The following is a 57671-nucleotide window of genomic DNA, read 5'->3' as shown; positions in this document are numbered from 1 at the left end:
ACCGCGACAGCACCTCACGCGCCCGCTCCACCCGGCCCGTGGCGAGCAGGAAGCGCGGCGACTCCGGGATCCAGTGGTTCAGCACCAGCAGCACCAGCGCCGTCGGCAGTCCCACCAGCCACAGGGCGCGCCACCCGAACTCCGGGGTGAGCAGCGCCGCCAGCCAGCTCGTCAGGGCATAGGCGACGGTGACGTTCCCGCCGATCAGCACCATCAGCCAGCCCCGGTGGCGGCGCGGCACCGTCTCCGCCAGCAGCGTGAACGCGATCGGGATCATGCCGCCCGCCGCCATGCCCATCACCAGGCACATCAGAACGTTCCACCAGAAGCCCGGCATGGCTCCGCAGACGGACGTCGTGGCGAACAGCACGCCCGCCAGGAGGATCGAGTTCCGCCGTCCGATCCGGTCCCCGAGCCGGCCCCAGACGAACGAGCCCACCATGGTCCCGGTGATCCCGGCCAGCGGCAGCCACGCCACCGATACGCCACCGCCCGGGCGCAGCGGCGAGGCCAGCCCGTACTCGGCGGCGACTCCGGGGACCACGAGGGAGAGCGTCAGCGGCTTCATCACGTCGATCGTCACGGCGAGCGACAGCACGGTCAGCAGCATCACATGGGCGGGCCGCAGCCGGGCGTCGTCGTCCGCGCGCACCCGCACGGCCGCCGCTTCCCGGCGCAGCGCCTCGGCGCGCGGCGGCCACAGCCCCACCACAACGGCCGCCACGCCGCACACGATGAGCGCCATACCGGCCACCATGGCCGGATCGGGCGTCATCCCCGCCATTCGGTAACCCATGTGGCGGGCGTGCCAGAACATCGGCAGATGCAGCACCGTGCCCGCCGTACCGGCCGCCACGCCGGCCCAGAACCACACGGGACGCGGAAATCCGGCGCCTTTTTCCGGAAGCCCACTCTCCCTTTCCGCGACTGGCCCGATTTTCACTCCCGCCCCCCTTTTTTCCGCTCCTTTTCCCGCCTCTTCTTCCGCTCCTTCTTCCGCTTCTTCCTCCGCCCCCTTTTCACCGCACCCGCGCGCATGAGTGCTTTTCGGCCGCGGGTCCGCGCTTTTCGGCCGTGGCCGGACTCGTCTCCTCCTCGCGGACGGGAGTCATACGCCGAACGGCCTAGGCGGGATCGGTTCAGCGGCCGATGTCCCGGCACCCGCCCGGGCGGCAGGCTGTGCGGCGCACGGCTCGTCGCCCCCCACGAGGGGAGGGGGCGACGAGCCAGCGGGACCGCTACCGCATCAGGACGCCGGCGCCCTCTCCGGTGGCCTCCGTGGGCAGCGCGACCAGTCCCAGGTCGGCGCCCGCCGCCAGCAGGCGGTGCGTCGGCAGTATCCGGACCGTGTACCCGAAGGGGCCCGTCCGGTCGAGGGTGAGGGGGCCCTCGTAGACCCACCGCCCCTGCTGGTCCGGGCCGCCGGCCGGCTTCAGCGGCACGGTCTGGGCGTCCCGGAGCCGGTCGTCGGTGTCGACGCGGCCCGCGACCGCCTGGACCTCCACGTCCTCGGGCTGGAGGTCGCCGAGGGCGACCCGTACCCGCAGGGCGAGGGTGGCGCCCAGCTCGGCGGTGCCGTTGGCCTCGTCCACCTCGACGTGGTCGACCGCCACGCGCGGCCACGCGGCCCGCACCCGGGCCTTCCAGGCGGCGAGTTCCCGGGCCGCGCCGGTGTCCAGCGACCGGTGGGCGAGGGCGGCCGGGGCGTACAGCCGCTCCACGTACTCGCGCACCATGCGGCCCGCGAGCACCTTGGGGCCGAGGTTGGCGAGCGTACGGCGGACCATCTCGATCCACCGCTCGGGCAGGCCGTTGCCGCCCCGGTCGTAGAAGCGGGGAGCGACCCGCTGCTCGATCAGCTCGTACAGCGCGGCCGCCTCAAGGTCGTCGCGCCGGTCCTCGTCGGTCGTCGGTCCGTCGGCGGTCGGGATGGCCCAGCCGAAGTCCGGTTCGTACCACTCGTCCCACCAGCCGTCCAGGACGGAGAGGTTGAGGCAGCCGTTCAGGGCGGCCTTCATGCCGGACGTCCCGCACGCCTCCAGCGGCCGCAGCGGGTTGTTCAGCCACACGTCGCAGCCGGGGTAGAGCTTTTGTGCCATGCCCATGCCGTAGTCGGGCAGGAACACGATCCGGTGGCGTACGCGCGGGTCGTCGGCGAACCGCACCAGCTCCCGCACCAGCCGCTTGCCGCCGTCGTCCGCCGGGTGGGCCTTGCCCGCGACGACGATCTGCACCGGCCGCTCCGGATGCAGCAGCAGCTCCATCAGCCGGTCGCGGTCGCGCAGCATCAGGGTGAGCCGCTTGTAGGAGGGAACCCGGCGGGCGAACCCGATGGTGAGGATGTCGGGGTCCAGGACCCCGTCGATCCAGCCCAGCTCCGCCGCCCCGGCGCCGCGCTGCCGCCACGAGGCGCGCAGCCGGGTCCGTACCTCCGTCACGAGCTGCTCGCGCAGTTCGCGCCGCAGCTCCCAGATCTCGGAGTCGGCGATCTCCCCGACGGCGTCCCAGCGCTGCGAGCCGCCGACGCTGAGGGCGTCCTCGGCGCGCTGGGTGCCGATCTTCCGCGCGCCGAGCCGGAACACCTCGGGCGCCACCCACGTGGGGGCGTGGACGCCGTTGGTGATGGAGGTGATCGGCACCTCGTCGGGGTCGAACCCGGGCCACAGACCGGCGAACATCTCGCGGCTGACGGCGCCGTGGAGGGTGGACACGCCGTTGGCGCGCTGGGCGAGGCGCAGTCCCATGACGGCCATGTTGAAGAGGTTGGGCTCGCCGCCGGGGTAGGTCTCCATGCCGAGCTGGAGGACGCGCTCGACGTCCACCCCGGGCAACTCCGCGCCGTCGCCGAAGTGACGGGCGACGAGCTCGCGGTCGAACCGGTCGATGCCGGCCGGGACGGGGGTGTGGGTGGTGAAGACGGTCCCCGCGCGGACGGCCTCCAGGGCGGCGTCGAACTCGACACCCTCCTCGCTCAGTTCCCGGATGCGCTCCAGGCCGAGGAAACCGGCGTGCCCCTCATTGGTGTGGAACACCTCGGGCGTGGGATGGCCGGTGAGCTCGCAGTACGCCCGTACCGCCCGGACACCTCCTATCCCCAGCAGCATCTCCTGCAACAGCCGGTGTTCGCTGCCGCCGCCGTACAGCCGGTCGGTGACGTCCCGTTCGGACGGGCCGTTCTCCTCGACGTCCGAGTCGAGCATCAGCAGCGGTACGCGGCCGACCTGGGCCACCCAGATGTGGGCGTGCAGACAGCGGCCGGCCGGCAGGGCGAGGGAGACCCGGACGGGGGCGCCGCCTGGCTGCCGCAACAGGCTGACGGGCATCTCGTTGGGGTCCAGCAGCGGATAGTGCTCCTGCTGCCAGCCGTCCCGGGAGAGCGACTGGCGGAAGTAGCCGTGCCGGTAGAGCAGTCCGACGCCGATGAGCGGTACGCCGAGGTCGGAGGCGGCCTTGAGGTGGTCGCCGGCGAGGATGCCGAGGCCGCCCGAGTACTGGGGCAGGGCGGCGGTCACCCCGAACTCGGGCGAGAAGTAGGCGACGGCGGCGGGCAGGTCGCTGTTCTGGCTCTGGTACCAGCGGCGGCCGCGCAGGTAGTCGTCGAGGTCGTCGGCGGCGGCGGACAGGCGGCGCAGGAAGCGCCGGTCACGGGCGAGCTCGGCGAGCCGGGCGGCGGACACGGAGCCCAGCAGCCGGACCGGATCGCCGCCGGCCGCCCGCCACCCCTCGGGGTCGACGGCCTGGAACAGTTCACGGGTCTCGGCGTGCCAGGACCAGCGCAGGTTGCGCGCGAGGTCGCTGAGCGGCCGGAGCGGGTCGGGGAGGACGGGGCGCACGGTGAATCGACGGATTGCCTTCACGTGTTCCACCTTCGCAGGGCAGGTACGAATCGGGGCGGACGCACGGGCGGTGTGCGTCCGCCTTCACCCTCCGACGGTATCGGCACCCCGCCCCCCGCAACCACGGCGCACTCAGGGGAGCGCGTTCACAACGCGCTCACCGGGACCCGGTACGGGGAGCCCGCGTTGACCGTTTCCGGGTCGAACGCGCCGGTCGCGGCGTACCGGGCGGCGATTTCGCGCCGCTCGTGCGGCGGGATCACGTCGTCGATGTGGGCGAAGCCGCCGGGGGCGCGCCGGTGGGCCAGATTGATGACGACTTCCGGGCCGAGGCGCCGGTTGGCGCGCTGAAGCTCCGTCATGGCGGGGCGCCGCTCCGCCTCGTAGGCGGCGAGGGCGTCGGCCGGCGCGGGGTGGTGAGCCATGGCGTGGGCGAGGGCCCGGGCGTCGATGATCGACTGGGTGGCGCCGTTGGAGCCGATGGGGTACATGGCGTGGGCGGCGTCGCCGATGAGGGTGGTGCGGCCGTGGCTCCAGCGCAGCAGGGGCTCGCGGTCGACCATGGGGTACTCGTAGGCGGCCTCGGCGGCGCGCAGCACCTCGGGGACGCTGACGCCGTCGAACTCCCAGCCGTCGTAGTGGTGGAGGAACCGGGTGATCGGCACGGCACGGTTCCAGTCCCCGCGGGTGGCACCGGCGATGCTGTCGGCGGGCATCGCCAGCGCCCAGTTGACGAGGACGTCCCCGCCCGGCCGCTCGGCCATCGGGTAGACGACGGCCTTCTGCCGGTCGTCGCCCGCGATGAGCATGAACCTTCCGGCCCGGCGGGCGTCCAGCCACGACACGCCGCGCCACACCAGCATGCCGTTCCACGGGGGCTCGCCCTCGCGCGGGTTGAGGCCGGCGCGGACCGCCGAGCGGATGCCGTCGGCGCCGATCAGGACGTCCGGCTCCAGCGACGCCCGGCCGCACCTGGCCCCCTCGCGGTGCTCAAGGCGCACGCGCGGGCGACCGTCGGGCAACTGTTCAAGGCCGGCCACCCGGACGCCGGTGACGATCGCGGACGGGCCGATCCGGCGGCGTACCGCGTCGGCGAGGACCTGCTGGAGGTGGCCGCGGTGGACGGAGAGCTGGGGCCAGTGGTACCCGGCGCTCAGCCCGCGCGGTTCGCGGGAGATCAGCCCGCCGGAGCGGTGGTAATAGCGCAGCTCCCGGGTGCGTACGGCGTCGGCCTCCAGGTCGTCGAGGAGCCCGAGCGCGTCGAGTTCGCGTACGGCGTTGGGCATGATGTTCAGCCCGGCGCCGACGGGCTGGATCTCGCGGGCCGCCTCCACGACGGTGACCCGGTGGAACCCGGCCGCGTGCAGGGCGAGCGCGGCGGTCAGGCCGGCGACTCCGCCGCCGGCGACGAGTATGTGGGGGGTCATGCCGCGGCTCCCCTCACCGGGGTGCGCGGCCGCTGGGTGGCCTGGCGCACCAGCGTCTCGTTGTCCCGGGTCAGGTCGAGCACGGAGCGCAGCAGGGCGACGGGCGCGCCGCCGCTGCCCTGGTCGTACAGCCGCACGTCGTCGCTGTAGGCCTTGCGGGCGATGCCGAGGTGGCGGGCGCGGAAGGTCTTCAGGATGCGCAGCACCCGCGCCAGGGAGTGGGCGGACGCGACGAGCTGCGGGGGCAGTTGGTACACGGTCTCCCAGCTCAGCGCGGCGGACAGTTTGCTGACGGCCGAGACCCCGCCCCTGTGGGCGGCGTGGAAGGCGCGCCAGGACGGGAGGCTGTACTCGACGGACTCGGCCAGGAAGGCGTCGTAGCCGGGGTCGGTGCGGTCGCACTGCCAGACCGTCAGGTCGACCAGCCACAGCGGCACCTGGGCGGCGGCCGGGCCCAGGTAGTCGCGCCCGGCGACGTCGATCTCCTCGAAGTACGGGCGCAGGGTGCGGGCGAAGTAGGCCGGGGAGACGTTGTCGACGGTGAAGTCGATGGCGTCGACCATCGACTGGACGTGCTGTGCGGTGCGGTCCAGCGCGAGGGCGAAGCCCGGGTCGTACGGTTCGAGGCCGGCCAGTTGGCCGCAGGTGTCGAGGGCGGCGACGAGGCTGGGGAAGACCATCCGGACGGCGTCCTGGAGGTGGGCCTCCATCTCGTGGCCGGTGTACATCCGCTGGCGGGGGCCGAGCGGGTTCCAGGTGGTGTAGTGGTGCACGGTGTCGCGGGGCACCATGTCGGTGCGGCGGGCCAGTTCCTCCAGGACGGGCAGGACCTCGGGGACGGCGGCGACCGGCTGGACGCCGTGCCGCTTGAGGGAGCCGAGCACGATGCCGAGGTCGCGCATCGCGGCCAGCGCCTCGATGACGCACCACTCGGCGACCCGGTCGAGGTCGGGTACGAGGGTGCGCAGCGCGACAGTGAGCGCGGGGACGTCGGCGTCACGGTTCATCGCGGGGAGCGCGGCGAGCAGCGCGTCGGCGCCGAGCGGGTCGGCCGCGCGTATCTCGGCTATGCGGTAGCGCGGTTCGGCGCAGGTGTCGAGACCGGGCGCGACAAGGTCGTACAGGGTCAACGGGATGCCCCCCTCGGGCAGTGTGGATTCGGGAGTGGCGCGGTGTCCGCTGGTCAGGCGGTCACCGCGGGTCGCCCACCCGGTCCTGGCGTGGCGGCGCCGGTACGGGCGCGGGCAGGCTCAGCCGTACGGACAGCAGTGCCGCAGCGGCGGCGAAGGCGGCGCCGGTGAGCAGCGCCGCCTGGAAGCCCGCGGTTTCGGCCTGGGGTGTGGCCGTGCCGGTACGGGTGGTGGCCACGGCCACGAGGACGGCCAGGCCCAGGACGGATCCGAACTGCTGGCTGGTGTTGATCAGCCCGGAGGCGAGGCCGGTCTCCTCTGGTGTGGCCTCTGCCGTGGCGGCCACATTGGTGGTGACCATGACCAGCGGCAGGGCGGCACCCAGCACGAGGCTGGGTGCGAGGACGGTGGTGGCGAAAGTGCCGTGGGCACTCAGCGCGAGGGCGAGCCAGACCATGCCGGCGAACAGCAGCCCGAAGCCGAGGGTCATGGTCCGGCCGAGGCCGAGGCGGAGGATGAGGCGGCCGGTCAGCGGAGCGGTGGCGACGACGACCAGGGACAGCGGGAGCAGGCCGAGCCCACCGGTGAGCGGCGACTGCCCCAGCACGCTCTGGAGGTAGAGGCTGACGAGGAAGAACATGGGGAACAGCGCCATTTGGGCGAGGGCGCTGAGGAGATTGGCCAGGCGCAGCGCGGGCCGCCGCAGCACGGCGGGCGGGACGAGGGGCCGGGCGGCGCGGGTCTCGGTCACGGCGAAGGCCGCGAGCAGGAGCACGCCGGCGGCCCCGGCCAGGGGGCTGCGCCCGACGAGGGCGTACGCGACGAGGCCGAGCCCGCCCGTGGCGGTGAGCGCGCCGAGCAGGTCGAAGCCGGGCTCGGCGCCCCTGGTCGCGCCGTCCAGGAGCCGGAGGGCGAGCAGGCCGAGCACGGCGGCGACCGCGACGTTCAGCCAGAAGGTGGAGCGCCAGCCGAGCAGGTCGGTGAGGACCCCGCCCAGGACGGTGCCGAGGACCCCGCCGAGCCCGCCCATCGCGGCGAACGCGCCGAGCGCCCGGTGCCGGGCGGGGCCGTCCGGGAAGAGGATCAGCAGCAGCGCGAACGCGGCGGCCGCGGCGAGGGCCGCCCCGACGCCCTGCACGGCGCGGGCGGCGACCAGCGCGCCGGTGGACTGGGCGAGGCCCCCGGCGGCGGAGGCGGCCGCGAGCAGGCCGAGCCCGGCGGTGAACAGCCGCCGGTGGCCGAACAGGTCGGCGGCGCGGCCACCGAGCAGCAGCAGCCCGCCGAAGGTGATCAGGTAGGCGTTGGCCACCCAGGACAACCCGGCGGACCCGGCCCGGAGGTCGTGGCCGACGGACGGCAGCGCGACGTTGACGATCGCCGTGTCCATGATCATCAGCAGTTGCGTCGCCGCGAGCAGCGCGAGCGCGCCGCGCCGGTGGCCGGTGGCCCCGCTCATCGACGGCCCCCGGTGCCCGGGTGGACGTGCCACCCCGGGTCCGCCGCGCGGCCGGCCCCGTGGGCGCGGTGCCATCCGGGGTCGCCCGCGCCGCGGCCGGCGTGCCCGCCGGACCGGCCCGCACGGCCGACGGCCCGGCGCGGACCGCACGAGGGCCATCGCACCGCGCGCCCGCCCCGGGCGCACCGCCCCGGATCGGCCGCCCGCAGCCGGGCCGGGGCGGTCATCGGACCGGCTCCAGGTCGTAGCCGTCCAGGCACGCCTGGGCGAGCGCCTCGCAGGCGGGGGCGCCGCCCGCCCAGGTCTGCATCGTGAGGTAGACGTGCGGGGCGCCGTGGTAGAAGCGCTCGTACTGCTCGTGGCGGCCCGCGAATTCGGAGCCGAGCGCGTCCCAGGCCAGCTTCAGCAGCTTGACCCGGTCCTCGGCCGGCGTACCGGTCGAGCGGATGTACTTGCGCACCAGCGGGCCCAGTTCCGGGTGCAGCAGGTCCTGACCGGAGGCGGGGAGCTGGATGACACCGCCGCCCGCGAGGAGCTTGATCTCCTGGACGGCCCTCGGGTACAGCTCGCCCGCCATGATGCGCTGGGCGTACGAGATCTCGCCGCCCGGCGCGACGCCGCCACGGCCGCCGTCGACCTCCTCGTACGACGCCTCCGCCGCGAGCACGAACGCCTTGGCCTGCGCGACGTGGCCGAGGAGGCGGCCGATGGCCTGGGTGACCGGCGGCAGTTCGTAGGTGCTGTTGGCCTTGGTGATCAGGATCGCGATGCCGGTGAGGAACTCCAGCTTGGTCCAGAAGCGGGTGGCGGCCTGGTGGACGAAGTTCAGGTACGCGGGGGTCTGCCACCACATCCGGCAGGTCGCCTCGACGTTCCGGTACGTCAGCACCCGCTCCCACGGCACGAACACGTCGTCGCACACGAGCAGCGCGTCGTTCTCGTCGAAGCGCGAGGAGAGCGGGTTGTCGAAGACGCTGCGCGCCTGGGCCTCGTAGGAGGTGCGGGAGACGAACTTCAGGCCCGGCGTGTCGACCGGGATCGAGAAGCACACCGCGTGGTCGACGTCCTGGGGGGCGAGCGGCTCGATCGTGCCGATGATCACCTCGTTGCCGAAGACCGCCGCGGTGCCGATCATCTTGGCGCCGCGCACCACGATCCCGCCGTCCTTCTCGGCGACCACCCGCACCACCAGGTCGTCCTCCTCCTGCTCGGAGGCGGCCCTGGTGCGGTCGGTCTGCGGGTTGGCGATGGTGAAGGTCGGGTACAGGTCGCCCTCGGCGAGCCGCCGGTGGTAGGCGAGGGCGGCGCCGGAACCGTCGTACGTCTCCGTGGTGAACAGGCCCGGCAGCGCCGCGAATCCGGCCGCGGCGCCCGCCATGTAGTCGGGCGTGCGGCCCAGGAAGCCGAAGCTGGCCTCCGCCCACACCTTGTACGCCTCGCGGCGCGCGACGAGGTCCTCGTACGACCGGGGGATCGCATAGGCGCGGTGGACGCCGCCCTGGGTGAGGACCGGGGTGTGCTCGGAGTCGTGCGCCAGGTCGTACAGGCGGGCGATGGAGGCGGCGGTGTTGCGGAACGCCGGGTGCGCGGTGACGTCCCCGACCCGCTCCCCGTCGAGCCATATCTCCCGGCCGTCGCGCAGCGACGCCAGATACTCCTGACCGGACCTCGTCACCTTTTCTCCTCTTGCGGGTGCCATTGCCGCAAGCGAGCCTGTCCGTTGGTCCACACCTTCGGCAATGAACGTCCGTCCAATGGTCCTTAAGAACCGGCCAGTCGCCCTCCGGAAACCATTACGCGGCGTTCGCCGCACCCGCTCGGTACTCACCCGGAGTGACACCGAACCATTTGCGGAAGGCAAGGTGGAAACCGACCGCGCTCTGGTAGCCGACCCGCTGCGGCACCGCCGACTGCGGCAGGGACGTCTCGCCGAGCAGCCGCGCCGCCTCCTGCATGCGCCGCCCGGTCAGGTGGCGCGCCGGGGCCTCGCCGACCAGGGCGCGGAACGCGGCCGTGAACGCCGAGCGGGACATGCCGACCTCGCGGGCGAGCGACTCGATGGTCCACGGCTCGGCGAACCGGGTCGCGATCATCACCAGGGCGCGGCTGACGCCCGGGTGGCGCAGCACGGGCAGGGAGGCCGGGTTCTCGGCGAACTCCCGCAGCAGCGGGCGCAGCGCGAGCACCAGGGCCATCTCGAAGGCCCGCAGCGTGATCAGCCGGTCGCCGGGGCCGATGGGCCGGTCGGGGGCGGCGAGCAGCCGCAGCGTGTCCCGCAGCAGCGGCTCGCGGTCGACCTGCGAGCCGTCGAGCACCAGGGCCCAGGGCAGCGCCTTGTACAGACCTGTGGCGGCGCTGGCGTCGTAGTGCAGCCCGGCGCACAGCAGCCGGCTCTCCGGCCCGGTCCCGCCGATGCGGATCTCGCCGGAGGTGCCGGGCTCCCGCTCGGGCAGCACGGCCTTGAGCGGTACGCCCTGCCGGTCGGGCCGGTCGGAGAGCCGGTGCGCGGTCCCGGTGGGGAAGACGGCGAGGTCACCGGCGCGCAGCTCCTGGGGTGTCTGCCCCTCCGCGGTGATCCAGCAGCCGCCCTCCACGATGTAGTGCAGGACGGCGCAGCCCTGCTCGGCGTCGCCCTCGATGGCCCAGGGGGCGCGGACGTGCCAGCGGCTGTCGAAGACGCCGGTGAGCCGCAACGGTTGCAACAGCTCACTGAGGAGGTCGTCGTTCCGGTCGGTGTTCCCGGTTTCGGTGCGCACGGTGTCCATGGACGATCCTTCAACCCCCGCCCCGAATTGTTAATTGATCGGCCAAAGCCGCCGCCGCCAGCCTGAGAGGAGCCGTCATGGCAGCAGTCACACCCTAATCGAAGGGCCAATCAGGCATATGTCGGAGCGGATGTCGGAGCAGATGTCGGAGCAGAATCAGATGCGGGTGGCGGTCGTCGGCGCGACCGGTTTCCAGGGCGGCGCGGTGGCCCGCCTGCTCAGTGCGCGGGGCCACCGGGTGCGTACGCTCTCCCGCCGTCCGGAGGGCGACCGGCCGCCGATGCCGGGCGTCTCGTGCGCCACCGGTGACCTGGCCGACGCCGAGGCCGTACGGCAACTCTTCGCGGGTGCGACGCACGCGGCGGTGGTGATGCCCCTGGTGTACGAGGCCAAGCGGGTGCGCGCGTACGCCCGGAACATCGCCGAGGCGGCCGTGGCGGCCGGGGTGCGGCGGCTGGTCTACAACGCCAACACCCGCGTGCCGCGCACGTCCACCGATGTGGCGGCGTTCGAGACGCGCCGGATCGCCGAGGAGGTGCTGCGGGAGAGCGGCGTGCCGATGGTGGTGCTGCGCCCGCCGGTCTACCTGGACAACCTGTTCAGCCCCTGGAACGGCCCGGCCCTGGTCAACGAGGGCATCCTCGCCTATCCGCTGCCCGCCGACGTGCCGGCGGCGTGGCTGTCGCACCGGGACCTGGCCCAGGCGGTGTGCGCGGCGCTCACCGTGGAGGGCCTGGAGGGGCGGACGTACGACATCGGCGGGGTGCGGGCGCTGACGGGTGATGAGCTGGCGGATGCCTTCGGCAAGGGCCTGGGGCGCGTGGTGCGGTACCGGGCGCTGGCCCCGCACATCTTCGAGCAGGGCCTCGCACAGGCGATCGGCCCGGCCGCGGCGGCCGGGGTGGCGGGCATCTACCACTACATGGCGGGGGGCGCCGAGCCGCTGCTGCTGGCCGGGGATGACGGCGTGTCGGCCCGCGCGTTGACGGTGGAGGCACGCCCGGTTGACGAGTGGGTTTCGCGCCAGCCGTGGCAGATCTGGGCGAACGACCCCGAGGAGCAGGACGCCCAGTCGCTCACCTGAACGCCACCTGACACACCCGAGCGCGAACCGGTCCCGATTTTCCACTCGAACGGGGCCGGTTCTCGTCGTGTCCGGCTACGCCTGAGTAGTTAACAACGCGCCGGATTGCCCACCCGAAGGGTGTGGGTAGGGCTCCTCCGGTACCCGCCCACCCGAGTGAACCCGGACAGGAGCGGTGATGCCTGCGCTCTGCCACTCGTCAACGGAGCAAGTACAAAGAGCGATACCCCATACGCAACCCTCAGGTGATGCCGTGAACTCGCTGATTGGTCGCATTCCCGTTCTCGATGTACGCCCGCTGGTCGACTGCGGCAGAAGGCCCGCGAAGGCAGTGGTCGGCGAAACCTTCCAGATTACGGCCACCGTGTTCCGCGAAGGCCATGACGCCGTGGCCGCGAACGTCGTGCTCAAGGACCCGGCCGGACACCCGGCCCCGTTCACGCCGATGCGGGAACTGGCGCCCGGCACCGACCGCTGGGGCGCCGAGGTCACTCCAACGGCCGAAGGGCGGTGGACGTACTTCGTCGAGGCGTGGAGCGACCCGATCGCCACCTGGCGGCACACCGCCGGCATCAAGATCCCGGCCGGCATCGACACCGAGCTGGTCCTGGCCGAGGGCGCCACCCTGCACGAGCGGGCCGCCGACGGCGTACCGAAGAGCGAGGGCCGCGAGGCCGTGCTCGCCGTGGTGGACGCGCTGCGCGACGAACGGCGCTCCGCCGCCGACCGGCTCGCCGCCGCGCTGGAGACGGAGGCGGTCCAGGCGCTGGCCGCGCACCCGCTGCGCGAACTGGTCACGTCCTCGCGGCCATTGCCGCTGCTGGTGGAGCGGGAGCGGGCGCTGTTCGGGTCGTGGTACGAGATGTTCCCGCGCTCCGAGGGGGCCAGGATGGAGAACGGCCGACTGGTCTCCGGCACCTTCCGTACCGCCGCCGAGCGGCTTCCGGCCATCGCCGCGATGGGCTTCGATGTCGTGTATCTGCCGCCCATCCACCCCATCGGCACCACCCACCGCAAGGGCCCCAACAACACCCTCACGGCCGGTCCCGACGACGTCGGCGTGCCGTGGGCGATCGGCTCCCCCGAGGGCGGACACGACGCGGTCCACCCGGACCTGGGCACCATCGAGGACTTCGACGCCTTCGTCGAACGGGCGCGCGAACTGCGCCTGGAGGTCGCGCTGGACTTCGCCCTCCAGTGCTCGCCGGACCACCCGTGGGTGAAGAAGCGCCCGGCCTGGTTCCACCACCGGGCCGACGGCACCATCGCGTACGCCGAGAACCCCCCGAAGAAGTACCAGGACATCTATCCGATCGCGTTCGACCGGGACATGCGGGGCATCGTCCGCGAGACCCTGCGCGTGCTGCGGTACTGGATGTCCCACGGCGTACGCATCTTCCGCGTCGACAACCCGCACACCAAGCCCGTGGTGTTCTGGGAGAAGGTCATCGGCGCCATCAACAAGACCGACCCGGACGTGATCTTCCTGGCGGAGGCGTTCACCCGGCCGGCGATGATGCACACCCTCGGCGCGATCGGCTTCCAGCAGTCGTACACGTACTTCACCTGGCGCAACACCAAGCACGAGCTGACCGAGTACCTCACCGAGCTGTCCGGCGACGCCGCCGCCTACATGCGGCCGAACTTCTTCGTGAACACCCCGGACATCCTGCACTCCTACCTCCAGCACGGCGGCCGCCCCGCCTTCGAGGCACGCGCGGTGCTGGCCGCCACGATGTCCCCGACGTGGGGCGTGTACGCCGGGTACGAGCTGTGCGAGAACACCCCGGTACGGGAGGGCAGCGAGGAGTACCTCGACTCCGAGAAGTACCAACTCCGCCCGCGCGACTGGGAGTCCGCCGAGCGCGAGGGCCGCAGCATCGCCCCGCTGATCGGGAAGCTGAACCGGATCAGGCGCCGCAACGCCGCGCTGCGGCAACTGCGCTCGGTGCACTTCCACCACACCGACAACGACGCCGTCATCGCCTACAGCAAGCGGGCGGGCTCGAACATTGTTCTGACGGTCGTCAACCTCGACCCGCGCCACACCCACGAGGCGACGGTGTCGTTGGACATGCCGGAGCTCGGCCTCGACTGGCACGAGACCGTGCCGGTGCGCGATGAGCTCACCGGCGAGACCTATCACTGGGGCAGGGCCAACTATGTGCGCCTCGAGCCGGGTGTCACGCCCGCGCACATCCTCGTCCTGCGACCGTCCCCGCCGATCGGAGGGTCACCCACATCATGATCGTCAACGAGCCCGTCCACGACACCTTCGAGGACACGCCGGCAAAGGACCGTGACCCCGACTGGTTCAAACGAGCCGTCTTCTACGAGGTTCTGGTCCGCTCGTTCCAGGACAGCAATGGCGACGGCGTCGGCGACCTCAAGGGAATCACCGCCAAGCTGGACTACCTCCAGTGGCTCGGGGTCGACTGCCTCTGGCTCCCGCCGTTCTTCAAGTCCCCTCTCAGGGACGGCGGTTACGACGTATCGGACTACACCTCCGTACTGCCCGAATTCGGCGACCTGGCCGACTTCGTCGAGTTCGTCGATGCCGCCCACCAGCGCGGCATGCGAGTGATCATCGACTTCGTGATGAACCACACCAGCGACCAGCACCCGTGGTTCCAGGAATCCCGCAGCGACCCCGACGGCCCCTACGGCGACTACTACGTCTGGGCCGACGACGACAAGCAGTTCCAGGACGCCCGGATCATCTTCGTCGACACCGAGACGTCCAACTGGACCTTCGACCCGGTGCGCAAGCAGTACTACTGGCACCGGTTCTTCTCCCACCAGCCGGACCTCAACTACGAGAACCCGGCCGTGCAGCAGGAGATCCTGTCCGCGCTGCGCTTCTGGCTGGACCTGGGCATCGACGGGTTCCGCCTGGACGCCGTGCCGTACCTCTACCAGGAGGAGGGCACCAACTGCGAGAACCTGCCGGCCACCCACGCCTTCCTCAAGCGGGTCCGCAAGGAGATCGACGCCGCCTACCCCGACACCGTGCTGCTCGCCGAGGCCAACCAGTGGCCGGAGGACGTCGTCGACTACTTCGGCGACTTCCCGGCCGGCGGCGACGAGTGCCACATGGCGTTCCACTTCCCGGTGATGCCGCGCATCTTCATGGCGGTACGCCGCGAGTCCCGCTACCCCGTCTCCGAAATCCTGGCCAAGACCCCGGCGATCCCGGCGAACTGCCAGTGGGGCATCTTCCTGCGCAACCACGACGAGCTCACGCTGGAAATGGTCACGGACGAAGAGCGTGACTACATGTACGCGGAGTACGCCAAGGACCCCCGGATGCGCGCCAACATCGGCATCCGGCGGCGGCTCGCCCCGCTGCTCGACAACGACCGCAACCAGATCGAGCTGTTCACCGCTCTGCTGCTGTCCCTGCCCGGGTCGCCGATCCTCTACTACGGCGACGAGATCGGCATGGGCGACAACATCTGGCTCGGCGACCGGGACGCCGTGCGCACCCCGATGCAGTGGACGCCCGACCGCAACGCGGGCTTCTCCTCCTGCGACCCGGGCCGGCTGTACCTGCCGACCATCATGGACCCGGTCTACGGCTACCAGGTCACCAACGTCGAGGCGTCCATGGCGTCCCCGTCGTCGCTGCTGCACTGGACGCGGCGGATGATCGAGATCCGCAAGCAGAACCCCGCCTTCGGACTCGGCTCCTACACGGAGCTCCCGTCGTCCAACCCGGCGGTCCTCGCCTTCCTGCGGGAGTACGGGGACGACCTGGTGATGTGCGTGCACAACTTCTCGCGCTTCCCGCAGCCGACGGAGCTGGACCTGCGGCGGTTCAACGGGATGCACCCGGTGGAGCTGATCGGCGGGGTCCGCTTCCCCGCGATCGGCGAATGGCCGTACCTGCTCACCCTCGCGGGTCACGGCTTCTACTGGTTCCGCCTCCGCAAGGACGCGGTCAAGCCCACCAAGGGCAAGACGGTCACGGAGGCGACCGTCGCCACGGCTCCTCACACCGGCGGGGCCACGGCACGGGCGGCGGCACCGGGCACGTCCGGTGTGGCGGGCACGACCGGTGCGGCGGCCGTAGCCGCGCCGGGAGCGGTCTCCAATCCGCCGGACGCGGCACGCACGGTGCAGGCGGGCGCCACGGCGGACGCCACCAAGCACCCCGGCGCGTCCGCACGCAGGGCGGCGGCTGACGGAGCGTCACAGCAGGCGGCACCCGGGCCGGTCCGGGCCGCGGCGGCACCGGCGGCCCCGGGCTCCGCGCCCGATGGGGCGCCGAAGGCCCGGGCGGGCACGACGGCGGGCGCCGCCGGCTCCTCGGCCGCAGCAGGCACGGCGGCCACGGCAGGTGCCGCCGGCGTCCCGGTGACCCCGGCTGAGGCGGGCGTCGCACCGGGCGTCGCACCGGACGGGGCGCCCGGCACGGGTGCCCGGGCGGCGGCACCCGGCGGGGCGGACCCTGCGGCCGGACGGGTGACCGGGAAGGGGTGAGGACATCAGGGCGGGGCGTTTCCGTCGCCCCGCCCTGGGCACTCTCCCCCTCATACGTCGATTCGGGTCTATCTCGACCATCCCCGCCCGACACGTCCCGCACAGCCGGACAGCACTCGCCGCATTCCGGGACACTCTGCACGTTCTGTGCATTTCGTAGTGCCCGGGGAAAGGACGCGCTGCCATGTCGGAGACCGCATCCACCGCCCGGGCCCCGGTCGCCCTGCTCCCCTCCCTGGTGCCGCTGCTCCACGAATGGCTGCCGCGCCAGCGCTGGTTCGCCGGGAAGGGGCGCCCCGTCACGGGGTTCTCCCTCGTCTCGGCGACCGAACTGCTCCCGCTCGACACCGCCGGACCCGGCCTGCTGCACCTGCTCGTGCGGGTCCAGCAGCCCGGCCTCAACACCGCCGCCCAGGGCGACTGCTACCAACTGCTGCTGGGCGTCCGCAACAGCCTGCCGCCCCAGCTCGCGTCCGCGCTGATCGGTCGCGTCCCGGACGGCCCGCTCGCCGGGCGCACGATCTACGAGGGGCTCAGCGACCCACGGCTCGCCACGCTCCTGCTGGAACGGTTGCGCACCCCCGGCCCCATGGGTCCGCTGCGGTTCTCCCGGACCGTCGCCATCCCGGACGGGCTCACGCCCCGCGTACTGGACGCCGAGCAGTCCAACTCCTCGCTCGTGTACGGCGATTCGTACATCCTGAAGGTCTTCCGCCGGGTCTACCCCGGCGCCAACCCGGACCTGGAGCTGCCGCTCGCGCTCGCCCGCGCCGGCTGCACCCGGGTCCCGGCGCCCGTCGCCTGGTACGAGACCGGCAACGGCCGCCCGGAGGCCAGCACCCTGGGCGTGCTCCAGCCCTACCTGCGCGGCTCCCAGGACGGCTGGCAGCTCGCCCTGGACGCGCTCGGCGCCGGGCGGGACTTCACCACCGAGGCCCGCGCGCTGGGCCGGGCCACCGCCGAGGTGCACACCGCGCTGGCCGACGCGCTGCCCACGGTCGCGCTGGGCCGCCCGCAGACCGAGAACCTGGTCCACGGGATGAGCCGCCGGCTGGACGCCGCCGCACAGGCGGTGCCCGCGCTGATGCCGTACGTCCCCGGACTGCGCGCCGCGTTCGAGGCGGTCGGCGACCTGCGCTCGGGCAGCCGGCTGTGGCGGGCCCAGCGGGTCCACGGCGACCTGCACCTGGGCCAGACCCTGCGGACGAACGACGGCGACTGGTCGGTGATCGACTTCGAGGGTGAGCCCGCGAAGCCGCTCGCCGAGCGCCGCCGCCCCCAGCCCCCGGTGCGGGACGTGGCCGGGATGCTGCGCTCCTTCGACTACGCGGCCCGCTCCTACCGCCCCTGGAACCCCGACTGGGCGGAGCGGTGCCGGGAGGCGTACTGCACCGGGTACGCCGAGGCATCGGGCACCGACCCCCGCGCCGAGCCCGCGCTGCTGCGCGCGTACGAGACGGACAAGGCCGTGTACGAGGTCGTGTACGAGGCCCGGCACCGCCCCGACTGGCTCCCGGTCCCGATGGCGGCCATCCGCCGCCTGGCCGCGCAGACCACCACCCCGTGATGTGAACGCCCTTGAGGAGGCCCTCCCCCGTGACCCCCCGTCGTCCCACCCGCAACCCGGCCGCACCGGCCGCCAAAAAGGCCCCGGCCAAGGCCCCGGCCACCAAGAAGACGCCCGTCGGGGACGCCACCGCCCTCCCCGCGCCGCCGCCCGGCGCCACGCCCAGGCCCCGCGCGGGCGGCACCACCGCCGGCGCCCCGCCGCTCGACCCCGCCGACCGGGGCCGGCTGCTCGCCGGTGAGCACCACGACCCGCACGGCCTGCTGGGCGCCCATCGGGTGGACGGCGGCGTCGCCATCCGGGCGCTGCGCCCGTGCGCGAGCAGCGTGGCCGTGCTGGTGGACGGGGCGCGCACCGAACTGCACGACGACGGTGACGGGCTGTTCTCGGCCGTGCTGCCACTGCCGGAGGTCCCGGCGTACCGGCTCCAGGTCGCCTACGACTCCGGTGTCCTGGAGGTGGACGACCCGTACCGCTTCCTGCCCGCGCTCGGGGAGCTGGACCTGCACCTGATCGGGGAGGGCCGGCACGAGGAGCTGTGGAAGGCGCTCGGCGCCCACCCGATGACCCACCAGGGCGTCACGGGCACCCGCTTCACGGTGTGGGCACCCAACGCGCGCGGGGTGCGCCTGGTCGGCGAGTTCAACTACTGGGACGCGGGCACCGGGCTGCCCCTGCGGTCGCTGGGGCGCAGCGGCGTGTGGGAGCTGTTCGTGCCCGGCATGGGCGAGGGCACGCTCTACAAGTTCGCCGTCACCGGCCCGGACGGCCACTGTTCGCTGCGCGCCGACCCGATGGCCCGCCGCGCCCAGTGCCCGCCGGAGACGGCGTCGATCGTCACGGCCTCGCACTACGAGTGGCAGGACGCCGAGTGGATGGCCCACCGGGGCGACCGGCCCGTCCACGAGGCCCCCTTCTCCGTCTACGAGGTGCACCTGCCCTCCTGGCGGCCCGGGCTGACGTACCGGGAGCTGGCGGAGCAGTTGCCCGCGTACGTCAAGGACCTCGGCTTCACGCACGTCGAGCTGATGCCGGTCGCCGAGCACCCCTACAGCCCGTCCTGGGGCTACCAGGTCACCTCCTACTACGCGCCCACGGCCCGCCTCGGCACGCCCGACGACTTCAAGTACTTCGTCGACGCCTGCCACCGCGCCGGGATCGGCGTGCTCGTCGACTGGGTGCCGGCGCACTTCCCGAAGGACGACTGGGCGCTGGCCCGCTTCGACGGCACGCCGCTGTACGAGCACCCCGACCCGCGGCGCGCCGAGCACCCCGACTGGGGGACGCTGGAATTCGACTACGGCCGCACGGAGGTGCGTAACTTCCTGGTCGCGAACGCCGTCTACTGGTGCGAGGAGTTCCACATCGACGGCCTCCGCGTCGACGCGGTCGCCTCGATGCTCTACCTGGACTACTCGCGCGAGGGCGGCGACTGGGCGCCGAACGAGCACGGCGGGCGGGAGAACTTCGACGCCGTCGCCTTCCTCCAGGAGATGAACGCCACGGTCTACCGCCGCTGCCCGGGTGTGGTGACCATCGCGGAGGAGTCCACGGCCTGGGAGGGCGTCACGCGCCCCACCGACAGCGGCGGGCTCGGCTTCGGGCTGAAGTGGAACATGGGCTGGATGCACGACTCGCTGGTGTACGTCTCCAAGGAGCCGGTGCACCGCAAGTACCACCACAACGAGATGACGTTCTCGATGGTGTACGCGTACAGCGAGAACTACGTCCTGCCCATCTCGCACGACGAGGTGGTGCACGGCAAGCAGGCGCTGGTGTCGAAGATGCCGGGCGACTGGTGGCAGCGGCGCGCCAACCAGCGCGCCTACCTGGGCTTCATGTGGGCGCACCCCGGTAAGCAACTGCTGTTCATGGGGCAGGAGTTCGCCCAGGGAGCCGAGTGGTCGGAGGCCCACGGCCCGGAGTGGTGGCTGACCGAGGACGACTACCACTCGGCGGGCGACCACCGGGCCATGCGGGACCTGGTCCGCGACCTCAACGCGGTGTACGCGCTCACGCCCGCCCTGTGGGAGCGGGACACCGTTCCGGAGGGCTTCCAGTGGTCCCTGGGTGACGCCGCCGAGGACAACGTCTTCGCCTTCCTCCGGTACGACGCCCAGGGGGCGCCGCTGCTGTCGGTGAGCAACTTCTCCCCCGTGGTGCGCCACGAGTACCGGCTGTGGGTGCCGGACCGGATCCCGGCCTGGGCGGAGGTCCTCAACACCGACGCGGTCCAGTACGGCGGCAGCGGCGTCCTCAACACCGATCCGGCGAAGACGGAGGGCGGGTACGTCCGGCTGACGCTGCCGCCGCTGGCGACGGTGTGGCTGAAGCCGGCGTGACCGGGGCGCGGGGAGGCCGGCCGCCACGGCCGGCCTGCCCCGCGCATACGCCCCTCAGCCGGTGAGGCGCACGATCCCCAGCCGCTGGGTGGCGCGGGTCAGCGCCACGTACAGGTCGTTGACGCCGTGCGGCCCGCCGGTCCGGATGGCGTCCGGGTCGGCGACGATCACCGTGTCGAACTCCAGGCCCTTGGCCTGCCGCGGCTCCAGCAGGACGACCGGCCGGGTGAGGTCGGGGTCCGGGCCGTGCGCGGCCTCGGGCAGCGCGGCGGCCAGCGCCGCGTGGTGCGGTGCCGGGGCGATGACGGCGAGCCGGCCCTCGGCGGGCGCCTCGCGGCGTACGGCCGCGGCGACCTCGCCGGGCAGGTCGTCCGTCGTCCGCTCCCAGGGCGCCACGCCCGTGGAGCGCACCGAGCGCGGCGGGGTGAAGTCCGGGTCCTCGGCCCGGCGCACCGCCGCCGCGACCTCCATGATCTCGGCGGGCGTGCGGTAGTTGACGCCCAGGCGGACGTGCTCGAAGCGGTCGCCGACGTACGGGCCGAGGATGTCCTGCCAGGAGCCGCAGCCGGCCGCGTCACCGGTCTGGGCCGGGTCGCCGACGAGCGTCATCGAGCGGGTGGGGACGCGGCGCATCAGCAGCCGCCACGCCATCGCGGACAGCTCCTGGGCCTCGTCGACGATGACGTGCCCGAACGCCCAGGTGCGGTCGGCGGCGGCACGCTCGGCGGCGCTGCGGTGGTCGGCCTCCTCGTGGCGCTCGGCGAACCGTTCGGCGTCGATGATGTCGTGGGCGCCGAGCACCTCGGACTCCTCGTCCTCGAACTCGTACGTCCGTGAGGCGTAGGAGACGTCCAGCACGCCTTGCGCGTAGGCGACCCGGGCGTGGCGCTCCCGCTCGGCGGCGGCGCACTCGGCGGTGTCGTCGTGCCCGAGCAGCTCGGCCGCCTCGTCCAGGAGCGGTACGTCGGCCTCGGTCCACGGGCCTGTGGTGCGCCGTACGAACTCGGCCTCCCCGTCCGGGAGGTAGCCGTCGGGCTCGGCGAGGAAGCCGGCCACGAGTTCCTCCGGGGAGAGGACCGGCCACAGCTCCTCGATCGCGGCGTGGACGTGGGCGCCGGCGGCGATCTCCTTGCGCATCTGGGTGATGTCGGAGCGGTCGAGGAGGTTGGGGCCTCCGAAGGGGTCGGCGCCGAGCCGTTCGGTGAGCTGGTCGGTGAGCGCGTCGATGATCCGGAACGCGAAGCGCGGGCGGGCGAGGTTGTGCGGCAGTCCGGTGGAGCGGGCGTCCCAGCGGGCGTCCTCGGCCATGTTCCGGTCCAGCAGGAGGGTGCCGTAGTCGTCGTGGTCGATCTCGATCGGCGCGTGGGTGGGCGGCACGGTCTGCCGGTCGCGCAGGACCCGGGCGAGGACGTCGGCCATGGCCGCGCGGCCCTTGATCTCGGCGGCCTCGGGGGTGTCGGTGCCGGTGGCACGGACACCGGGGAACAGCTCGCCCATGGTGGCCAGCAGCACTCCGGTCTCCCCGAGCGCGGGCAGGACTTCGCCGATGTAGCCGAGGAAGGCGGGGTTGGGGCCGACGATGAGGACGGCGCGCCGGGCCAACTGCTCGCGGTGGGCGTAGAGCAGGTAGGCAGCGCGGTGCAGGGCGACGGCGGTCTTGCCGGTGCCGGGGCCGCCCTCGACGACCAGGACGCCCTGGTGCGGGGCGCGGATGATGCGGTCCTGCTCGGCCTGGATGGTCTGGACGATGTCGCTCATGCGCCCGGTGCGGGCGGCGCCGAGCGCGGCGAGCAGCACCTCGTCGGCGTCGGGGCTCTCGTGCCCGGTGCGGGTGGTGTCGGTGAGGTCGAGGATCTCGTCGTGCAGGGCGGTGACGTCGCGCCCCTTGGTGGTGATGTGACGCCGTCGGCGCAGCCCCATCGGCTCGTACCCGGTGGCGAGGTAGAACGGCCGGGCGACGTCGGCGCGCCAGTCGACGACGAGGGGGGTGCGTTCCTCGTCGTCGTCACGGATTCCGATGCGCCCGATGTGGTGGTCGCGCCCGTCGCGGAATTCGAGCCGCCCGAAACACAGCCCGTTCTCCCCCGCGTCGAACGCCGCCAGCAGCCCGGACTGCTCGGCGACCAGCACATCACGCTCCAGCCGCGCCTGGAACCCGGTCCCCACGTCCTTGAGTGCGGCGCGGACGGCGGTTTCCGCCTGGTCGCGCAGGTGGTCGAGTCGCGCGTAGAGCTCATTGATGAATTGCTGCTCTTTCCGATATTCCTCGGTTGACAATCCGACTCCTGACGCGATACAGTGCGTTTATTGAACTTCCGTGTGCGACTTGCCATGTCCGCATACGAAACGTCAAATATACGCGAAGAAACACCCCGGCCGTCAATTCGGACCGGGGTGTTTTTCTGTGCACGCAAGAGACGTCAGGCGCCCAGCACGTCCTCCAGTTCCCGCAGCAGCCGGCGCTTGGGACGGGCCCCGACCATCGACCGCACCGGTTCGCCGCCCTGGAAGACCATCAGCGTGGGCGTCGACAGCACCCCGTACCGCACCGTGGTCTCCTGGTTCCGGTCGACGTCGATCTGCACCACCTTCAACCGGTCCGCCTCCTCGGCGGCGACCGCGCCCAGCACCGGGGCCAGTTGACGGCACGGGCCGCACCAGTCGGCGGTGAACTTCACCAGGACGGGGCGGTCGGCCGCCAGGACCTCGCTGTCGAAGTCGGCGTCGGTCACATTCATCACGGGGTGGCTCACGGGGTGCCTCCGAATTCGCAAGCGGGTGCGGGTGTTGACGTCGCCAGCGCCAGCCGGGCGGCGACCTCGGCGCGGACCGAGCGGAGCTGGCCGATCAGGCCGTCCAGTTCGTCGAGCTTGCGCCGGTAGACGTCCAGCGAGGCCGGGCAGGCGTCGCCGGCCGGGTGACCGGCGCGCAGGCAGTCGACGAACGGCCGGGTCTCCTCCAGCTCGAACCCGAAGTCCTGAAGGGTCCGGATCTGCTGGAGCAGCCGCAGGTCGTCCTCGTCGTACGTGCGGTAGCCGTTCTCCGTCCGCCGGGCGCGCAGCAGGCCCCGGGACTCGTAGTAGCGCAGGGTCCTCGTGGTCGTACCCGCGCGCTTCGCCAGCTCGCCGATTCGCATGCGTGTGACGGTAGGGGTTGACGTGGACGTCAAGGCAAGAGGGGTTTGCGGGCCACCGGGGACGACAGCACGATGGACGTCGTCGTCCGGCCGAGCGCCGACGTCTGCTCCAGGACGTCCTCCAGGTGGACGGTGTCCCTCACCGCCACCTTGAGGATCCAGCAGTCCTCCCCCACCACGTGGTGGGCCTCCAGGACCTCGGGGCGGGCGAGCAGCTCCAGGGTCCTGGGGTGCTTGAAGGTGTACCCGCCGTGCGGGTTGACCCGGATGAAGGCCTGGATGCCGTAACCGAGCCGGGCGGGGGACACATGGGCGCCGTAGCCGGTGACGGCGCCGCACGACTCCAGGCGGCGCACCCGCTCGGCGACCGCCGCCGGGCTGAGCCGGACGCGGCGGCCGAGCTCGCTGAGCTTGATCCGGCCGTCGGCCTGGACGAGCTCCAGGATCTGCCGGTCGACGGAATCGAAAACGGGCGCCGATGTTTCGTTGGTGGCGGGACGCAGATGCCGTTGTTCTTTCGGTGCGGCGGCCGTATCTCCCATGGTTCCCCCTTCAGGCTGCGGCCCGTCAACGTAACACTGGTCCCATGCTTCGCATATGCGTGATCGGCGGGAGCCGGTATTTCGGAAAGCGCCTCATTCAACGGCTGCTGACATCGGGTCACCAGGTAACCGTCGTCAATCGCGGTTCCTCCACGCCGCCCGCCGGCGCCTTTCACGTCGTCGCCGACCGGGACGACGAGGAGGCCCTGCGGACGGCGCTCGGCCGGCGGACGTTCGACGTCGTCATCGACCAGGTCTGCTACACCCCGCGCCAGGCGGACATCGCCCGGCGGGTCCTCGGCCCGCGCACCCGGCGCTACGTGATGACCTCCACGGTGGAGGTGTACGAGTACGAGGACTCGGCCACGCCCGTGCGGGAGGAGGCCGTCGACCCGCGCACCGTGGCCGTGGACCTGGACGCCGACCTGCCCTACGGGGAGGGCAAGCGGCAGGCCGAGGCCGTCTTCACACAGGACCCGGACCTCGCGTTCACGGCCGTGCGCGTCGCCCACGTCCTGGGCGGCGCCGACGACTTCACCGGGCGCCTGACGCACTACGCGGACCGGATCCGGGAGGGCCGGCCCATCGCCGTACCCGTCACCAACCACCCCGCGACCTATGTGTACGTGGAGGACATCGCCGGCTTCCTGGCGTGGGCGGCCGAGCAGGAGTTCACCGGACCGGTGAACGCCGCCTCGGACGGCCCCCTGACGACCGGGGACATCTGCGCCGCCGTCGAGGCGCGGACCGGCGGGACGGCGGTGTTCCAGGAGGTGGAGGTGGGTGAGGTGTCCCCGTTCTCCTTCCGGCGCGCGTACGCCATGGACAACTCCCGTGCCGCCGCCCTCGGTTACCCCTTCCGGCACAGCTCCGACTGGCTGGACCGGGCCGTCGGCGAGACCCTCGGAGGCCGGGCGTGAGGTACGTCGGAGACATCCGGGTGGGAGCCGTCGGACTGGGCGCGATGCCCCTGTCCATCGAGGGCCACCCGGACGAGGCGCGCGCACTCGCCACCGTCCACGCCGCGCTGGACGCGGGCGTCACGCTCATCGACACGGCCGACTCGTACCACGCGCCGGGCGGCGGCGCACCGGGCGACGGTGAGCTGCTGGTGGCCCGCGCCCTCGCGGCGTACGGCGGCGACCGCGACGGGGTGCTCGTCGCCACCAAGGGCGGCCGCGGCCGCACCCCGGACGGCGGCTGGACCGTCAACGGCGACCCCGCCCACCTGCGGCGGGCCGCCGAGGCGTCGGCGCGGCGGCTGGGCGTCGAGGCGATCGGGCTGTACCAGCTCCATAAGCCGGACCCGGCCGTCCCGTACGCCGAGTCCCTGGGCGCGCTGCGGGACCTGCTCGACGAGGGCACCATCCGCATGGCCGGCGTCTCGAACGTGGACGTGGCGCAGATCCGCCTCGCCCACGAGGTCCTCGGCGACCGGCTGGTCTCCGTGCAGAACCGGTACTCCCCCGCCGTCCGCGACAGCGGGCCGTGCTTGCGGCTCTGTACCGAGCTGGGGCTGGCGTTCCTGCCGTGGAGCCCGCTCGGCGGGATCTCGCGCAGCTCGCTGGACGGGCCGTCCGCGCAGGAGGCGGACCCCCGGTTCGGCGCGTTCCACCGGGTGGCGCGGGAGCGGGGGGTCAGCCCGCAGCGGGTGGCCCTGGCCTGGGCGCTGGCCCGCTCCCCGGTGGTCGTCCCCATCCCGGGCGCGAGCCGCCCGGCGAGCGCCCGCGACTCGGCCGGGGCGGCCGAACTGGTCCTGGACGAGCGGGAGCTGGCACTGCTCGGCCCGTGACGTGCGGGGAGCCCGCGCTGCCGGGCGCGTGACGTGCGGGCGCGTGCTGCTCGGCCCGTGACGTGCGGCCCCCCGGCGGCACGTCACGGGCCCAGCCGTGCGGGGGCTCAGACGAGCTCGGGCTCGCGGGCGGCCTCGGGCTCCGCTTCCGCGCGCGCCTTCCGGCCCGGCAGGAGGACCGCCACCAGCACCGTGCCGACGGCCAGGATCGCCGCGCCGACCAGGCTGGTGTGGGCGACCGCGTCGGAGAAGGCCGAGCCGACCGCGTCGGCCATCCGGCGGGCGCCCTCGGCGAGTTGGGCGCCCTGCTGCGGGGTGGCGGCGTGGGCGGCCTGTTCACCGATGCCGTGGGCGACGGCGTACCCGGCGCCGACCGAGTCCTGGGCGGTGGCGAGGGCCTCGGCGGGCAGGCCGCCCCCCTCGGTGGCGTCGGCGAGGTGCGAGGAGTACGAGGACGCCAGCACCGAGCCGAGCAGGGCGATGCCGAGTGAGCCGCCGAGCTCCAGGGAGGTGTCGTTGACGGCACCGCCCACGCCCAGCTCCGACTCGGGGAACGCGCCCATGATGGCGTCGGTGCACGGGGAGAGCGCGAGGCCGATCGCGACGCCCAGGATGACGAGCGGGGCGACGAGGTCGCCGTACCCCGAACCGGCGTCGACCCGGGTGAGGAGCGCGAGCGCGACCGTACCGGAGGCCATGCCCGCCGTGACCGTGACCTTCATGCCGAGGCGCGGCGTGAGGAACCCGGTCAGAGCCGATCCGGCGAAGACCGCGCCGGCCAGCGGCAGCATCCGTACGCCCGTGTCGAGCGGGTCGTACCCGAGCACGAACTGGAGGTGCTGGGTCAGGTAGTAGAAGGCGCCGAAGACGGCGAGGAAGAACAGGGCGACGGCCAGGTTGGAGCCGGCGAAGCCCCGGTTCAGGAAGCGGCGGACGTCCAGGACCGGGCGTGGGTGGCGCAGTTCCCAGGCGACGAAGGCGATCAGTCCGGCGCCCGCGACGACCGCCGAGCCGACGGCCTTGGCGTCCCAGCCGAAGTGCGGACCCTGGATGATCATGTAGACGAGCGCGCCGGTCCAGACGACGGACAGCAGACCGCCGACGTAGTCGATGCGCCCGTGCCGGGCGGCCTTGGACGGCGGTACGAGGGTGAAGGCGCCGATGACGGCGAGCGCGGCGACCGGGACGTTGATCAGGAACGTGGCCGCCCAGCCGTGGTTCTCCAGCAGGGCTCCGGCGACCAGCGGTCCGGCGGCGATGGCGATGCCGGCGGTGGCGGTCCACAGCACGATGGCCTTGGCGCGCTCGGCGCGCGGGAAGGTCGCGGCGAGCAGCGAGAGCGTGGCCGGCATGATCATCGCCGCGCCGACGCCCATCACCGCGCGGGCGGCTATGACGCCGGTGGACGAGTCGACGAGCGATCCGGCGACCGAGCCGGCGCCGAAGACGAGAAGCCCGAGGACGAGGGCGCCGCGCCGGCTGTACTTGTCGCCGATCGCGCCGAGCAGCAGCATCAGCGCGGCGTAGGGGACGGTGTAGCCGTCGATGACCCACTGGAGGTCGGAGCTGGTCAGTCCGAGGTCCTGGGTCATGTCCGGGGCGGCGACGGTGAGGGCGGTGTTCGCCATCACGATGATCAGCAGGCTCAGGCAGAGCACGAGCAGGGCCCACCAGCGCCGTGGGTAGGGCCGCTCCATCCGCTCGACCGGCTCCTTCAGCACGAGACGCATGGCCCGATCCGTCCTTTCCTCGCTCACTCTTGCACAGTGATGTGCAATTACACACTGCTGTGCAAGTTACGCCACTGCACAGCCATGTGCAAAATGAGCGGGTGACCTCATCAGGACGAGCCGACGCGAACCGCCGCCGCATCGAGCAGGTGGCCCTCACCGAGCTGCTGCGCGACCCGGACGCCTCCATGGACCAGATCGCCCGTGCGGCGGGCGTCGTCCGCCGGACCGTGTACGGGCACTTCCCCAGCCGCGAGGCGCTGATCGCCGCGCTCGTGGACAGCGCGGTCGAGTCGGTGGCCCACGCGCACGCCAGCGGCCGCGAGGGCGTGGACGACCCGGCGGAGGCGCTGGCCCGGGCGACGCTCGCGGTCTGGGAGATCGCCGACCGCTACCGGTTGCTGGTCTCCCTCGCCCAGCGCAGCGTCACCATGGAGGGCATCCGGGCCCGGCTCACCCCGGTGCGCGAGGCCTGCGCGGCGGTGCTCCAACGCGGGCTGGACGAGGGTGTGTTCACCTCGCCGCTGCCGGCCGCCGCCCTCGCGTACGTACACGAACAGGTGCTGTTCGGGCTGATGGAGGCCGTGAACGCGGGGGCGCTGGCGGCGGACCGGGCCGGGCGGTCCGCCGCGGTGACGACGCTGATCTCGGCCGGGGTCCCGGCCGGACGGGCGGAGGAACTGGTGGAGTCCCTGCCCGGGCCCACGGGCTGAGCCCCGGCAGGGCGTGCCCCGGGCCTACCGGCTGAGCCCCGGCAGGGCGGCCTCGGCCACCTTGCCCGCGCGCTCGCGCTGCGGGAAGTCGCCGACCTTCACCCGGGCGACCTCCTTGGCCGTGCGGTAGTCGACGACCGAGACCTCGTCGCGGTTGGAGAGCGTGACGAAGCAGTGCGTGCCACCGGGCGCGGTCAGGGACCAGTAGGGCAGGGCGCCGGGCTCGTAGTGGACGAAGCCGTCGGTGGTCAGGCCGGGGCGGGAGACGACGGCCGTGTAGTCGTCGATGGTCCCGGCCATGCAGAGCTTGTCGTTGGTGCCGTTCATGGCCATGCCGTGGTGGGCGGAGTTCTGCGGGTAGTCGTCGGGCTTCAGGGCCGCGCCCGCCGCGCTGAACGGCATCTCGACCGTCCGCACGGTACGCCCGGCCTCCAGGTCGTACTCGATGAAGCCGTTGAGGTAGGAGAGCTGGGCGTACATCGTCTTCCCGTCCGGGGTGATCACGGCCGGGCGCACGCCCCTGTCGAAGGTGTACTTCCGCAGCACCTTCAGGCTCTTCGCGTCGGCGACCGTCACCTGTTTGACGCCCTTGAGGGCGTTGAGGGCCTTGGGCAGGGAGGTGACGCCGATGGACATGTTGTACAGGCGGCCGCCGTCCGCCGAGTACATGTTCTCGTGCGGGTAGGTGCCGGTCGCGAACTCCCCGGTGATCCGGCCGGTGGCGGTGTCCAGCGCCTGCGCCTTGGCGGCCGTGATGGCGGAGACGACGAAGGTGCGGCCGTCCGGGGAGAGGGCGGCGTGGTCGGCCTTGAAGCCGTCCAGGTGGGTGCGCCAGAGCTGGCGGCCGGAGGCGATGTCGTACGCGGCGGCGTCACCGAGGTTGCCGCGCGAGACGTACAGGGTGCGGCCGTCGGCCGAGAGATGGGCGTCGTCGACGAACTTGTCGCCGCCCGCCTGCTGTCTGACCACCTCGTAGGCGGCGCGGCGGACGGGGTCCATGCCGGCGAGGATCGCTTCGAGGTCCGGGACGACGTCGAGGGAGCCGAGGTTCTCGTACGTACGGGAATCGATGAAGCTGACCGTGCCGTCGGCGCTGTTGCCGACGACGACCACATCGCGCAGGGCGGTCCGGGGCTCCTCGGCGGCGGAGGCGGTGACCGACCCGAGGGCCAGCGTCAGGGTGAGGGCGAGCAGTGCGGGAAGACGTGACATGGGGGATCCCTTCATGCACATGCCAGGACGCCCTACGATGACACGTTCCGGTTACCGGCGGTACGGTCGCGAAGGCGCGAGCCGCGCGAGAGTTCGCCTCCCGCGCGGCTCGCCGTTGCCCACGTACGTCAGACCTTGACCGGCTCCCGCGCCTCGCGGAGGTCGTCCGGCTCGTCGGTGGCGGGCGCGTGGTCGTCGACCAGGGTCTTCTCGTCGAACGGCACCTTCCCGGCGAGGACTTCGGCGACCCGCGCCTTGTCGATCTCCTTGGTCCAGGTGCCGACCAGGACGGTGGCGACCGCGTTGCCGGCGAAGTTGGTCAGCGCGCGGGCCTCGCTCATGAAGCGGTCGATGCCGACGATCAGGCCGACGCCGTCGACCAGTTCGGGGCGGTGCGACTGGAGGCCGCCGGCCAGGGTGGCGAGACCGGCGCCGGTGACGCCCGCCGCCCCCTTCGAGGCGATGATCATGAAGACGAGGAGCGAGATCTGCTCGGCGATCGAGAGCGGGTTGCCCATCGCCTCGGCCACGAAGAGGGAGGCCATCGTCAGATAGATGGCGGTGCCGTCCAGGTTGAAGGAGTAGCCGGTCGGGACGGTGATGCCGACGACGGGCTTGCTCACGCCCAGGTGCTCCATCTTCGCGATGAGGCGCGGCAGCGCGGACTCGGAGGAGGAGGTGGACAGGATCAGCAGGAACTCGCGGCCCAGGTACTTCAGCAGCGTCAGGATGTTGACCCCCGCCACCAGCTTCAGCAGGGCGCCGAGCACCACGAAGACGAACACGGCACAGGTGATGTAGAAGCCGATCATGATGACGGCGAGGGACTTCAGGGCGTCCAGACCGGTCTCGCCGACCACGGCGGCGATGGCGCCGAAGGCACCCACCGGGGCGGCCCACATGATCATGGCGAGGATGCGGAAGACCAGGCGCTGGATGTGCCCGATGCCGCGCAGCACCGGCTCACCGGCCTTGCCCATGGCCTGGAGCGCGAAGCCCGCGAGGAGCGCCACCAGCAGCGTCTGGAGTACCTCGCCCTCGGTGAAGGCGGAGACCAGCGTCTTGGGGATGATCCCGAGGAGGAAGTCGACGGTGCCCTCGCTCGCGCCCGACGCCTGCTTCTCGCCCGCGGCCGCGACCTCGTCCGTCAGGCGCAGGCTCGCGCCCGGCTCCAGCAGGTTGCCGACGAGCAGGCCGATGGCGAGGGCGACGGTCGACATGACCATGAAGTAGCCCAGCGCCAGTCCGCCGACCGCACCGACCTTGGCGGCCTTGCGGACCGAGCCGACGCCCAGCACGATCGTGCAGAAGATGATCGGCGAGATCATCATCTTGATCAGGTTCACGAAGCCGGTACCCAGCGGCTTGAGCTCGACGGCCACGCCGGGGGCGGCGAAGCCCACGCCGATGCCGAGCACGACCGCCGCGATGACGGCCAGATACAGATAGTGGGTACGGTCCCGTCGTGCGGCCACGGGGTCCTCCTCGGTGAGTCGCTCCACTGTCCCTGGGGATCCCCGAGACCATCTCTCACCTTGTGACGACGGTCACCGTTGCGTACCTTTCGTTCACACATTTTCCGGACAGGCAGACTTACCTCATGCGTATCGCGCACCCCCGCCCCCGCAGCCTCGCCGGCCAGCTCTTCGCGATGCAGGTCGTGCTGGTGGCCGCCATCGTGGCGGGCTGCGCGATCTTCGCGTACGTCAACGACCGGGGCCAGGCCGAAGAGACCGCGCGCCGCCAGGCGACGGCGACCGCGACGGCGGTCGCCCGCTCCCCGGCGGTCGTCCGGGCGGCCCGCTCGGACAACCCGACCGCCGTGCTCCAGCCGTACGCCGCGTCCCTCGTCGGCGAGCAGGGCGTCACCTTCGTCACGATCATGGCGCCGGACGGGACGCGCTGGACGCATCCCGAACCGGACCGGATCGGCAAGAAGTACCTGGGCCACATCGAGGAGGCGCGGCGCGGCCAGACGTACTCGGAGACCTACCGGGGCACGCTCGGCCGGTCGGTGCGGACGGTGACGCCGGTGTACGACCGGGGCGAGGTCGTGGGTCTCGTGAGCGCGGGCATCACGGTCGACCGGATCAGTGAGCAGTTGCGCGGGCAGGTCGCCGCGCTGCTCGGCATGGCGGGCGCGGCGCTGGCGCTCGGCGGCGCCGGGACGTACGTGATCAACGCCCGGCTGCGGCGGCACACGCACGGCATGAACGCCGCCGAGCTGAGCCGGATGCACGACTACCACGAGGCCGCGTTGCACGCGGTGCGCGAGGGCCTGGTGATGCTGGACGGGCAGCGCCGGATCGCGCTGATCAACGACGGGGCGCGGGAGCTGCTGGGCCTCGGCCCGGACGTCGTGGGCACACCCGTGGCGGAGCTGGGCCTGCCGGTGTCGCTGACCGGGGCACTGCTGGCGGCCGAGCCACGGGTGGACGAGCTGCACCTGACGGGTGAGCGCGTGCTGGTGGTGTCCACCCGGCCGGTGGTCGGCGGGGAACGGCGCGGGACGGTGGTGACCCTGCGGGACCACACCGAGTTGCAGGCGCTCTCCGGCGAGCTGGACTCGGAGCGCGGGTTCACCCAGGCGCTGCGCTCCCAGGCGCACGAGGCGGCGAACCGGCTGCACACGGTGGTGTCGCTGATCGAGCTCGGGCGGGTGGCGGAGGCGGTCGAGTTCGCGACGGCGGAGCTGGAGCTGGCGCAGACGCTCACGGACCGGGTGGTCGACGCGGTCGCCGAGCCGGTGCTGGCCGCGCTGCTGCTGGGCAAGGCGGCGCAGGCGAACGAGCGGGGCGTGGAGCTGGTGCTGACCGAGGACAGCCGGATCGACGACGGCGTCCTGCCGCCGACGCTCCCGGCACGGGACCTGGTGACGATCCTGGGCAACCTGATCGACAACGCCCTGGAGGCCGCCCAGGGCACGCCCCTGTCCCGGGTCACGGTGACCGCGCGGGCGGACGAGGACGCCGGTGAGCTGCTGCTGCGGGTCGCCGACTCCGGTCCGGGTGTGGGCGCGGAGGACCACGGCGCGGTCTTCGAGCGCGGCTGGTCCACCCGGGGCCCGGGCCGCGGCCTCGGCCTCGCCCTCGTCCGCCAGGCCGCCCACCGGGGCCACGGCACGGTGTCCCTCGGCCGCGCCCCGGACGGCGGCGCCGAGTTCTCGGTCCGGCTGCCCCTGGGACCTGGGGCGGCCGCCGCGGCGGCCGGCGAGGCAGCCGCCTCCGAGGCGGAGGTGGCGTCGTGACCGAGATGTCCGGGGCGGGCGGTATCCGGGTGCTGGTGGTGGAGGACGATCCGGTAGCGGCGGACGCGCACGCGCTGTACGCGGGGCGCGTGCCGGGCTTCACCGTGGTGGGCGTGGCGCACTCCCGCGCCGCCGCCGGGCGGCTGCTGGAGCGGACGGCCGTCGACCTGATCCTCCTGGACCTGTACCTGCCGGACGGGCACGGCCTGCACCTGCTGCGGTCGCTGCGCGCCGCGGGTCACCACGCCGATGTCATCGCCGTCACCTCCGCCCGCGACCTGGCGATCGTGCGCGAAGGCGTGTCGCTCGGCGTCGTGCAGTACGTACTGAAGCCCTTCACCTTCGCGACCCTGCGCGACCGCCTCACCCGGTACGCCGAGTTCCGCGCCGCCGCCGGTGAGGCGTCCGGCCAGGAGGAGGTGGACCGGGCACTCGCCGCCCTCCGTACGCCGCAGCCCGCCGCCCTGCCCAAGGGGCTGAGCGCCCCGACGCTGGCCGCCGTCACCCGGACCCTCCGCGAGTCGGCCACCGGGCTGACCGCCGCCGAGGCCGGCGCGGCGGTCGGCATCTCGCGGATCACCGCCCGCCGCTACCTGGAGCACCTGGTCACGGCCGGGCGGGCGGAGCGCAGCCCGCAGTACGGCCAGGTCGGCCGGCCGGAGCTCCAGTACCGCTGGGTGTCCCCCAAGGCCGGTAAGGGACGGTAAATTACCGACAGGTAGTGCACTAGGGGGAGCATCTGGACGTTCCTACGACATTTGGCCTTGGTTGAACGCACCGTAGCCAAAAGTGACCCTCTGCTTCTACCTTGTGCGCGTGCACTCTCCCCCGTCTCCACCGTTCAACGCCCTCGCCGCGCGCCGACTGCGTGAGGCGCTGGGTATGGCTCCCGCCCACGTCGCCTACGGCCTGCGCGCCCAGTACGGCCTCGGCGTGCCGCCCGAAACAGTGATCGCCTGGGAGCGGGGCGTCGCCGCCCCCGACGCACGCGAGCTCACCGCCCTCGCCGGCGTCCTGTGGTGTTCGCCCGGCGAACTGCTGGCCGCCGCCACGACGCTGCGCGAGCACCGCATGGCGCGGGCCATCGCGCCCGAGGACCTGGCGCGCCGCGTCGGGCTCGACGTCAAGGCGTACCTGCGCATGGAGGAGTCCGGCCGCTGGCGCGGCAACGAACGCCAGACCGCCGCCCTCGCCGAGGCGCTCTCCCTCGGCCCCCGCGAGCTCATCACGGCGACGGGCCGCGACGAGGAACTGGCGGACGTGCTGCGCAGCGCGGCGACGACCCGCTGGCAGGCGTACGTGAAACCGGCGGCGAAGCTGCTGCCGATGGACCGCCACCACCTGGAGGAAGTGCTCCAGCAGCTCTACTCCGACTACCAGTCGCGCATGGTGGCGACCAACAGCTGGGGCTCCGACGTGACCGGAGACAGCGGTGGCGAGGCGGGCCGCGAGTTCCTGGCGCGGATCGTGGAGCACTTCTGGGAGCTGGCCCGGCTCTGACGCCTACCGCGCGCCCTACCGCGCCCGGTGCCGGTCGAAGCTGAAGAGCTGGCCCCGGCCTCCGTCGTCGCACGCCCGCTGGACGACCTCCGTCCACGGCGCGGCCGAGGCGTCCCGTACCTCCAGGCACAGGTCCGAGTGCGCGGACCGGATGCGGTAACTTGCCCCGCCGCCGGCCGACTCGATACGGAACGCCTCGCGGGCGCCCCGCTTGCCGCACTCCTGGTCCACCAGGGGCGCACCCTCGGGCGGGCCGGCCTCGACGGGCAGGCCCGCGCAGCCGGGCCCGTAGTCGGGGTGGTCCGAGCGCAACCGCCACAGCCCGCCGTCCAGCGGTACGAGGCTGTAGCGCGGCACGACCGCCCCGGCGCACGGCACCTGGTAGACCTGCCCGCTGCGCTGCCCGGGCCGCTCGTTCAGGCACAGGCCCGAGTGCACGGCCCGTACGTCCACGGGTCCCGCCTCGGGCGCGGCCGCGTCGCGGCCCGGTAGGTGCCGGGCGTCGTCGCCCCGGAGGAACGCCACGACCGTGAGGGCGGCGACGACCAGAGCCGTCACCGCCACCACCGGCACGAGCACCCGCCACCGCGAGGCCCCGGCGGGCGGGGAGACGTCGCCGGGCGCGCCGCCCTCGCCCACCTCGCCGTCCTCGCCGCCGTGGCTGCCGCGTACCGCGCCCCGCACACTGCCCCGTACCGTGTCCCGCGCACCGCCCCGTACCGCGAGCTCCTTGCGGACGGCGAGCCAGTCCTCCAGCTCCCCGGGCCCGGCCCCGCAGGCGCGGACGAACGCCATGACGAGTTCCTCGCGCGGCACCGTCGTGCGCGAGAGCATGTTCGCGACCGTGGAGCGGGGCAGGGCGTCGCCGACCGCCTCCGCGCGGGCCGAGAGTTCCCGGTAGGTCAGGCCCGACCAGTCCTTGAGCGCCTGGAGCCGGGCCACGAACGCGGCGGGATCGCGCGCCTCGCGGGGGTCGGGAGCCGGTTCCCCGTCGGTCATGCGCGCCCTCCCTCTCTCCACCGCCCCGCTGCCGGGACGGAGTTGGGACATGTCCCGGACAAGTGCAAGCCTTGTCGAACCGGAGGCGCATCTCAAGAGTGGTTAAGGACGAGCGGCCCTGATCGTCGACGGGGGTGACGATCAGGGCCGCTCCAAGCGCGGGCAGGTGTCAGAACACCGACTCCGCCTCGTACATCCGGTTCTCCGGCACCGTCTTCAGCCGCGTGACGGCCTCCGCGAGCGGCACCATGTGGATGTCCGTGCCGCGCAGGGCGGTCATGTTGCCGAACTCCCTGCGGTGCGCCGCCTCCACCGCGTGCCAGCCGAAGCGGGTGGCGAGCACGCGGTCGTACGCGGTCGGCGTGCCGCCCCGCTGGACGTGGCCGAGGATGACCGGCCGGGCCTCCTTGCCGAGCCGCCGCTCCAGCTCCTTGGCGAGGCGGTTGCCGATGCCCTGGAACCGCTCGTGGCCGTACTGGTCGATGGCGCCCTTCTCGTACTCCATGGAGCCCTCGGCCGGATGCGCGCCCTCCGCGACGCAGATGACCGCGAACTTCTTGCCGCGCGAGAACCGCTCCTCGACCATCTTCACCAGGTCGTCGACCTCGAAGGGCCGTTCGGGCAGGCAGATGCCGTGCGCGCCGCCCGCCATGCCGGACTCCAGGGCGATCCACCCGGCGTGCCGGCCCATCACCTCGACGACCATCACCCGCTGGTGGGACTCGGCGGTGGTCTTCAGACGGTCTATGGCCTCCGTCGCCACCATCACGGCCGTGTCGAAGCCGAAGGTGCGGTCGGTGGAGGAGATGTCGTTGTCGATGGTCTTCGGCACGCCCACCACCGGCATCCCTGCGTCGGACAGCATCCGGGCGGCGGTCAGCGTGCCCTCGCCGCCGATGGGGATGAGGACGTCGATCCCGTACCGCTTCTGCAACTCCTCGCAGTTCTCGGCCGCTTCCCGCAGCCTGTCGCGCTCCAGCCGGGCGGAGCCCAGGATGGTGCCGCCACGCGCGAGGATGCCGCTCACCGCGTTGAGGTCGAGCGGCCGGTAGTGACCGTCGAGCAGGCCCTTGAACCCGTCCTCGAAGCCGATCACCTCGTCGCCGTGGCCGGTCATGGCTCGGTGCACGACCGACCGGATCACTGCGTTCAGGCCGGGACAGTCGCCGCCTGCGGTGAGAACTCCGATGCGCATCGTGCCGTGTCTCCTGCTCAGTAGTGGTACGGGTGAGCCTTCCCGAATTGTCCCACGACGGGCCTCCGCCTCGTGCTCACGCCGCTCCCGCCGCCGCCCGCGCCGCAGGCGTTCCGTACCGCGTTCCCCCGTCTTCGCAGGCCAGACGCCCGGCGGGCGCCCTACCCAGCCGCAGAGGTATTGTCAAGGGGGTATCGCCACCCTTACAGGGTTTTTTGTTCACACATTTTTTCGACAGGAGAGCTTGCGTGGCGCGCAGCGTGTACGTGACCGGGATCGACCGCGGGGACGGCCGGCAGGTCGTGGAGCTGGGAGTCATGGAGCTCCTGACCCGCCAAGTGGACCGTGTGGGGGTGTTCCGGCCGCTGGTGCACGACGGGCCCGACCGCCTCTTCGACCTGCTGCGGGTGCGCTACCGGCTGTCGCAGGACCCGGCCACCGTCTACGGCATGGACTACCAGGAGGCGTCCGCCCTCCAGGCCGAGAAGGGCACCGACGAGCTGGTCGCGCAGCTCGTCGAGCGTTTCCACCGGGTGGCGCGCGACTACGAGGTCGTGCTGGTGCTCGGCACGGACTTCCACGCCACGCAGCTCCCGGAGGAGCTGGCGCTGAACGCGCGGCTGGCCAACGAGTTCGGCGCCTCGGTCATACCCGTGGTCGGCGGCAAGGGCCAGGACGCCGACGCGGTGCGCGCCGAGACGCGCAACGCGTTCCGGGCCTACGAGAGCCTCGGCTGCGACATCCTCGCCATGGTCGCCAACCGGGTGGCACCCGAGGACCGTGACGCCCTCGCCGAGCGCCTCGCCGCCCGCCTGCCCGTCCCCTGTTACGTACTGCCCGACGAGCCGGCGCTGTCCGCGCCGACGGTCGCGCAGATCACCCAGGCCCTCGGCGCCGAGGTGGTGCTGGGCGACGGCTCCGGGCTGGCCCGCGACGCCCTGGACTTCGTCTTCGGCGGCGCCATGCTGCCGAACTTCCTCAACGCCCTGACCCCCGGCTGCCTGGTCGTCACGCCCGGCGACCGCGCCGACCTGGTGGTGGGCGCGCTGGCCGCGCACTCGGCCGGTACGCCGCCGATCGCGGGCGTGCTGCTCACCCTGAACGAGCGGCCGAGCCAGGAGATCCTCACCCTCGCCGCGCGGCTCGCGCCCGGCACCCCGGTGATCTCGGTGAGCGGCAACAGCTTCCCGACGGCCGCCGAGCTGTTCTCGCTGGAGGGCAAGCTGAACGCGGCGACCCCGCGCAAGGCGGAGACCGCGCTCGGGCTGTTCGAGCGGCACGTGGACACCGGCGACCTGCTGAAGCGGATCTCGGTGGCGCGCAGCGGCCGGGTCACGCCGATGATGTTCGAGCACGAGCTGCTGGAGCAGGCGCGGGCGGACCGGCGCCGGGTGGTGCTGCCGGAGGGCGCGGAGGAGCGCGTGCTGCGCGCCGCCGACGTCCTGGTACGCCGTGACGTGTGCGAACTGACGCTGCTGGGTGACGTCGAGGCCATCCGCAAGAAGGCCGCCGACCTGGGCATCGACCTGAAGGACACGCAGATCGTCGACCCGTCCACCAGCGAGCTGCGCCAGCGCTTCGCGGAGCGGTACGCCGAGCTGCGCGCCCACAAGGGCGTCAGCGTGGAGCTGGCGTACGACGTGGTGTCGGACGTGAACTACTTCGGCACGCTGATGGTGCAGGAGGGCTTGGCCGACGGCATGGTGTCGGGCTCGGTGCACTCGACGGCGGCGACGATCCGCCCGGCGTTCGAGATCATCAAGACCAAGCCGGAGGCGTCGATCGTCTCCTCCGTCTTCTTCATGTGCCTGGCCGACAAGGTGCTGGTGTACGGCGACTGCGCGGTCAACCCGGACCCGAACGCCGAGCAGCTCGCGGACATCGCCGTGCAGTCGGCCGCGACGGCCGCCCGGTTCGGCGTGGAGCCGCGGATCGCGATGCTGTCGTACTCGACGGGCACGTCGGGCTCGGGCGCGGACGTCGACAAGGTGCGCGAGGCGACGCAGTTGGTGCGCCAGAGGCACCCGGAGCTGAAGATCGAGGGCCCGATCCAGTACGACGCGGCCGTCGAGCCGTCCGTCGCGGCGACCAAGCTGCCGGGCTCGGAGGTGGCGGGCCAGGCGACGGTGCTGGTCTTCCCGGACCTGAACACGGGCAACAACACGTACAAGGCCGTGCAGCGCTCGGCGGGCGCCGTGGCCGTGGGCCCGGTGCTCCAGGGCCTGCGCAAGCCGGTCAACGACCTGTCGCGCGGCGCGCTCGTCAGCGACATCGTGAACACGGTCGCGATCACCGCGATCCAGTCCCAGCCCACGTCCCGGCCCACCGGGTCCGCCTCCGATTCCGCGTCCGCATCCGTGTCCGCGTCCGCCTCCGATTCCGCGTCCGTATGACCGCCCGTACGACAGAAAGCACCGCACCAGTGACCGACCCCACCCGCGTCCTCGTCCTCAACTCCGGCTCGTCGTCGGTGAAGTACCAGCTCCTCGACATGCGTGACGGCGCGCGCCTGGCCGTCGGGCTGGTCGAGCGGATCGGCGAGGAGACGTCCCGGCTGGTCCACACGCCGCTGACCGACGGTGACGGCACGCGCGAGCGCACGTCCCCGATCCCCGACCACGAGGCGGCGCTGAAGGCGGTCGCCGAGGAGCTGTCGGCGGACGGGCTCGGCCTGGACTCGCCCGAGCTGGCGGCGATCGGGCACCGGGTGGTGCACGGCGGCCTGAAGTTCTCGGAGCCGACCGTCATCACGGACGAGGTCATGGCCGAGATCGAGCGCCTGGTGCCGGTGGCGCCGCTGCACAACCCGGCGAACATCACGGGCATCCGCACCGCCCAGGCGCTGCGCCCGGACCTCCCCCAGGTGGCGGTGTTCGACACGGCGTTCCACACGACGATGCCGGAGTACGCGGCGCGGTACGCGATCGACACCGAGACCGCCGACGCGCACCGCATCCGCCGGTACGGCTTCCACGGCACGTCGCACGCGTACGTGTCGCGCCGGGTGGCGGGGCTGCTGGGCAAGGACCCGGCCGAGGTGAACGTGATCGTGCTGCACCTGGGCAACGGCGCGTCGGCGTCGGCGGTGGCGGGCGGCCGGTGCGTGGACACCTCCATGGGCCTGACCCCCTTGGAGGGGCTGGTGATGGGTACCCGCTCGGGCGACGTCGATCCGGCGGTCGTTTTCCACCTGAAGCGGGTGGCCGGAATGTCGACCGATGAGATCGATGTCCTGCTGAACAAGAAGAGCGGATTGGTGGGGCTTTGCGGCGACAATGACATGCGTGAGATCCGTCGGCGGATCGATGAGGGCGACGAGCGGGCGCAGCTCGCGTTCGACATTTACATCCACCGGCTGAAGAAGTACATCGGCGCTTATTACGCGGTGCTCGGCCGGGTGGACGCGGTGGCGTTCACGGCGGGTGTCGGTGAGAACGCGGCTCCGGTGCGGGAAGCTGCCATCGCGGGCCTGGAAGAGCTGGGCCTGGCGGTGGACGCGGCCCTCAACGAGGTCCGCTCGTCGGAGCCGCGGCTGATCTCGCCGGAGTACGCGCGGGTGGCGGTGGCCGTGGTGCCGACGGACGAGGAGCTGGAAATCGCGCGGCAAACCTACTCACTGGTCCACGACTGAGCGGCCCCCCGCCCATTTGTACATTCCACCAGACGGAATATTCCGCAGTGAAACAAACCGATAGGATCCGCCTTATGCGCCGTTCCAAAATCGTCTGCACACTGGGCCCCGCCGTCGACTCGTATGAGCAGCTCAAGGCTCTCATCGAGGCCGGTATGAACGTGGCCCGTTTCAACATGAGCCACGGGTCCCACGCTGAGCACGAGGAGCGGTACCACCGCCTCCGCCAGGCCGCCGAGGACACCGGCCGGGCCGTGGGCGTCCTCGCCGACCTCCAGGGCCCCAAGATCCGTCTGGAAACGTTCGCCGAGGGGCCGGTCGAGCTGGTCCGCGGGGACGAGTTCACCATCACCACCGAGGACGTGCCGGGCGACAAGTCCATCTGCGGCACCACGTACAAGGGCCTGCCCGGCGACGTCTCCAAGGGCGACCAGATCCTGATCAACGACGGCAACGTCGAGCTGCGGGTCACCGAGGTCGACGGCACCCGGGTCAAGTCGATCGTCGTCGAGGGCGGCGTCATCTCCGACCACAAGGGCATCAACCTGCCGGGTGCCGCCGTGAACGTCCCGGCCCTGTCCGAGAAGGACGTCGAGGACCTGCGCTTCGCGCTGCGGATGGGCTGCGACCTGGTCGCCCTGTCCTTCGTGCGCGACGCCAACGACGTCAAGGACGTCCACAAGGTGATGGACGAGGTCGGCCGCCGCGTGCCGGTCATCGCCAAGGTGGAGAAGCCGCAGGCCGTCGAGAACATGCAGGACGTCGTGATGGCGTTCGACGGTGTGATGGTGGCCCGCGGTGACCTGGCCGTCGAGTACCCGCTGGAGCGGGTCCCGATGGTCCAGAAGCGCCTCATCGAGATGTGCCGCCGCAACGCCAAGCCGGTGATCGTGGCGACCCAGATGATGGAGTCGATGATCACCAACTCCCGCCCGACCCGCGCCGAGGCGTCCGACGTCGCCAACGCGATCCTGGACGGCGCGGACGCGGTCATGCTGTCCGCCGAGTCCTCGGTCGGCGCCTACCCGATCGAGACGGTCAAGACCATGTCGAAGATCGTCGCGGCGGCGGAGGAGGAGCTCCTCTCCAAGGGCCTCCAGCCCCTGGTCCCCGGCAAGAAGCCCCGCACCCAGGGCGGCTCGGTCGCCCGCGCGGCCGCCGAGATCGCGGACTTCCTCGACGGCAAGGCCCTGATCGCCTTCACCAAGTCCGGCGACACCGCCCGCCGCCTCTCCCGCTACCGCGCCCAGCAGCCGATCCTCGCCTTCACGACGGAGGTCTCCACCCGCAACCAGCTCACCCTGAGCTGGGGCGTCGAGTCCTTCGTGGTCCCCCACGTGGACAACACGGACGCGATGGTCGACCTGGTCGACGCGGAGCTGCTGAAGCTCCAGCGCTACAACGCCGGCGACACCATGATCATCACCGCCGGCTCGCCCCCCGGCGTCCCCGGCACCACCAACATGGTCCGCGTCCACCACCTGGGCGGCGAGTCCCGCTCCTGACCCATCCCCACCAGTGGGCCGCACCTTCCGCACCCGGAGGGCGCGGCCCACTGGCGTACCGGCGGTAAATTCCCCTTCCGCCGACGGTGACCGGCATGCGATGATCGCCGGGCCTTCGGGGGGAAGGCGGGGGAACCGTGCGTGTGGAGAGCGCACGCGCATTCATTGACGTCGCCTGACCAGCGACCTCTCCGGACAGACCACCATGCGCCCATGCGGCATGCCTCAACGCCGATGACATGGGCCCCTTTCGCGTACTTCCTCCTGGGCTGACCCATACGTCGAGCAGACAGGCTGCGAAGTGCGAATAGTTCCCCTGTCCGGACGGCGCCGCGGCAGACGCGCCGGACCGGTGAAGAAGACGACGTCAGGCATCGTCCTGGCGACAACGGCCGCCCTCCTGGGCGGCCTGGTGACGGCCGTCCCGGCGGCGGCCGATGAGCCGGGCGACAACCCGGCCAACCCCTATGAGCGCACGTTGCGCATCAGTCTGGGCGCGCAGGCGCGCAAGGACCGCTGCCAGGTCTCCCAGGCTGTCCATTACGGCGGCCCGGAGGCCAAAGCCCTGGCCAACAGCAATCTGTCCGGGCCACCCGAGGTCCTTCGCCAGGCCGCGATGTACTGGAATTACGAGCCGTCCATTCTGGCCAACCAGAAGGACGAAGATGCGGGCCGAACGTACGCCGATGCGTACCAGGCGCGTCAGATCAAGCTGAACGAGGCGAACAAGCCGTACGCCTCCACCAACTCCTTCAATGGACGGCCCTACCACGCACCGGAGTTCGGTGGGGACATCCTCACGTTCACCCTGAAGACCCAGCGCGAGCTCTACAACAAGACGGCGAAGAACCCCACCCCACGACCCGGCAAGCCGGCGCTTGACAAGGCGAAGCAGGTCTTCGACGGTCTTTCCACGCCCGACGACTCGTGGGCGACCGCGTACAAGCCCGTCGCCGGCAACGAACTTTTCGGGTTCGGAGGGAGTGAGACGGGGTCCGCGAACGACCTCGCCACGTTCCTGCGGTTCGGCGGTTTCCCGACCAAGGCGCCCGCGCCGGACTCCGCCGAGTTCCGCAATGAGGTCGAGAACCTGAAGCTCGCCTGGGCCGGCTGCGACAGCGACAACCCCATCGACCACTACCGGGCCCTGTCCGGCGTGGTCCTCCAGGCCTATACGGAATGGGAGGCGGAGTACGCGTCCCAGGCCGCACAGCGCAAGGAGATCGTCACCGCCGAGATGGCGGCGGCCAAGGAACTCCGCATCGCCGCCGACGCCATGATCGAAGCGATCCGGCAGGCTTGGCAGGCCGACCAGATTCTGTTCTGGCAGAAGCACTGGGCGGCCAACAAGGGTGCGCTCGACTATCCCAAGCCGGCCGCCTTCACCAAGGCCACCGCCGACCTGAACGCGGCCCGCGCGGCAGCGGCCGCCCAGGTGCCCATCGCCAACGGCGCGGTGACCAGGGCGAAGGCCGCCGCGGACAAGGCGGCCGCCCAGCAGACCGCCGCGTGGACGATCGCCGACCAGGCCAAACTGCCGCGCGGTCGCGGCCTGATGTACGCACAGCAGTCGGTGCAGGTCGCGAAGGCGTCGTACGCCGCCACGCAGGCCGCCGCCAAGACGGCGCTGACCGCCTCGAACGCGGCCAAGGCAACCGCCGCGGACAGCAGCGCGCTCTACGCCCTGAGCCAGACACAGGCCCACGCCCTCAACACCGAGTTCCGCAAGGCCGCCGCACAGGAGGCCGCCGCACAGGCGAAGGCCGCCGCCACGGCCGCCGACGCCCAGGCCAAGGAAGCCGCCGCCAACGCCACCAAGGCGAAGAACGCGCAGGCCACGGCCGAGGCGGCCGAGCAGACCGCGAAGGCGGGCGCGGCCGAGGCGAAGAAGCAGCGCGCCATCGCGGAGGCAGAGAAGGCCAACGCCGAGCGTGAGCGTGACCTGGCGGCCGCCGAGCGGTCGAAGGCAGCGGCCGCCGAACAGCGCGCCCAGACGGAACGGGAGGCGGCGGGACGCGCCCGCACCGCCGCGGAAACGGCGGCGGCGACGGCCGCGACGCAACGGCAGGCGGCCCAGCAGGCGGAGACCCAGGCGTACAAGGCCCGCGACCGGGCTGTGACGGCAGAACGCCAGCGGGACGCCACGGCCTCGCGAGCGGCAGCGCTGGAAGCCGCGGCCGCGGCCGCGGTCGGTACGGAGGCGGCGGCCGAGACCCGGCAGGCGGCCACCGAGGCGCGAACCGCCGCGAACGACGCTTCCGGCGCGGCGAGCCGGGCCCGTTCGGCGGCCAACGAGGCGACGACGGCAGCCGTCAATGCGCGTGCGGCGGCGACCCGGGCCGAGGGAGCGGCCGCCAGGTCACGCTCGGCCGCGAACGCCGCTTGGTCCGCCTACGAGAAGACCCGTGCGGCGGCGGCAACCGCCCACGCGGCGGCAGCCGAGGCCATCGACGCGGCGGCCGCCGCGAAGACGAACGCCGACAACGCCGAAGCGGAAGCCAAGAAGGCCCAGGCCGCGGCGATCAAGGCACGCCAGGAAGCCACGGCGGCGAAGACGGAGGCCGCGAAGACGGCCGCGTGGGCCGCGAAGACCGCGGGGTTCGCCTATGCCGCCGGGCAGGCGGCCCAGGGTGCCCGGGACGCGGCGAACGCGGTGGTCAAGGCGGCGAACGAGGCGATCACGGTCGGTTCGCCGTACCGCGAGACAGACACGTCCGCGGCGTTCGCCGTGCTGGTGGGCCAGACGTCCAAGACGCTCGCCGAGCAGCAGGCAACAGCAGCCCAGGCCAAGGCGAACGAGGCGGCGAAGGCCGCCGCGGAGGCGAAGGCCCTGGCCGACAAGGCCGCCGGCGACGCCAAGATCGCCGCCCAGGCGGCAGCGACCGCCGCCGCGGACGCGGTGAAAGCCCTTCAGTCGGTCGCAGCGGCCCGCGCTTCGGCTGCGGAAGCGGCCAAGGCGGCCGCTGCGGCAAAGGCCGCGGACGCCAGGGCCCAGGAGTACGACGCCCAGGCCGGCACGGACGCGTTCTACGCCTCGGCCGCTGCCGGCGACGCCGAGACGGCTGCCGCCCAGGCCGACCGGGAAGCCACGGACGCCGAGCGCGACGCCGCGGGCGCACGGTCCGCCGCGAGTGCGGCGGAGAAGGACGCTTCGGCCGCCCAGAGCGCGGCCACCACGGCCGAGCGGGACGCGACGACGGCCGAGACGGCCGCCGCCAACGCACAGGGCGCGGCCAAGGACGCCGACGCCGCGGCCACCCGTGCCGAGGAGGCGGAGCGTCAGCGCCTCGCCGAGCTGCGCAAGCAGCGCGCCGACGCCGGAAGCCCGGATGTGGGCCCCGCCCTGTCCCAGGATGACGAGGCCATCCTGCTGCGCCTCTGCGGCCAGGAGTGCGTGGACCAGTTCCGGGCCGCGCGGGCGCTGGCCGGCCAGGACCTCCTGGACTGGGTCAAGGCGAACGGCGGGCAGATCCTCCTCGAGTACATCGGGTGGCCGGACCTCAAGAAATGTCTGACCCAAGGTGACGTCGAAAGCTGCCTGTGGACGCTGGTCAACGTCATCGGCATGGCCCTTCCGGTCGCCAAGATCCCCGCGATCGGCAAGGCGATCCTGAAGATCAGCACGGGGGTCGTCGGGTTCTTCGAGAAGTCGGCGAAGGCCAAGCACACCCTGGACAACCTCAAGAAGCTGATCGACAAGGCGAAGAAGGAGCCCGACGCCCCGGGTTGCAAGCCGAAGTCGGCCGTCCCGGCCGTACACAGGAGCGCGACCGTCACGGCCTTCTCGTCCGCCTCGGCCTCCGCTGCTTCGGCTGCTTCGGCTGCTTCGTCGAACGATCCCGACCTGTGCGACTACGACCCGGACGAGGAGCTGCCCTTTGAGCTGCTGGAAGACATCGACAAGCGTTACGGCACGGACGTCGCGGACGGCATCGAGTACCAGTGGCGTCGGATGATGTCCTCATCGAGCGACGCGGCGGACCACCACATCCCGGGCATCGGCCGTGACATCGAAGCCATGGCCAAGTACTTCGAGAAGTGGCGCGGCAAGGCCACGCACCTGGACACCGACACGAACAACAAGGTCGCGTACGACCCCGACAAGGGGTTCGTCGTGGTCATCAAGCAGAACTACATCCACGGGCACAAGAAGTCGGAGACGGACTGGCTGCACTCGGGCCGGTACAAGGAACTGCCCAAGTAGGGCGAGGAAGAACGCAATGAGAGCACAGATCCGCGTAGTCCTCGAAGGCGAGGACTACGCAGTACGACTCGCGCCGTCACAGGCGGCCGCCATCGGCAACGCGCTCGAGACCCTCAGGAGCCGGGGCCTCGGGGACGAGGCCCTGACTGTGCAGGTGGGAGCCGACCGTGCGGAGGTCGAGGAGCTGATCCGCCGCCTGCGCGAGCTCCGCGAGGCGCCGGGGGAGCTCCGCCTGGACCTCCATCGGCTGCACGTCCTGCACAGCGCGCTCACGACGGTCGCGACGATGTTCCTCGTCAAGGGCCGGCATTTCTCGGAGGAGCCCTTCCACCACGCTGTGGGCTTCTTCCGTGAGGACGTCGACTCCCTTGCCCTGCATCTGGCGCAGGCCGTCTCGGAGACGACCCGGCCGTCGCAGGAGCCGGGGGGCGGGACGGAGGGCTGACCCGCCCCCGTGTACGACTGTGGGCCGCACCTCCCATGGAGGAGGTGCGGCCCACTGGTTCGGTCAGCCCTCGATGAAGTTCTTCAGACCCGGCACCGTCAGCGTGCCGCCGAACTGGCCCGCCTGGGTCACCTTCACGTCCGTGAAGAACGCGAAGGGAACGTTCAGCGGGGGCGGGGTCTCGGGGCTGAAGGTGATCGGGATGAGGCCGAAGAGGTTGCCCTTCAGCTCCTCCGTGTACATCGTCACCGTGCCGCCCCGGATGGTGGACTCGGAGCCCGGGCGGGAGGTCACGTGGCCCGTGTGGCCCTCGGAGTGGACCGTGAGCTGGTGGAGGTCCTTGATGTCGACCTCGCTCGCGGTGAACTTCAGGACCTTCTTGACCTTGCCGCCGTAGGTCTTGACCTCCACGATGCCGTGGTAGTCCAGGCCCCGCAGGGTGAGCCTGGTGCTCTCCAGCTTCCACGGCTCGTCGGGGAGCAGCGGGATGCCGGGCTCCAGCTCGGCGGCGGCGAGGGCCTCCGGGTCGGGGGTCGGGCAGGGGAAGCGCGGCTTGGCGCCGTCCGGGATGTCCTCGTCCTTCTTGGGGTCGAGCCCCTTGACGTCCTCGGGCAGCTCCTCGACCTCGGCGCCGGCCTTGTCGGCGGCGTCCTTGATCGCTTCCTTGGTCTTGTCGACGACCTCGTCGTCCTTCTCGGCCGGCTTCTCCGCGGGGTTGGCCGGCGGCTCCGTGGTGGGCCCGTCCGACGGGGGCGGTGTGGTCGGCGCGGCCGTGGTGGGCGCGGTGGTCGACGGGGTCGCCGCCGGCTCCTCCTTGTCGGGGCCGTCGAAGAAGTCCTTGATCGCGTCGCCGACACCCAGCGGGTCCAGGGGGTTCTTGGACTCGGTGGGGGTGGGCGTGGGGGTGGGAGTCGCGGAGGGGGTCGGGCTCGTGGCGGGCGGCTTCGTCTCGCCGGCCTTCGGCTCGGTGGTCTCCTTCTGCGTCTCGCTCGCGGACGGGCTGGCGCCGGGTATCGGCTCCTTCTCCTCGTCCGCCCCCGGGGTCTCGGTCGCGCTCTGCGACGGCTTGGGCGTCGGGGACTCGGTCTCCTTCGGCTTCTCCGACTCCGACGGCTCGTCGGACCGCGTCACGCACGGACCGGGCGCGAAGGGGATGTCCTTCTCGTCGGCGAGGGCGAGCTTGGGCGTCATACCGAGACCGACGAGTACGGCGGTGGGCATCGCGGCCAGGGCCATCGCCTTGCCCGCCGGTGCCTGAAGCTTGGTCAGCAGCGACTTCCTGGGGGCCGCGTGACGCGGCCCCTTTCTGATCGCCGGCTGAGTTTCGTCACCCCGCACTGTTCCTCCCGCCGTTGGCGTCGATCGTGCTGTCGGTCGCGTTGCTCTGCGGGGTCACGGCCGACAGTTCGTCGGCTCGCTCACCGTCGCGTTCGGGCGCTTCTGCTTCCTCGGCCGTTTCCTTCGCCGGTTCACCGGGCGCCCACGAGGCTGACAGGGCGCCACCTATCAGGGCGAACAGGAAACCGATGAGGAACCCTCCGATGTTGGCCACCGGCAGGGACACGAGCGCCAGGACGATCGCGGCGACACCCGCGAAGACCCGGACGACGGAGTGGAACCACATCGTCAGGCCCAGGGTGACCAGCAGGACGCCGATGATCAGCGAACCCGCGCCGGCCGTGGTGGCCATGGCGATCGTCATGTTGCCGAGTCGGAGGTCGGCGTACGGCAGATAGGCGATCGGCAGACCACCGATCATGGTGAACAGACCGCCCCAGAAAGGCCGGTTGCCCCGCCACGCCCGGAAGCGCAGCCGCCAGTAGGTGAATCCGCGGGAACCAGTGGACTCGGCGCTCATGGAAAACAGCTCCCTGGAAGCGGTGGTGCTGAGAAGATTGGTGAAAAGTCGCGACAAGGACCCGAACGGGCGGGGCCGCGGCACGCGCGGCTCCGGCCCGCCCGGCGAGCACTAGTCGGAGAAGCACTCCTTGGTGCCCTTGTGCAGCTTCAGGCTGAGGTCGGGCAGCCGGAAGGTGCCCGCCGTGGTCGCCCAGGCCTTCTGCTCGACGTTCGTGAGCTTCGCGGTCTTCGCGCGCTGCGCGAAGCCGTTCTTGTTGGCCTCGGTGCCGGGCTGGATGCCCGGGTCCTTCAGCGCACCGGCGGCCACACCGATGTCGATGTTGCCGAACTCGGCGTCGGCGTCGAGTGCCGAGACATCCAGGTAGATGTCCTTGGCGTAGACCTGCTGGTCCTTGTCGCCGTTCTTCGCCGCTGCGGAGTTACCCGCCCGCAGCTCCAGGCTGACGTTGCCGAGGAACGGCACCGGCGTCACCACGGACTGGCACATGTCCGTGATGTAGGCCTCGCTGAAGCCCGAGACCGCCACGGGCTCCCAGAAGCCCTTGCCCTCGAGGTCCTTGCCCTTGACGATGCTGCCGTACTGGACGAAGTCGGTGCCCTCGAGGCTCTTCGCCTTAACCTTGAACTCCTGGCCGGAGATGCTGAACGACGCCGCCAGCGCTCCCTGGGCCAGGCCGATGCCTATCGCGGCCGTCGCGGCCACGCTCGGCACCATGACAACGGCGAACCGCTTCCATCTGGTCCCACCGCGAACCTGGGACTTCATAGATTTCCTCCTTCTCGGACGTACATCTCCGGAGGGGCCGAAGCCCGTCCTGGGATGGGAGAAGTGCTACGTCCTCGGGAAGGAGAGCGCCCGTGGATCAGGCGCGAGCCGCGTCCGGATCACCGGCGATCACCCCCGAGCGACAACCACTGGCCACGCCTTCGCGCAACCCTGCTTGGACAGGCCCTGCCGGATGGGCAGGAACCCCCCTGTCCGGGGCCGGCGGTCAGGTGTGCCGGCCCACTCGGTGGGGACCCGCTCCCGTGCGGCGCGGCTGGTTGCCGGGCTGGTACGGGATTGGACCGAGCGTGGCCGATCGTGGTCCATTCACGGCTTCGACACAAGGGCCGTCGTTACCCACTAGTAACGGGTGGATAACCAGGCCACGACGGGGTGATGTCGGGCGGGCACTCAGGGTGCTACCCGCCGGTTCGACAGAAGCGGATTTCATCGGCAAAAGCCGGACATAAAGAAGGTGTTGATTTACTGCAAGTAACAGCGGCCGTGTTTACCAAACTTTGGTAAAGCACGGCCGCGTTTTGTCACTGTGTCGCCAAATCGCCGACGCTCCCGCCAGGGAGCCGGCGCGTCAGAACAGCACCCTCGCCAGCGCCGCACGGGCCTTGATCACGCGCGGGTCCTCGGGACCGATCACCTCGAAGAGCTCCAGCAGCCGCAGCCGCGCCGCGTCCCGGTCGTCACCCGCCGTACGGCTCACCGTGTCGACGAGCCGGCCGAACGCGTCCTCCACGTGCCCGCCCACCAGGTCCAGGTCGGCGGCGGCGAGCTGGGCCTGGACGTCCGCCGGGGCGTCCGCCGCGTTCTTGCGGACCGCCTGCGGGTCCATGCCCTGGACCCGGGAGAGCAGTTCCGCCTGGGCGAGGCCGAGCTTGGCCTCGGTGTTGCCCGGGTCGTCGACCAGGACGTTCTTGTACGCCTGGATCGCGCCCCCGAGGTCGTTGGCGTCCAGCGCGCGCGCCGCCGCCTCCAGCAGACCGTCGTACGGGCCGGCCGGCTGCGCCGGGGCCGCGGCGGAACCGGCGGCGGCGTCCGCGTCGACCGTGATGCCGGTGAGGCCGAACCGCTCCTCGCCGACCTGGATGAGCTGGTCCAGGGTCTGCCGGATCTGCGCCTCGGGCGCCGCGCCCTGGAAGAGGGGCAGCGGCTGGCCGGCCACGACCGCGAAGACGGCCGGGATCCCCTGGACCCCGAACTGCTGCGTCAGCATCTGGTTGGCGTCGACGTCGATCTTGGCGAGCACGAACCGGCCGTTGTACTCGACGGCCAGCCGCTCCAGCAGCGGACCGAGCTGCTTGCACGGCTCGCACCACTCGGCCCAGAAGTCGATGACGACCGGGACCTCGGTGGAACGCTGGAGGATGTCGCGCTCGAACCCCGCCTCGTCGACGTCGATCACCAGGGCCGACGGGGGCACCGCTCCGCCGCCGCCCCGCCGGGCGGCCTCGGCGCGTGCCTGCTCCGCCTTCGCCTTGGCCTCTCCGGCCGCCTTCACCGCGGCGAGGTCGACGACGCCGCTCATGGACATGTTCCTAGGCTGCATGGGTACATCCTCCCCCTTCCGCGCGCGTAACCGGTAAGCCATGGCCGAACCGGTGGCCCCACGGCCGAACCGCGCCCGCCCGCGCGCCCCCCGCCGGTGTGCGGGGCGTACGGACGTACGCGATCCAGCAGATGTTTTCGGCGCCGGGTCCCCACCCTGGCGCCAGTGGTTGTCGCTCGGGCCGCTCAAAGCCTTTCGCTACGGGTCGTAGCGTAACCCCGATCCCTCCCGCCGGGGACCCGCACCCCCCGGTGAACTGCCTCACACGTACGGACCGGTAACACCGGGCGTACTCGCCGGTATGGTCGAGCGTCATGTGCAGCAGCTCCACCTCCCCCCGCGGCCGTACCGGCGGCCGCCCCCGCTCGGCGGCGGCCGACGCCGCGATACTGGAGGCGACCCGGGCGGCCCTGGTCGAGCTGGGCTGGTCCAAGCTGACGATGGGGGACGTCGCCGGCCGCGCCGGAGTCGCCAAGACGACCCTGTACCGGCGCTGGGCGAGCAAGAACGAACTCGTCGTGGACGCCGTCGCCGTCCTCTTCGACGAACTCGAACTCCCCGACCGCGGCAGTCTCATGGCCGACATCGAAGGCGTGGTGCTCCAGTTCGCGGCGCTGCTGGAGCGGCCCGAGACCAAGACGGCGCTCATGGCCGTGATCGCCGAGTCCACCCGCGACGAACCGCTGCGCGAGCGGATCCGCACCTCCATCGTGGACCGGCAGAAGCGACTCGTCCTGGCGGGCCGGCGGCGCGCCCAGGCCCGCGGGGAACTGCCCGCGAACCCGGCGTCCACCACCGGCACCGACGACCTGATCTTCGACGTGATCGCGGGCGCCGTGGTCCACCGGGCGCTGGTGAGCGCCGAACCCGTGGACACCCAGTGGGTCCAGCGCTTCACCGCCCTGCTGCTGGGCGGCCTGGGGGCGGCGGCTCAGACCTGACGGCGCGCTTTTGGCAGGGTGTGCCGTATGAGCGCAGCGAAGGTCCTGGTCGTGGACGACGATCCGGAGGTACGGGCGGCCGTCGAGGACGGCCTGGCCGTGGAGGGGTACGAGGTCCGGGGCGCGGCGGACGGTCTGGCGGCGCTGTCGGAGGTGGCCGGCCGGCAGCCGGACGTGATCGTGCTGGACGTGATGATGCCGGTGCTGGACGGGCTGGCGGTGTGCCGGCGGCTCCGCGCGCTCGGCGACCGTACGCCGGTCATCGTGCTGACCGCGCTGGACTCGGTGAGCGAACGGGTCGACGGGCTGGACGCGGGCGCCGACGACTACCTGGTGAAGCCGTTCGCCCTGGACGAGCTGACCGCGCGGGTACGCGCGCTGCTGCGGCGGTCGGCGCCGGAGCCGGCCGGGCCGGAGGCCGAACTGTCCTTCGCGGACCTCGTGGTGGATCCCGCCACCCGGACCGGCACCCGGGCCGGGCGGCCCCTGGTCTTCAGCCGTACCGAGTTCGCCCTGCTGGACCTGCTGCTGCGCCACCCGCGCCAGGTGCTGCCCCGGGAGCTGATCCTGGAGCGGGTGTGGGGCCGGGACTTCGGGCCGGACTCCAACTCGCTGGCCGTGTACGTCGGCTACCTGCGCCGCAAACTGGAGGCGGCCGGCGAACCGCGCCTGGTCCACACGGTGCACGGCGTCGGATACCGGCTGGACGAGTCGTGAGCGCGGCGCGGTGGCGGAGGCGGCGGCCGCTGCGTACGCGGCTGGCGGTGGCGGCGTCGGCGGCGGTCGCGCTGGTCGCGGTGGGCGTGTGCACGGCGGCGTTCTTCGTCATCCGGTACGCGATGTACCACCAACTGGACCTGAACCTCACCCAGTCGGCGACCCTGGTGAACCAGCGGTACAAGGGCGAGCCGCCCGGTGTGCTGGCCGGCGAGTGCCGGTTCCTGGCGGCGCCCGCGTGCGCGCAGATCGTCCTGGCGCAACCGGCCCGGGCGCAGGGCGACCCCCCGGAGCGGTACGTCCTGCCGGTCACCGCGCCGGTACGGGAGGTCGCGGCGGGGCGGCGGGCGGCGTACTTCAGCAACGTCACGCTGGACGGGCGGTATCCGGGGCGGATGCTCACCACCCCGTTCGGCGAGGGCAAGGCCCTCCAGGTGGCTTTGCGCGCCGACACGGTGGCCCACGGCGTGCGGCAGGCGGCCGGGCTGCTCGCCGGGGCGGGCGGCGCCGGGGTGCTGCTGGCGGCGGCCCTGGGCTACGGCGTGTCCCGGGCCGGGCTGGCCCCGGTCGCCCGGCTCACCGCCACCGCCGAGCGGATCGCCTCGACCCGCGACCCACGGCACCGCATCGAACTGCCGGAGGGTCCGCCCGGCCGGGAGGACGAGGTGACGCGGCTGGCCGCCACGTTCAACGCGATGCTGGACGAGCTGGAGCGGTCGGTGACCGCGCAGCGCCGGCTGGTCGCGGACGCCTCGCACGAGCTGCGCACCCCGCTCACCGCCCTCAGGACCAACGCCGAGCTGCTGGCCCGCGCCGACCGGCTCTCCCCGGCGCAGCGCGAGCGGGCGTCGGCCGCGCTGGGCCGCCAGGTGCGCGAGGTGACCGGCCTGGTGGGCGACCTGATCGAGCTGGCCCGGGACGAGGAGCCGCGGCCCCTGGTGGAGGAGGTGCGCCCGGCGGCGCTGCTGGAGCACGCGGTGGCCACCGCCCGTACGCACTGGCCCCAGGTGGCCTTCACGCTCCGGACGGACGACGCCGGGGCGGCCCTGACCCTGCCGGGTGTGCCCGCCCGGTTGTCCCGGCTGCTGACCAACCTGCTGGACAACGCCGCCAAGTTCAGTCCGCCCGGCGGGGCGCCCGTCGAAGTGGAGCTGAGCGGCCGGGAGCTGACCGTCCGGGACCACGGCCCCGGTATCGCGCCGGACGACCTGCCGTACGTCTTCGACCGCTTCTACCGTGCCGAAGCGGCGCGCGCCCTGCCCGGTTCGGGCCTCGGCCTGGCGATGGCCCGCCAGATCGCCCGGGCGCACGGCGCGGAGCTCACCGCCGGGAACGCGCCCGGCGGTGGCGCCCTGTTCCGTCTGACGCTCCCTACAGGGGCCGGTACATGACGTGCAGCCCGACGTACCCTTCCGTGGGGTGCTTGAACGCGTCCGGGACCGTGCCGACGATCCCGAAGCCGATCCCCTCGTACAGCCGTACCGCGTGGACGTTGGTCTCCACGACCGCGTTGAACTGCATGCCCCGGAAGCCGGCCTCCCGTGCCCACTCCAGCGTGTACTCGACGAGGGCCCGGCCCACGCCCCGGCCGCCGTACGCCGGGTCGGTCATGTAGCTGGCGCTGGCGATGTGCGCGCCGTTGCCGCCCTGGTTGCGGTTCATCTTCGCCGTGCCGAGGACGGTGCCGGTCCCGTCGTCGACGGCGACCACCGTACGGTTCGGCGCGGCGAGCAGCCACCAGTCGCGGCCCTCCTCCTGCCCCAGGTCGAGCGGGTAGGTGAAGGTGTCACCGGCGGCGACGATCCGGTGGAAGAACGGCCAGATGGCGGGCCAGTCGTCCGCGGTGGCTTCCCTGATGCTGATCTTCATCGGCCCAGCATGCCCTTCCCGGGCCTGGCGCGCGCCGCCGGGGCCCGTACGAACCGCTCGGGTGGCCCCTCCTCCGGGGGCAGCAGCCCGGCCCGTACGAGCGCGGCGCGGCCGGCCATCTCGCCGGCCTGCCGGAAGGCCCGCTCGGAGGAGTCGACCTCGTGGTGGCGCCCGTGGGTGAGCAGGACGGCGGCGGCGGTGCCGCCGAGGCCCTCCTGGACGCCCTCCCACAGGGCGTGCGCGTACTCGGGCGGCAGCAGTCGCGCCGGGACCAGGTTGAGGAACTCGCTCTCCCCGTCCGGTCCCGGCGGCTCGAAGTCCGCGTCGAACAGAGCGAACGGCCCGCAGGCGCCCACGTACCAGTAGCGGACGGCCACGCCGGGGACCGGTACGGGGAGGACTGTCATACGCCCAGCCTAGAAGCCCGGCGGCTCGGTGTACGTGCCCCACTCGTCCCGCAGGGCGTCGCAGATCTCGCCGAGCGTGGCCTCCGCCCGCACGGCGTCCAGCATGGGCCCGATCATGTTGGACCCGTCCCGCGCGGCGGCCAGCATCCCGTCCAGGGCGGCCCGCACGCGGGCGTCGTCGCGGCGCGCCTTGCGCTCGCCGAGGACCCGGACCTGCTCCCACTCGACCTCGTGGCTGACCCGGAGGATCTCCAGGTCGCCGGTGACCGAGCCGTGGTGGCAGTTGACGCCGACGACCCGCTTGTCGCCCTTCTCCAGGGCCTGCTGGTAGCGGAAGGCGGATTCGGCGATCTCGCCGGTGAACCAGCCGTCCTCGATGCCGCGCAGGATGCCGGAGGTGATGGGCCCGATGGGGTGCTGCCCGTCGGGGTGGGCGCGCAGGCCCCGCTCCTTTATCCGGTCGAAGATCTTCTCGGCGTCGGCCTCGATGCGGTCGGTGAGCTGCTCGACGTACCAGGAACCGCCCAGCGGGTCGGCGACGTTGGCGACGCCGGTCTCCTCCATCAGCACCTGCTGGGTGCGCAGGGCGATCTCGGCGGCCTGCTCGCTGGGCAGGGCGAGGGTCTCGTCGAGGGCGTTGGTGTGCAGGGAGTTGGTACCGCCGAGGACGGCCGCGAGGGCCTCGACGGCCGTGCGGACGACGTTGTTGTACGGCTGCTGGGCGGTGAGCGAGACGCCCGCGGTCTGGGTGTGGAACCGCAGCCACTGCGCCTTGTCCGTCTTCGCGCCGTACACCTCCTTCATCCAGCGGGCCCAGATGCGGCGGGCGGCGCGGAACTTGGCGATCTCCTCGAAGAAGTCGACGTGCGCGTCGAAGAAGAACGACAGGCCGGGCGCGAAGACGTCCACGTCCAGGCCGCGGCTCAGGCCCAGTTCGACGTACCCGAAGCCGTCGGCGAGGGTGTACGCCAGCTCCTGCGCCGCCGTCGCGCCCGCCTCGCGGATGTGGTAGCCGGAGACCGAGAGCGGCTTGTACGCCGGGATGTTGCGGGCGCAGTGCTCCATCAGGTCGCCGATGAGCCGGAGGTGGGGCTCGGGCTGGAAGAGCCACTCCTTCTGGGCGATGTACTCCTTGAAGATGTCCGTCTGGAGGGTGCCGTTGAGGACGCCCGGGTCGACGCCCTGCCGTTCGGCGGCGACGAGGTACATGCAGAAGACGGGCACGGCCGGACCGGAGATGGTCATGGACGTGGTGACGTCGCCGAGGGGGATGTCCTTGAAGAGGACCTCCATGTCGGCGGCGGAGTCGATGGCGACGCCGCAGTGGCCGACCTCGCCCAGCGAGCGCGGGTCGTCGGAGTCGCGGCCCATGAGGGTCGGCATGTCGAAGGCGACGGACAGGCCGCCGCCGCCGTTGCCGAGGATCATCTTGTAGCGCTCGTTGGTCTGCTCGGCGTTGCCGAAGCCGGCGAACTGGCGGATGGTCCAGGTGCGGCCCCGGTAGCCCGTCGGGTACAGGCCACGGGTGAAGGGGTACTCACCGGGCCAGCCGATCCGCTCGAAGCCGTCGTAGGTGTCCCCGGGCCGGGGCCCGTAGACGGGCTCCACGGGGTCGCCGGAGAGCGTGGTGAAGTCGGCGTCGCGCTTGTGGGCGGCGTCGTAGCGGGCCTGCCAGCGTCGGCGGCCTTCCTCGATGGCGTCAGCGTCCATACCTTCGAATTTACTAGGACGTCCTAGTAAATGTCGATGGCCGACGGCCGTACGCGTGGCGTACGGCCGTGGGCGTCAGGCCTTGGCGACCGCCGGGGAGGCGTCCGCGAGCAGCGGCTCCACGTCCTGGACGACCTTGCGCTCGACGAAGAAGGCGGCGAAGGGGATCGTCCCGGAGAGCAGGACCCACAGGAGCTTGCCGAACTTCCACCGGGCCTTGGAGCCCAGGTCGAAGGCGAAGATCAGGTAGATGATGTAGAGGACGCCGTGGGCCTGGGAGACCATGAAGGTCACGTCCTCGCCCGTGTCGAACCCGTACTTGAACACCATGCACGTGCAGAGCACGAGCAGCATGACGGCGGTCACATAGGCCATGACCCGGTAGCGGGTCAGCACGCTCCTCTTCATGACGTCGAGCGTAACGTCACGTTCCGGGCGATCTTCGCGCGGGGACCCCCCGTAGGCGAGGGGGGTCACTTCTCCTCGAAGTCGTGCGCCGCGATCCGCAGCGGCCGCAGCATCGCGAAGATCTCCGCGCACTCCTCGGCGTCGTACACGCCCAGGCCGAAGTCCATCGCCATCAGGTCCGCCGTCGCCGCCTCGACGACCTCGCGGCCCTTGTCGGTGATGGAGGCGAGGGTGCCGCGCCCGTCGTTGGGGTTGGGGCGCTTGGCCACCAGGCCGGACTTCACCAGGCGGTCGACCGTGTTGGTCACGGACGTGGGGTGGACCATCAGCCGCTCGCCGATCTTGGACATCGGCAGCTCGCCCTCCTTGGAGAAGGTGAGCAGCACCAGCGCCTCGTACCGGGCGAAGGTCAGCCCGTAGGGCTTGACCACCGCGTCGACCTCCGCGAGCAGGATCTGGTGCGCGCGCATGATCGAGGTGATGGCGGCCATGGAGGGGACGGGCCCCCAGCGGCGCTGCCAGAGCTCGTCGGCACGGGCGATGGGGTCGAAGGGGAGACTGAGCGGTTTCGGCACGTCGTCGACCTTACCGACTGGTCACATGCTGGTCAGCCCCGTCTCGCTGTTCGGTCCTCCACCGTGACGGCGCGGTGTCGCAGCACGGCACCCAGTGACCGTTATGTAACGATTGCCCGGTCTGTTAGTCCGCCGCTCACAGCCATACGAGGGGGCTGGATGTCCGGCCACGGATCGTTCCGCGTACGCACCACCCTGCTCCTGGCCGCCGCGCTGGCCGCCACCGCGCTGACCGCCACCGGCTGCGCGCCCGGCGGCACGGGCGGCGCCCGGGGCGAGGAGGGCTCCGCCCAGGAGCCCGTGGGCCGCAGCGCACCCGCCAACGGCTCGCCGTTCTGGGTGGACCCCGACAGCGCCGCCGCCCGCCAGGTCAAGGCGTACCAGGCGCAGGGCCGCACCGAGGAGGCCAAGCTCCTGCGGCGGATCTCCGAACGGCCCACCGCCCTGTGGCCCGCCTGGAACAACACCACGGCCGACATCCTGCGGGCCGTGCGCGACGCGGCGCCGAAGAACAAGACGGTCGTCCTCGTCGCGTACAACATCCCCCACCGCGACTGCGGCCTGTACTCGGCGGGCGGCGCGGCGAGCGCGGAGGCGTACCGGGAGTGGATCGGCTCGTTCGCCGAGGCCATCGGGAACGCGCCCGCCATCGTCGTCCTGGAGCCGGACGCCGTGCCGCACGTGGTGGACGGCTGCACGCCCGCCCAGCACCACGAGGAGCGCTACCGGCTGCTCTCCGAGGCGGTGGACCGGCTCAAGCGCCAGCCGCACACCAAGGTGTACCTGGACGCGGGCAACCCGGCGTGGATCAAGGACCCGGGTCAACTGGTGGAGCCGCTGCGGCGGGCCGGCGTGGGCAGGGCGGACGGCTTCGCGCTGAACACGTCGAACTTCCAGACCACGCCGACGGTCACCAA

44 protein-coding genes and 1 pseudogene (2 of these 45 running past the window's edge) are annotated in these 57671 nt (G+C 72.1%); 20 read left to right on the top strand and 25 right to left on the bottom strand.

Annotation, left to right across the window (positions count from 1 at the left end):
• The 7 genes from ACZ46W_RS09520 to ACZ46W_RS09490 all read right to left on the bottom strand — a co-directional run.
• Window positions 1-874 carry the 5' portion of an MFS transporter gene (locus tag ACZ46W_RS09520; RefSeq protein ID WP_468333927.1) on the bottom strand. The gene continues 677 nt to the left of window position 1, outside the view, so only the first 874 of its 1551 coding nucleotides appear in the window; it begins with the start codon at window positions 872-874; its stop codon lies beyond the left edge, outside the window.
• A gap of 364 nt (window positions 875-1238) precedes the next feature.
• Window positions 1239-3857 (bottom strand): glycosyltransferase family 1 protein, encoded by a 2619-nt coding sequence (locus ACZ46W_RS09515; RefSeq protein WP_468333924.1) that lies wholly within the window; start codon window positions 3855-3857, stop codon window positions 1239-1241.
• 125 nt (window positions 3858-3982) lie between these two features.
• Complete coding sequence (locus tag ACZ46W_RS09510; protein ID WP_468333921.1) at window positions 3983-5263, bottom strand: FAD-dependent monooxygenase; 1281 nt, start codon at window positions 5261-5263, stop codon at window positions 3983-3985.
• A complete protein-coding gene (locus tag ACZ46W_RS09505) occupies window positions 5260-6393 on the bottom strand; it encodes a monodechloroaminopyrrolnitrin synthase PrnB family protein (protein ID WP_468333918.1) in 1134 nt (377 codons plus the stop codon). Before ACZ46W_RS09505 ends, ACZ46W_RS09510 begins: the two co-directional genes overlap by 4 nt.
• Before the next feature lie 61 nt (window positions 6394-6454).
• Window positions 6455-7849 (bottom strand): MFS transporter, encoded by a 1395-nt coding sequence (locus ACZ46W_RS09500; protein ID WP_468333915.1) that lies wholly within the window; start codon window positions 7847-7849, stop codon window positions 6455-6457.
• Between the two features lie 223 nt (window positions 7850-8072).
• The gene (locus ACZ46W_RS09495; protein ID WP_468333912.1) at window positions 8073-9524 is read right to left on the bottom strand and encodes a 4-hydroxyphenylacetate 3-hydroxylase family protein; all 1452 of its coding nucleotides are present in this window, start codon (window positions 9522-9524) and stop codon (window positions 8073-8075) included.
• A gap of 118 nt (window positions 9525-9642) precedes the next feature.
• The gene (locus ACZ46W_RS09490; protein ID WP_468333909.1) at window positions 9643-10614 is read right to left on the bottom strand and encodes an AraC family transcriptional regulator; all 972 of its coding nucleotides are present in this window, start codon (window positions 10612-10614) and stop codon (window positions 9643-9645) included.
• Between the two features lie 130 nt (window positions 10615-10744).
• Here ACZ46W_RS09490 and ACZ46W_RS09485 point away from each other — a divergent pair, with 130 nt between their 5' ends.
• The 5 genes and pseudogenes from ACZ46W_RS09485 to glgB all read left to right on the top strand — a co-directional run bounded on the left by ACZ46W_RS09485 (window position 10745) and on the right by glgB (window position 20089).
• Window positions 10745-11698 (top strand): SDR family oxidoreductase, encoded by a 954-nt coding sequence (locus tag ACZ46W_RS09485; protein ID WP_468333906.1) that lies wholly within the window; start codon window positions 10745-10747, stop codon window positions 11696-11698.
• A gap of 262 nt (window positions 11699-11960) precedes the next feature.
• On the top strand, window positions 11961-13946 hold the full coding sequence (locus tag ACZ46W_RS09480) for an alpha-1,4-glucan--maltose-1-phosphate maltosyltransferase (RefSeq protein ID WP_468334726.1): 1986 nt from the start codon (window positions 11961-11963) through the stop codon (window positions 13944-13946).
• Window positions 13943-15637: pseudogene (treS, locus tag ACZ46W_RS09475) on the top strand (maltose alpha-D-glucosyltransferase); the annotation flags it as partial. The gene ACZ46W_RS09480 and the pseudogene treS, both read left to right, overlap by 4 nt.
• Window positions 15638-16364: 727 nt before the next feature.
• Window positions 16365-17747: a maltokinase N-terminal cap-like domain-containing protein gene (locus tag ACZ46W_RS09470; protein WP_468333903.1), complete on the top strand. Its 1383-nt coding sequence runs from the start codon at window positions 16365-16367 to the stop codon at window positions 17745-17747.
• Window positions 17748-17776: 29 nt separating this feature from the next.
• The gene (gene glgB, locus ACZ46W_RS09465; protein ID WP_468333900.1) at window positions 17777-20089 is read left to right on the top strand and encodes a 1,4-alpha-glucan branching enzyme; all 2313 of its coding nucleotides are present in this window, start codon (window positions 17777-17779) and stop codon (window positions 20087-20089) included.
• Window positions 20090-20143: 54 nt separating this feature from the next.
• On the opposite strand, the gene ACZ46W_RS09460 is transcribed toward glgB, so the two are convergent.
• From ACZ46W_RS09460 to ACZ46W_RS09445, 4 genes are all read right to left on the bottom strand, one after another.
• Window positions 20144-22366 (bottom strand): HelD family protein, encoded by a 2223-nt coding sequence (locus ACZ46W_RS09460; RefSeq protein WP_468333897.1) that lies wholly within the window; start codon window positions 22364-22366, stop codon window positions 20144-20146.
• A 143-nt stretch (window positions 22367-22509) separates the two neighbouring features.
• Window positions 22510-22827 carry a thioredoxin gene (trxA, locus tag ACZ46W_RS09455; protein WP_468334723.1) on the bottom strand — a complete coding sequence of 106 codons (318 nt, stop codon included), beginning with the start codon at window positions 22825-22827 and terminating at the stop codon, window positions 22510-22512.
• An 11-nt stretch (window positions 22828-22838) separates the two neighbouring features.
• Window positions 22839-23225: a MerR family transcriptional regulator gene (locus tag ACZ46W_RS09450; protein ID WP_468333894.1), complete on the bottom strand. Its 387-nt coding sequence runs from the start codon at window positions 23223-23225 to the stop codon at window positions 22839-22841.
• Window positions 23226-23254: 29 nt separating this feature from the next.
• On the bottom strand, window positions 23255-23767 hold the full coding sequence (locus ACZ46W_RS09445) for an Lrp/AsnC family transcriptional regulator (protein ID WP_468333891.1): 513 nt from the start codon (window positions 23765-23767) through the stop codon (window positions 23255-23257).
• Window positions 23768-23811: 44 nt separating this feature from the next.
• Here ACZ46W_RS09445 and ACZ46W_RS09440 point away from each other — a divergent pair, with 44 nt between their 5' ends.
• Together ACZ46W_RS09440 and ACZ46W_RS09435 are read left to right on the top strand one after the other, a co-directional pair.
• On the top strand, window positions 23812-24687 hold the full coding sequence (locus ACZ46W_RS09440; protein ID WP_468333888.1) for an NAD-dependent epimerase/dehydratase family protein: 876 nt from the start codon (window positions 23812-23814) through the stop codon (window positions 24685-24687).
• On the top strand, window positions 24684-25559 hold the full coding sequence (locus ACZ46W_RS09435) for an aldo/keto reductase (protein WP_468333885.1): 876 nt from the start codon (window positions 24684-24686) through the stop codon (window positions 25557-25559). The genes ACZ46W_RS09440 and ACZ46W_RS09435 overlap by 4 nt, the downstream gene beginning before the upstream one ends.
• 107 nt (window positions 25560-25666) lie before the next feature.
• On the opposite strand, the gene ACZ46W_RS09430 is transcribed toward ACZ46W_RS09435, so the two are convergent.
• Window positions 25667-27289, bottom strand: coding sequence for an MFS transporter (locus tag ACZ46W_RS09430; protein WP_468333882.1), 1623 nt, complete (start codon window positions 27287-27289; stop codon window positions 25667-25669).
• Between the two features lie 101 nt (window positions 27290-27390).
• On the opposite strand from ACZ46W_RS09430, the gene ACZ46W_RS09425 reads away from it, so the two are divergent.
• Entirely contained in the window at window positions 27391-28002 is a 612-nt protein-coding gene (locus ACZ46W_RS09425) for a TetR/AcrR family transcriptional regulator (protein WP_468333878.1), read from the top strand.
• 24 nt (window positions 28003-28026) lie between these two features.
• Here ACZ46W_RS09425 and ACZ46W_RS09420 read toward each other — a convergent pair whose 3' ends face one another.
• Together ACZ46W_RS09420 and ACZ46W_RS09415 are read right to left on the bottom strand one after the other, a co-directional pair.
• A complete protein-coding gene (locus tag ACZ46W_RS09420) occupies window positions 28027-29214 on the bottom strand; it encodes a YncE family protein (protein ID WP_468333875.1) in 1188 nt (395 codons plus the stop codon).
• Window positions 29215-29342: 128 nt separating this feature from the next.
• Entirely contained in the window at window positions 29343-30689 is a 1347-nt protein-coding gene (locus tag ACZ46W_RS09415) for a cation:dicarboxylate symporter family transporter (protein ID WP_468333872.1), read from the bottom strand.
• Window positions 30690-30814: 125 nt separating this feature from the next.
• Here ACZ46W_RS09415 and ACZ46W_RS09410 point away from each other — a divergent pair, with 125 nt between their 5' ends.
• From ACZ46W_RS09410 to ACZ46W_RS09400, 3 genes are all read left to right on the top strand, one after another.
• The gene (locus ACZ46W_RS09410; protein WP_468333870.1) at window positions 30815-32461 is read left to right on the top strand and encodes a sensor histidine kinase; all 1647 of its coding nucleotides are present in this window, start codon (window positions 30815-30817) and stop codon (window positions 32459-32461) included.
• 5 nt (window positions 32462-32466) lie between these two features.
• On the top strand, window positions 32467-33168 hold the full coding sequence (locus ACZ46W_RS09405) for a response regulator (protein ID WP_468334720.1): 702 nt from the start codon (window positions 32467-32469) through the stop codon (window positions 33166-33168).
• 109 nt (window positions 33169-33277) lie between these two features.
• Entirely contained in the window at window positions 33278-33961 is a 684-nt protein-coding gene (locus ACZ46W_RS09400) for a helix-turn-helix domain-containing protein (protein ID WP_366127296.1), read from the top strand.
• A 15-nt stretch (window positions 33962-33976) separates the two neighbouring features.
• Here ACZ46W_RS09400 and ACZ46W_RS09395 read toward each other — a convergent pair whose 3' ends face one another.
• Entirely contained in the window at window positions 33977-34960 is a 984-nt protein-coding gene (locus ACZ46W_RS09395; RefSeq protein ID WP_468333866.1) for an RICIN domain-containing protein, read from the bottom strand.
• A 169-nt stretch (window positions 34961-35129) separates the two neighbouring features.
• Entirely contained in the window at window positions 35130-36155 is a 1026-nt protein-coding gene (locus ACZ46W_RS09390) for an ATP-dependent 6-phosphofructokinase (protein WP_468333863.1), read from the bottom strand.
• 248 nt (window positions 36156-36403) lie between these two features.
• Here ACZ46W_RS09390 and pta point away from each other — a divergent pair, with 248 nt between their 5' ends.
• From pta to ACZ46W_RS09365, 5 genes are all read left to right on the top strand, one after another.
• The gene (pta, locus tag ACZ46W_RS09385; protein WP_468333860.1) at window positions 36404-38548 is read left to right on the top strand and encodes a phosphate acetyltransferase; all 2145 of its coding nucleotides are present in this window, start codon (window positions 36404-36406) and stop codon (window positions 38546-38548) included.
• Window positions 38545-39786: an acetate kinase gene (locus ACZ46W_RS09380; RefSeq protein ID WP_468333857.1), complete on the top strand. Its 1242-nt coding sequence runs from the start codon at window positions 38545-38547 to the stop codon at window positions 39784-39786. Before pta ends, ACZ46W_RS09380 begins: the two co-directional genes overlap by 4 nt.
• 74 nt (window positions 39787-39860) lie before the next feature.
• Window positions 39861-41291, top strand: coding sequence for a pyruvate kinase (pyk, locus tag ACZ46W_RS09375; protein ID WP_468333854.1), 1431 nt, complete (start codon window positions 39861-39863; stop codon window positions 41289-41291).
• Window positions 41292-41643: 352 nt separating this feature from the next.
• Entirely contained in the window at window positions 41644-45495 is a 3852-nt protein-coding gene (locus ACZ46W_RS09370) for a hypothetical protein (RefSeq protein ID WP_468333851.1), read from the top strand.
• Window positions 45496-45511: 16 nt separating this feature from the next.
• Window positions 45512-45940 (top strand): hypothetical protein, encoded by a 429-nt coding sequence (locus ACZ46W_RS09365; RefSeq protein ID WP_468333848.1) that lies wholly within the window; start codon window positions 45512-45514, stop codon window positions 45938-45940.
• A gap of 63 nt (window positions 45941-46003) precedes the next feature.
• Here the strand turns inward: ACZ46W_RS09365 and ACZ46W_RS09360 are convergent, their stop codons facing one another.
• The 4 genes from ACZ46W_RS09360 to ACZ46W_RS09345 form a co-directional block, all read right to left on the bottom strand.
• Complete coding sequence (locus ACZ46W_RS09360) at window positions 46004-47278, bottom strand: hypothetical protein (RefSeq protein ID WP_468333846.1); 1275 nt, start codon at window positions 47276-47278, stop codon at window positions 46004-46006.
• Window positions 47268-47798, bottom strand: coding sequence for a DUF6114 domain-containing protein (locus ACZ46W_RS09355; protein ID WP_468333843.1), 531 nt, complete (start codon window positions 47796-47798; stop codon window positions 47268-47270). Before ACZ46W_RS09355 ends, ACZ46W_RS09360 begins: the two co-directional genes overlap by 11 nt.
• Window positions 47799-47909: 111 nt before the next feature.
• On the bottom strand, window positions 47910-48566 hold the full coding sequence (locus ACZ46W_RS09350; protein ID WP_468333840.1) for a DUF6230 family protein: 657 nt from the start codon (window positions 48564-48566) through the stop codon (window positions 47910-47912).
• A 589-nt stretch (window positions 48567-49155) separates the two neighbouring features.
• Complete coding sequence (locus tag ACZ46W_RS09345; protein WP_468333837.1) at window positions 49156-50127, bottom strand: tetratricopeptide repeat protein; 972 nt, start codon at window positions 50125-50127, stop codon at window positions 49156-49158.
• Between the two features lie 314 nt (window positions 50128-50441).
• On the opposite strand from ACZ46W_RS09345, the gene ACZ46W_RS09340 reads away from it, so the two are divergent.
• From ACZ46W_RS09340 to ACZ46W_RS09330, 3 genes are read left to right on the top strand one after another with little or no spacing between them, the layout of a single operon-like run.
• Complete coding sequence (locus ACZ46W_RS09340) at window positions 50442-51068, top strand: TetR/AcrR family transcriptional regulator (RefSeq protein WP_468333834.1); 627 nt, start codon at window positions 50442-50444, stop codon at window positions 51066-51068.
• A 27-nt stretch (window positions 51069-51095) separates the two neighbouring features.
• A complete protein-coding gene (locus ACZ46W_RS09335) occupies window positions 51096-51785 on the top strand; it encodes a response regulator transcription factor (RefSeq protein ID WP_468333831.1) in 690 nt (229 codons plus the stop codon).
• Window positions 51782-53176 carry a sensor histidine kinase gene (locus ACZ46W_RS09330; RefSeq protein WP_468333828.1) on the top strand — a complete coding sequence of 465 codons (1395 nt, stop codon included), beginning with the start codon at window positions 51782-51784 and terminating at the stop codon, window positions 53174-53176. The genes ACZ46W_RS09335 and ACZ46W_RS09330 overlap by 4 nt, the downstream gene beginning before the upstream one ends.
• On the opposite strand, the gene ACZ46W_RS09325 is transcribed toward ACZ46W_RS09330, so the two are convergent.
• From ACZ46W_RS09325 to ACZ46W_RS09305, 5 genes are all read right to left on the bottom strand, one after another.
• Window positions 53157-53648 (bottom strand): GNAT family N-acetyltransferase, encoded by a 492-nt coding sequence (locus tag ACZ46W_RS09325; protein WP_468334717.1) that lies wholly within the window; start codon window positions 53646-53648, stop codon window positions 53157-53159. The two genes, ACZ46W_RS09330 and ACZ46W_RS09325, sit on opposite strands and share 20 nt — an antisense overlap.
• Before the next feature lie 2 nt (window positions 53649-53650).
• Window positions 53651-54061, bottom strand: coding sequence for a hypothetical protein (locus ACZ46W_RS09320; protein ID WP_468333825.1), 411 nt, complete (start codon window positions 54059-54061; stop codon window positions 53651-53653).
• A 9-nt stretch (window positions 54062-54070) separates the two neighbouring features.
• Window positions 54071-55771, bottom strand: a complete 1701-nt coding sequence (locus tag ACZ46W_RS09315) for an acyl-CoA mutase large subunit family protein (protein ID WP_468333822.1) — start codon at window positions 55769-55771, stop codon at window positions 54071-54073.
• A gap of 75 nt (window positions 55772-55846) precedes the next feature.
• Complete coding sequence (locus ACZ46W_RS09310; protein WP_468333819.1) at window positions 55847-56179, bottom strand: DUF3817 domain-containing protein; 333 nt, start codon at window positions 56177-56179, stop codon at window positions 55847-55849.
• A 65-nt stretch (window positions 56180-56244) separates the two neighbouring features.
• Window positions 56245-56754, bottom strand: a complete 510-nt coding sequence (locus tag ACZ46W_RS09305; RefSeq protein ID WP_351809673.1) for a MarR family winged helix-turn-helix transcriptional regulator — start codon at window positions 56752-56754, stop codon at window positions 56245-56247.
• Window positions 56755-56913: 159 nt separating this feature from the next.
• Here ACZ46W_RS09305 and ACZ46W_RS09300 point away from each other — a divergent pair, with 159 nt between their 5' ends.
• Window positions 56914-57671 carry the 5' portion of a glycoside hydrolase family 6 protein gene (locus ACZ46W_RS09300; RefSeq protein WP_468333816.1) on the top strand. It continues 286 nt past the right edge of the window, so the window shows 758 of its 1044 coding nt (coding positions 1-758); the start codon lies at window positions 56914-56916; its stop codon lies off the right edge, out of view.

It is taken from the genome of Streptomyces sp. NPDC031064, assembly GCF_055570965.1.
Note: the sequence above shows the minus strand (reverse complement) of the source record. Positions and strands in the feature narration are given on the sequence as shown.

Coding starts and splice junctions, on each gene's coding strand:
- ACZ46W_RS09510 (WP_468333921.1), bottom strand. CDS start 5,263: ATGACCCCCCACATACTCGTCGCCGGCGGCGGAGTCGCCGGCCTGACC.
- ACZ46W_RS09500 (WP_468333915.1), bottom strand. CDS start 7,849: ATGAGCGGGGCCACCGGCCACCGGCGCGGCGCGCTCGCGCTGCTCGCG.
- ACZ46W_RS09490 (WP_468333909.1), bottom strand. CDS start 10,614: ATGGACACCGTGCGCACCGAAACCGGGAACACCGACCGGAACGACGAC.
- ACZ46W_RS09485 (WP_468333906.1), top strand. CDS start 10,745: ATGTCGGAGCAGATGTCGGAGCAGAATCAGATGCGGGTGGCGGTCGTC.
- ACZ46W_RS09470 (WP_468333903.1), top strand. CDS start 16,365: ATGTCGGAGACCGCATCCACCGCCCGGGCCCCGGTCGCCCTGCTCCCC.
- trxA (WP_468334723.1), bottom strand. CDS start 22,827: ATGAATGTGACCGACGCCGACTTCGACAGCGAGGTCCTGGCGGCCGAC.
- ACZ46W_RS09450 (WP_468333894.1), bottom strand. CDS start 23,225: ATGCGAATCGGCGAGCTGGCGAAGCGCGCGGGTACGACCACGAGGACC.
- ACZ46W_RS09445 (WP_468333891.1), bottom strand. CDS start 23,767: ATGGGAGATACGGCCGCCGCACCGAAAGAACAACGGCATCTGCGTCCC.
- ACZ46W_RS09440 (WP_468333888.1), top strand. CDS start 23,812: ATGCTTCGCATATGCGTGATCGGCGGGAGCCGGTATTTCGGAAAGCGC.
- ACZ46W_RS09430 (WP_468333882.1), bottom strand. CDS start 27,289: ATGCGTCTCGTGCTGAAGGAGCCGGTCGAGCGGATGGAGCGGCCCTAC.
- ACZ46W_RS09420 (WP_468333875.1), bottom strand. CDS start 29,214: ATGTCACGTCTTCCCGCACTGCTCGCCCTCACCCTGACGCTGGCCCTC.
- ACZ46W_RS09410 (WP_468333870.1), top strand. CDS start 30,815: ATGCGTATCGCGCACCCCCGCCCCCGCAGCCTCGCCGGCCAGCTCTTC.
- ACZ46W_RS09405 (WP_468334720.1), top strand. CDS start 32,467: ATGTCCGGGGCGGGCGGTATCCGGGTGCTGGTGGTGGAGGACGATCCG.
- ACZ46W_RS09395 (WP_468333866.1), bottom strand. CDS start 34,960: ATGACCGACGGGGAACCGGCTCCCGACCCCCGCGAGGCGCGCGATCCC.
- ACZ46W_RS09390 (WP_468333863.1), bottom strand. CDS start 36,155: ATGCGCATCGGAGTTCTCACCGCAGGCGGCGACTGTCCCGGCCTGAAC.
- ACZ46W_RS09380 (WP_468333857.1), top strand. CDS start 38,545: ATGACCGCCCGTACGACAGAAAGCACCGCACCAGTGACCGACCCCACC.
- pyk (WP_468333854.1), top strand. CDS start 39,861: ATGCGCCGTTCCAAAATCGTCTGCACACTGGGCCCCGCCGTCGACTCG.
- ACZ46W_RS09365 (WP_468333848.1), top strand. CDS start 45,512: ATGAGAGCACAGATCCGCGTAGTCCTCGAAGGCGAGGACTACGCAGTA.
- ACZ46W_RS09355 (WP_468333843.1), bottom strand. CDS start 47,798: ATGAGCGCCGAGTCCACTGGTTCCCGCGGATTCACCTACTGGCGGCTG.
- ACZ46W_RS09350 (WP_468333840.1), bottom strand. CDS start 48,566: ATGAAGTCCCAGGTTCGCGGTGGGACCAGATGGAAGCGGTTCGCCGTT.
- ACZ46W_RS09345 (WP_468333837.1), bottom strand. CDS start 50,127: ATGCAGCCTAGGAACATGTCCATGAGCGGCGTCGTCGACCTCGCCGCG.
- ACZ46W_RS09340 (WP_468333834.1), top strand. CDS start 50,442: ATGTGCAGCAGCTCCACCTCCCCCCGCGGCCGTACCGGCGGCCGCCCC.
- ACZ46W_RS09335 (WP_468333831.1), top strand. CDS start 51,096: ATGAGCGCAGCGAAGGTCCTGGTCGTGGACGACGATCCGGAGGTACGG.
- ACZ46W_RS09320 (WP_468333825.1), bottom strand. CDS start 54,061: ATGACAGTCCTCCCCGTACCGGTCCCCGGCGTGGCCGTCCGCTACTGG.
- ACZ46W_RS09315 (WP_468333822.1), bottom strand. CDS start 55,771: ATGGACGCTGACGCCATCGAGGAAGGCCGCCGACGCTGGCAGGCCCGC.
- ACZ46W_RS09310 (WP_468333819.1), bottom strand. CDS start 56,179: ATGAAGAGGAGCGTGCTGACCCGCTACCGGGTCATGGCCTATGTGACC.